General features: G+C 59.7%; 45 protein-coding genes and 1 pseudogene (1 of these 46 running past the window's edge). 23 read left to right on the top strand and 23 right to left on the bottom strand.

Translation table 11 applies throughout. The features are described from left to right. The 4 genes from H8A92_RS03405 to H8A92_RS03395 all read right to left on the bottom strand — a co-directional run. A protein-coding gene (locus tag H8A92_RS03405; RefSeq protein ID WP_229194449.1) for an alpha,alpha-trehalose-phosphate synthase (UDP-forming) crosses the window boundary here: on the bottom strand, positions 1–934 show its 5' portion. It extends 887 nt beyond the left edge of the window; only the first 934 of its 1,821 coding nucleotides appear in the window; its start codon is at positions 932–934; the stop codon falls past the left edge of the window. Positions 935–1,303: 369 nt separating this feature from the next. After that, positions 1,304–1,837 carry a DUF2285 domain-containing protein gene (locus tag H8A92_RS03400; RefSeq protein WP_338026495.1) on the bottom strand — a complete coding sequence of 178 codons (534 nt, stop codon included), beginning with the start codon at positions 1,835–1,837 and terminating at the stop codon, positions 1,304–1,306. Between the two features lie 58 nt (positions 1,838–1,895). Beyond that, positions 1,896–2,087 carry a transcriptional regulator domain-containing protein gene (locus H8A92_RS41160; RefSeq protein WP_420831282.1) on the bottom strand — a complete coding sequence of 64 codons (192 nt, stop codon included), beginning with the start codon at positions 2,085–2,087 and terminating at the stop codon, positions 1,896–1,898. Between the two features lie 424 nt (positions 2,088–2,511). Further along, positions 2,512–3,126: a type VI secretion system ImpA family N-terminal domain-containing protein gene (locus tag H8A92_RS03395; RefSeq protein WP_229194447.1), complete on the bottom strand. Its 615-nt coding sequence runs from the start codon at positions 3,124–3,126 to the stop codon at positions 2,512–2,514. Between the two features lie 124 nt (positions 3,127–3,250). Between H8A92_RS03395 and H8A92_RS03390 the strand changes: the two genes are divergently transcribed. The 6 genes from H8A92_RS03390 to H8A92_RS03365 all read left to right on the top strand — a co-directional run bounded on the left by H8A92_RS03390 (position 3,251) and on the right by H8A92_RS03365 (position 8,227). Beyond that, positions 3,251–3,616, top strand: coding sequence for a hypothetical protein (locus H8A92_RS03390; RefSeq protein WP_229194446.1), 366 nt, complete (start codon positions 3,251–3,253; stop codon positions 3,614–3,616). 145 nt (positions 3,617–3,761) lie between these two features. Beyond that, positions 3,762–4,631, top strand: a complete 870-nt coding sequence (aepX, locus tag H8A92_RS03385; protein ID WP_229194445.1) for a phosphoenolpyruvate mutase — start codon at positions 3,762–3,764, stop codon at positions 4,629–4,631. Between the two features lie 195 nt (positions 4,632–4,826). Further along, on the top strand, positions 4,827–5,621 hold the full coding sequence (locus H8A92_RS03380; RefSeq protein WP_229194444.1) for a phosphocholine cytidylyltransferase family protein: 795 nt from the start codon (positions 4,827–4,829) through the stop codon (positions 5,619–5,621). Positions 5,622–5,643: 22 nt separating this feature from the next. Next, positions 5,644–6,258 (top strand): CDP-alcohol phosphatidyltransferase family protein, encoded by a 615-nt coding sequence (locus tag H8A92_RS03375; RefSeq protein WP_229194443.1) that lies wholly within the window; start codon positions 5,644–5,646, stop codon positions 6,256–6,258. Positions 6,259–6,287: 29 nt separating this feature from the next. Then, the gene (locus H8A92_RS03370; protein WP_229194442.1) at positions 6,288–7,385 is read left to right on the top strand and encodes an aminotransferase-like domain-containing protein; all 1,098 of its coding nucleotides are present in this window, start codon (positions 6,288–6,290) and stop codon (positions 7,383–7,385) included. Positions 7,386–7,438: 53 nt separating this feature from the next. Further along, positions 7,439–8,227, top strand: a complete 789-nt coding sequence (locus H8A92_RS03365) for a class I SAM-dependent methyltransferase (protein WP_229194441.1) — start codon at positions 7,439–7,441, stop codon at positions 8,225–8,227. A gap of 80 nt (positions 8,228–8,307) precedes the next feature. Here the strand turns inward: H8A92_RS03365 and H8A92_RS03360 are convergent, their stop codons facing one another. Then, the gene (locus tag H8A92_RS03360) at positions 8,308–9,675 is read right to left on the bottom strand and encodes an LLM class flavin-dependent oxidoreductase (RefSeq protein WP_229194440.1); all 1,368 of its coding nucleotides are present in this window, start codon (positions 9,673–9,675) and stop codon (positions 8,308–8,310) included. A 598-nt stretch (positions 9,676–10,273) separates the two neighbouring features. On the opposite strand from H8A92_RS03360, the gene H8A92_RS03355 reads away from it, so the two are divergent. Beyond that, on the top strand, positions 10,274–11,080 hold the full coding sequence (locus tag H8A92_RS03355; protein WP_229194439.1) for a class I SAM-dependent methyltransferase: 807 nt from the start codon (positions 10,274–10,276) through the stop codon (positions 11,078–11,080). A 232-nt stretch (positions 11,081–11,312) separates the two neighbouring features. On the opposite strand, the gene nodU is transcribed toward H8A92_RS03355, so the two are convergent. Next, positions 11,313–12,998 carry a nodulation protein NodU gene (gene nodU / locus H8A92_RS03350; protein ID WP_229194524.1) on the bottom strand — a complete coding sequence of 562 codons (1,686 nt, stop codon included), beginning with the start codon at positions 12,996–12,998 and terminating at the stop codon, positions 11,313–11,315. Positions 12,999–14,135: 1,137 nt separating this feature from the next. Between nodU and H8A92_RS03345 the strand changes: the two genes are divergently transcribed. Together H8A92_RS03345 and H8A92_RS03340 are read left to right on the top strand one after the other, a co-directional pair. Then, entirely contained in the window at positions 14,136–15,689 is a 1,554-nt protein-coding gene (locus H8A92_RS03345; protein WP_229194438.1) for a carbohydrate porin, read from the top strand. A 758-nt stretch (positions 15,690–16,447) separates the two neighbouring features. Further along, positions 16,448–16,723 carry a hypothetical protein gene (locus tag H8A92_RS03340; RefSeq protein WP_229194437.1) on the top strand — a complete coding sequence of 92 codons (276 nt, stop codon included), beginning with the start codon at positions 16,448–16,450 and terminating at the stop codon, positions 16,721–16,723. 436 nt (positions 16,724–17,159) lie between these two features. Here the strand turns inward: H8A92_RS03340 and H8A92_RS03335 are convergent, their stop codons facing one another. Then, positions 17,160–17,978 (bottom strand): hypothetical protein, encoded by an 819-nt coding sequence (locus tag H8A92_RS03335; protein WP_229194436.1) that lies wholly within the window; start codon positions 17,976–17,978, stop codon positions 17,160–17,162. Between the two features lie 464 nt (positions 17,979–18,442). On the opposite strand from H8A92_RS03335, the gene H8A92_RS03330 reads away from it, so the two are divergent. Genes H8A92_RS03330 through H8A92_RS03320 form a run of 3 tightly spaced genes read left to right on the top strand, consistent with a single transcriptional unit; the run spans position 18,443 to position 22,523 of the window. After that, positions 18,443–19,021: a helix-turn-helix domain-containing protein gene (locus H8A92_RS03330; RefSeq protein WP_229194435.1), complete on the top strand. Its 579-nt coding sequence runs from the start codon at positions 18,443–18,445 to the stop codon at positions 19,019–19,021. Beyond that, positions 19,014–20,237 (top strand): type II toxin-antitoxin system HipA family toxin, encoded by a 1,224-nt coding sequence (locus tag H8A92_RS03325; RefSeq protein ID WP_229194434.1) that lies wholly within the window; start codon positions 19,014–19,016, stop codon positions 20,235–20,237. Before H8A92_RS03330 ends, H8A92_RS03325 begins: the two co-directional genes overlap by 8 nt. Positions 20,238–20,240: 3 nt before the next feature. Then, a complete protein-coding gene (locus H8A92_RS03320) occupies positions 20,241–22,523 on the top strand; it encodes an nSTAND3 domain-containing NTPase (protein ID WP_229194433.1) in 2,283 nt (760 codons plus the stop codon). Positions 22,524–22,811: 288 nt separating this feature from the next. On the opposite strand, the gene H8A92_RS03315 is transcribed toward H8A92_RS03320, so the two are convergent. The 13 genes from H8A92_RS03315 to H8A92_RS03255 all read right to left on the bottom strand — a co-directional run bounded on the left by H8A92_RS03315 (position 22,812) and on the right by H8A92_RS03255 (position 39,775). Then, positions 22,812–23,894 (bottom strand): aminotransferase class I/II-fold pyridoxal phosphate-dependent enzyme, encoded by a 1,083-nt coding sequence (locus H8A92_RS03315; protein ID WP_229194432.1) that lies wholly within the window; start codon positions 23,892–23,894, stop codon positions 22,812–22,814. Between the two features lie 169 nt (positions 23,895–24,063). Continuing rightward, positions 24,064–25,173 (bottom strand): hypothetical protein, encoded by a 1,110-nt coding sequence (locus tag H8A92_RS03310; protein WP_229194431.1) that lies wholly within the window; start codon positions 25,171–25,173, stop codon positions 24,064–24,066. An 85-nt stretch (positions 25,174–25,258) separates the two neighbouring features. After that, on the bottom strand, positions 25,259–27,976 hold the full coding sequence (locus H8A92_RS03305; protein ID WP_229194430.1) for a CehA/McbA family metallohydrolase: 2,718 nt from the start codon (positions 27,974–27,976) through the stop codon (positions 25,259–25,261). Positions 27,977–28,041: 65 nt separating this feature from the next. After that, the gene (locus H8A92_RS03300; protein WP_274613204.1) at positions 28,042–29,307 is read right to left on the bottom strand and encodes an ABC transporter substrate-binding protein; all 1,266 of its coding nucleotides are present in this window, start codon (positions 29,305–29,307) and stop codon (positions 28,042–28,044) included. A gap of 17 nt (positions 29,308–29,324) precedes the next feature. After that, positions 29,325–30,170: a carbohydrate ABC transporter permease gene (locus H8A92_RS03295; RefSeq protein ID WP_229194428.1), complete on the bottom strand. Its 846-nt coding sequence runs from the start codon at positions 30,168–30,170 to the stop codon at positions 29,325–29,327. Positions 30,171–30,686: 516 nt separating this feature from the next. Further along, positions 30,687–31,739 (bottom strand): hypothetical protein, encoded by a 1,053-nt coding sequence (locus H8A92_RS03290; protein ID WP_229194427.1) that lies wholly within the window; start codon positions 31,737–31,739, stop codon positions 30,687–30,689. A 26-nt stretch (positions 31,740–31,765) separates the two neighbouring features. Beyond that, a complete protein-coding gene (locus H8A92_RS03285) occupies positions 31,766–33,178 on the bottom strand; it encodes an amidase (protein ID WP_229194426.1) in 1,413 nt (470 codons plus the stop codon). Then, positions 33,175–33,381, bottom strand: coding sequence for a hypothetical protein (locus H8A92_RS03280; protein ID WP_229194425.1), 207 nt, complete (start codon positions 33,379–33,381; stop codon positions 33,175–33,177). Before H8A92_RS03280 ends, H8A92_RS03285 begins: the two co-directional genes overlap by 4 nt. Before the next feature lie 293 nt (positions 33,382–33,674). Continuing rightward, on the bottom strand, positions 33,675–34,373 hold the full coding sequence (locus tag H8A92_RS03275; RefSeq protein ID WP_229194424.1) for a cyclase family protein: 699 nt from the start codon (positions 34,371–34,373) through the stop codon (positions 33,675–33,677). A 543-nt stretch (positions 34,374–34,916) separates the two neighbouring features. Then, the gene (locus H8A92_RS03270) at positions 34,917–36,359 is read right to left on the bottom strand and encodes an ABC transporter substrate-binding protein (RefSeq protein WP_229194423.1); all 1,443 of its coding nucleotides are present in this window, start codon (positions 36,357–36,359) and stop codon (positions 34,917–34,919) included. A gap of 32 nt (positions 36,360–36,391) precedes the next feature. Beyond that, positions 36,392–37,354, bottom strand: a complete 963-nt coding sequence (locus tag H8A92_RS03265; protein WP_229194422.1) for a carbohydrate ABC transporter permease — start codon at positions 37,352–37,354, stop codon at positions 36,392–36,394. Then, positions 37,354–38,529 carry an ABC transporter ATP-binding protein gene (locus tag H8A92_RS03260; RefSeq protein WP_229194421.1) on the bottom strand — a complete coding sequence of 392 codons (1,176 nt, stop codon included), beginning with the start codon at positions 38,527–38,529 and terminating at the stop codon, positions 37,354–37,356. The genes H8A92_RS03265 and H8A92_RS03260 overlap by 1 nt, the downstream gene beginning before the upstream one ends. Positions 38,530–39,526: 997 nt before the next feature. Then, positions 39,527–39,775 (bottom strand): hypothetical protein, encoded by a 249-nt coding sequence (locus tag H8A92_RS03255; RefSeq protein WP_229194420.1) that lies wholly within the window; start codon positions 39,773–39,775, stop codon positions 39,527–39,529. Between the two features lie 103 nt (positions 39,776–39,878). On the opposite strand from H8A92_RS03255, the gene H8A92_RS03250 reads away from it, so the two are divergent. The 3 genes from H8A92_RS03250 to H8A92_RS03240 all read left to right on the top strand — a co-directional run bounded on the left by H8A92_RS03250 (position 39,879) and on the right by H8A92_RS03240 (position 42,796). Then, positions 39,879–40,835: an isocitrate lyase/phosphoenolpyruvate mutase family protein gene (locus H8A92_RS03250; protein ID WP_229194419.1), complete on the top strand. Its 957-nt coding sequence runs from the start codon at positions 39,879–39,881 to the stop codon at positions 40,833–40,835. Positions 40,836–41,201: 366 nt separating this feature from the next. Beyond that, the gene (locus tag H8A92_RS03245) at positions 41,202–42,113 is read left to right on the top strand and encodes a LysR family transcriptional regulator (RefSeq protein ID WP_229194418.1); all 912 of its coding nucleotides are present in this window, start codon (positions 41,202–41,204) and stop codon (positions 42,111–42,113) included. A 401-nt stretch (positions 42,114–42,514) separates the two neighbouring features. Continuing rightward, a complete protein-coding gene (locus tag H8A92_RS03240) occupies positions 42,515–42,796 on the top strand; it encodes a helix-turn-helix domain-containing protein (RefSeq protein WP_229194417.1) in 282 nt (93 codons plus the stop codon). Between the two features lie 408 nt (positions 42,797–43,204). Here H8A92_RS03240 and H8A92_RS03235 read toward each other — a convergent pair whose 3' ends face one another. Then, on the bottom strand, positions 43,205–43,456 hold the full coding sequence (locus H8A92_RS03235; protein WP_229194416.1) for a DNA -binding domain-containing protein: 252 nt from the start codon (positions 43,454–43,456) through the stop codon (positions 43,205–43,207). Positions 43,457–44,030: 574 nt separating this feature from the next. Between H8A92_RS03235 and H8A92_RS03230 the strand changes: the two genes are divergently transcribed. The 5 genes from H8A92_RS03230 (at position 44,031) to H8A92_RS03210 (ending at position 51,027) form a co-directional block, all read left to right on the top strand. Then, on the top strand, positions 44,031–44,312 hold the full coding sequence (locus tag H8A92_RS03230; protein WP_229194523.1) for a helix-turn-helix domain-containing protein: 282 nt from the start codon (positions 44,031–44,033) through the stop codon (positions 44,310–44,312). Positions 44,313–44,776: 464 nt separating this feature from the next. Next, on the top strand, positions 44,777–45,580 hold the full coding sequence (locus H8A92_RS03225; protein ID WP_229194415.1) for an amidohydrolase family protein: 804 nt from the start codon (positions 44,777–44,779) through the stop codon (positions 45,578–45,580). Positions 45,581–46,107: 527 nt separating this feature from the next. After that, complete coding sequence (locus tag H8A92_RS03220) at positions 46,108–46,866, top strand: hypothetical protein (RefSeq protein WP_229194414.1); 759 nt, start codon at positions 46,108–46,110, stop codon at positions 46,864–46,866. Positions 46,867–47,054: 188 nt separating this feature from the next. Then, complete coding sequence (locus H8A92_RS03215; protein WP_229194413.1) at positions 47,055–47,675, top strand: hypothetical protein; 621 nt, start codon at positions 47,055–47,057, stop codon at positions 47,673–47,675. A 1,912-nt stretch (positions 47,676–49,587) separates the two neighbouring features. Further along, a complete protein-coding gene (locus H8A92_RS03210; protein ID WP_229194412.1) occupies positions 49,588–51,027 on the top strand; it encodes an MmgE/PrpD family protein in 1,440 nt (479 codons plus the stop codon). Positions 51,028–51,118: 91 nt separating this feature from the next. Here H8A92_RS03210 and H8A92_RS03205 read toward each other — a convergent pair whose 3' ends face one another. After that, positions 51,119–51,592, bottom strand: a complete 474-nt coding sequence (locus tag H8A92_RS03205; RefSeq protein ID WP_229194411.1) for a response regulator — start codon at positions 51,590–51,592, stop codon at positions 51,119–51,121. Positions 51,593–52,206: 614 nt separating this feature from the next. Here H8A92_RS03205 and H8A92_RS03200 point away from each other — a divergent pair. Further along, positions 52,207–53,332: pseudogene (locus H8A92_RS03200) on the top strand (IS3 family transposase). A gap of 96 nt (positions 53,333–53,428) precedes the next feature. Here H8A92_RS03200 and proB read toward each other — a convergent pair. Further along, complete coding sequence (gene proB, locus H8A92_RS03195; RefSeq protein ID WP_338026494.1) at positions 53,429–54,607, bottom strand: glutamate 5-kinase; 1,179 nt, start codon at positions 54,605–54,607, stop codon at positions 53,429–53,431. A 570-nt stretch (positions 54,608–55,177) separates the two neighbouring features. Here proB and ccrA point away from each other — a divergent pair. After that, the gene (ccrA, locus tag H8A92_RS03190; RefSeq protein WP_229194410.1) at positions 55,178–56,434 is read left to right on the top strand and encodes a crotonyl-CoA carboxylase/reductase; all 1,257 of its coding nucleotides are present in this window, start codon (positions 55,178–55,180) and stop codon (positions 56,432–56,434) included. Positions 56,435–56,752: 318 nt separating this feature from the next. Then, positions 56,753–57,502: an enoyl-CoA hydratase/isomerase family protein gene (locus H8A92_RS03185; RefSeq protein WP_229194409.1), complete on the top strand. Its 750-nt coding sequence runs from the start codon at positions 56,753–56,755 to the stop codon at positions 57,500–57,502. The last annotated feature ends 169 nt before the right edge of the window (positions 57,503–57,671 follow it).

Below are 57,671 nucleotides of genomic sequence, written 5' to 3'. Positions count from 1 at the left end.
CTGGAGAGAGATCCGCAGCGAGATAGTCTGCGAACTGCTTAGGATCGATCCCGATTGGGAACTTTTTCAGTCGCGTCTCACCGCGCTCCGTGGTGACGACGCCATCGTTGGTTTCCAGCCCGAAATGGGCTCGGAGGTAGGCCGAGTAGTTGTTCAGATCTCGGTTCGTCTGGAATCCGAGTAGGTCATAGTTCAGCGTCGACTTCATCAGTTCGCGATGATTGGGCACGCGCTCGACCATAGCGGGCGCGGGCCACGGCGTGTGAAGGAAGAAGCCGGTCGGCCGGTCGATTCCGAGCTCATTCAGTTGGGCTCCAAGCGGAAACAAATGATAGTCATGCACCCAGAATACGTCCCGATCTCGTACGTCGAAGACGGCACGCGCAATAAAACCGTTGGTTCTCTGATAGCTGTCATAATCGTCTTGCGAGACCGACATCCGGTCCGGCAGGGAGTGCAATGCCGGCCACAGCGTCGAATTCGAAAAACCCCTATAGTAGCCGGGATGGTCAGCGGCCGGCAGATCGAGCCGGGAGACATAGCCTGTGCCGGTCGGCTCCAGTGGCAGGGGCTCGTCAGTCCCGTCGCCGCATTTCTCCGAGGAGCCCACCCAAACCGCACCGGAACGTTCTACCACCGGCTCGAGGGCCGCGGCGAGGCCACCGGTCTGGGGTTTATTGGGATCGAAGGGTGCAAGGCGGTTCGAAATGACGATAAGCTTCAGATCAGGTTGCTGGCTGACCACATCTGCCACCTCGTCCGAAGCAATAGAATGGGAGGGACTTGCACCGGCTTGTTCACCCAGCTCCGGCTGCATCTCGTCCAGCTGTTGGTCAAAGGCGTGCTGGTTTATGGTTTCATCTTGCTGGGTAGCGCCTGATGTATTGCTGTAAGCCGACCTTGCCGTATCGAGCGCATCATGAATTCGAACCATCTCAAAACTCCGTTTGACGATGTTTACGTTTGATTCTGTCGCAGATCAGCCCCGAGAGATATTCCCACGAGCCCAGGATGGCAGGGCTAGCTTTCCGCAAGCTGACCAATCGCGAGCCAGAGAGCCGCACCGATGCTCTCATCTAAGACTTCGGCGCGATGGTTGCGCATGAGGCACCGGCCTCGAAGTGAGATGAAGACGTTCAACTTCACTGCATTAAGAAGCGTACGCAGGATCAGCCCGCCAACTCGTCCTCACATGGTCGCCCTCAAAGCCACGGTGTGCTCAGGTGCTCTGCGTACGAACATATTCGCTCCTTCGTGCTGCTGATTTGGGGCATGGCACACACCTGACCCAACCAGCCAGAGCTCAGCTGGTATCGTCACTGCCTTTGCCCTTTTGACGAAGCAAGTCACGATAGCCGCCGCGAATGAGGCGCAGTCCCATCTGGACCAGTCGAATGGTTCGGCTGCGCAGATCATGTGTTTTCCAGCCTCGATCCGGCATGCGAGACTTGCCGAACAGGCCTTCAGCGACCATGCGGTAGCTGTTGCCTTCGAGCCATCCATCCACTGCACGCAGGCCAAGTATGTGCCGGTCCCGCGTGTCACCCGACTGGGCGAGAGGGGGACGTCCGACACGGCGTTGTTCCAGCGCCAGCCAAAATCGATGAGCAGCCCGCAAACGAACATCGAAGTTGCGGTCGAGCGGCAAGTCGATGGCGATCGGCGGTCTACCTGGCGAAAGCTCACTTAGCCACAGCCGATGTTTTGCTCCTCCGATCGACACGATGGCATGCCAGCCATCCGCCGCTTGCCGGAGCTCGCTGCCGGCCAGTTCGGCGAAATCCAGTCTGTATCGAACCGAGTCGGCCGAACCGCTCGCCGTGCGGATGGTCAGCACTGTCGGCAAGACCTCAGGGGCCCAGAAAACGGCCTGTTCGCCAAAGGGCTTTCTCGGATCAGCTGCGAAACGTCAGTCCCCACTTCAGTCGGAATTGATCTGCGGCACCAGATCGTCCCTTCCTGCTCAAGGCATTGTAGTCCTCTTGGTACTCGCGATCACGCCGCAGCCACTCCCAGGCTATGTCGGCGGCTTCTGCTTTCCTCAGATCCTGATATGCGCTTTCTGATCTCCAGTCGGCACCTGACATCACTTTTCCCCGCAAGCTCTTGAATGTGAAGCCAAGGAAACGGCCTGGTTGTGACGATTTGTAGTTGCACGCGTTCGGCCACTCGAGATTTCCCGCATTTAGGTGATGGAACAATCAACTTTTGCGATCACATGAACACTAGTCCGCCCCCGATACCGTCGCTCTCCGTTTTGGAGCGTTCGAGCGATCGTGCTCGCCACGACGTGTTTACCGGCCATGCCCATCAAAACTCTGCACGTGCGAATGCTGGTTGCCGATGATGGGAGCGCCATGAACAATCGGTCGACTGTACTCGCGCAATTCTCGGAAGGCCGGTCCGGTAGCATGAGCAGCTGTGCATCAGGCCGCCGGCATTGCTTCCGAAGCGCAGTTTCGATCTGCCCTTGTACCGAACGTTCGACCGCCTACGGCGGCTACCCCGATGCTAATCCGGTTCGATGGCTCGGGTCGCGTTTTCAGCCGCGGTCGCGATCACCACGGTCGCTCGCTCATTGTACGGTTGCAGCGAACGCGACAAAACGTTCAGCGCGACCCGTCCGTAGGCCAGCTTTTCCCTGAGTTCGCGAGCGAGCCCCTCCAGAGCATCGCAGGCTGCAACCACTGCTGAAGCATCGGCGTCGGTCGGCTCGATCTCGGCCAATGCGGGCGCAAGGTGAAGCAGCCATTCCACCGCTCCGGCGCGCGCTTTTTCCTGCTTGCTCGGCGGAAATAACGCGTCCCAGTGCGCCTCCACCATCATTCGCAACATGCCGAGACCGACGGCAAGACCCTCATATCCCTCCGCCCGAAACAAGCCATAGGAGAGCCAGGAGGCAACCAGGATATCCTTTGACCGCTTCGACAGAATATCGAGGGCCAGTATATTGGCCTTGCTCCAGTCGACGGCGGCCGGCCCCTCCAGGTCCATGCGCCGGATCTCGGCTTCGAGCCGTTTAAAGATGGCTGTCCCACGAATATTATGGCCTGCAGGTACAGGCGCTGCGCCGCTGCGTGAACGCGCAGCGATACTATCGCGGGCTGCGATCCAGTAATCGATCATGCCGACGAGGTCGCATTGATGGCACGATCGCTCGCCTCATCGAAACGGACGACGTCGTGACCGACACAGACAATCCGGAAATGGTCGACGATTGTGCGATTAACCACTGCCGCTCCTTTAGCCGATGCTGCTGCTGATTGTTTCAATCAAGGATCATGCCAACAGCGCTGGCCTGATCGTAAACGCGCTTAACGGCGATGTGAAAAATCTCACGTCGCACATTCGACATCGGAACGTCGCCGGCGGTTCGGGGTGCGCTTCGTCGTTTCGCTTCAGGCGCACCATGTCCACGCTCGTGCCAGAAGGCGCGACGTATGAAGACGGAAGCCGAATTCCTGCGGCATCAAGTGAAACAAGTTCGCAGGCAGACGCGCTCTGTGAATGCCTTACAAGGCTGCAGATTTCACTGGGCCGGATCGAACGCGCTGGCATCAGCCGGCACCTCCATTTTCCACATCAGGTCAACTACCAACACTCGTCATTGATCTAGATGACGTCCACATGTCACCGATAGCGAGCATCGGCTGGTCAGCCGCACCCGGCCGTTCAGATGCACAAGGGTTCGCATGCAGGTCCGAGCACGTACCGCCTCCGCAAATCGTCCTATTTCGCCCGCAAGAGAGTCGTTCGCGGACATGATGCGCGTCCAGATCTGCTGCAGCAGCGAAATCTCGTTTCTTATGGAAGCGCATGATGGGCTCTCCGCGGCGATCGCCGGACGCGCAGGCTTCAAGGGACTTTGGGCATCCGGCCTGTCGATCGCATCCTGCCTTGGCTATCGCGACGCAAATGAAGCGTCCTGGAGTCAGCTTGTCGGGGTCGTGGAGCGGATCGTTGACACGAGCCAGCTGCCGGTTCTGGTCGACGGCGACGGCGGCTTCGGCAACTTCAACAATGCCCGCATGCTGGCCCGGAAGCTCCGTCAATGCGGCGCTGCCGGCGTCACGCTGGAAGACAGCTGTTTTCCCAAAACCAACTCGCTCATCGGCGATCGACACCCGCTCGCCGACATTGACGAGTTTTCCGGGCGGCTGCGCGCTGTAAAGGATGCGGTCGCAGACGATCTGGTCCTCGTTGCCCGCATCGAATCGTTCATCGCGGGGCATGCAGTCGAGGAAGCAATTTCGCGCGCCCACGCCTATGCGGACGCTGGATCCGACGCGATTCTCATTCACTCCCGCAGAAGCGCCGCCGACGAGATTCTCGCGTTCACGCGAGCGTGGCAGAACAAATTGCCGGTCGTGATCGTACCAACGAAGTACTATCGAACACCGGTCTCGGTGTACCGCAGAGCGGGCATTTCCACCGTGATCTGGGCCAACCACTCCATGCGAGCCGCGATGGCCGCGATGCGCCAGATCTGCAACCGCATCGTCGCGGAGGAGAATACCGCCAGCATCGAGCCCAATATCGCGACCCTCGACGACGTGTTCGAACTGCTCGGGTATGACGAGCTCGCCCGCGCGGAAGCAAACTACCTTCATCCTCAGCACCATGAACAATGAGCCCATCCATGCGGGCTCAAGGTCGTTTCGAGCGGCGCCACGAGAGCAGCGTCGCACGATGTTGCAGGGCCTGGCGTACCCCATCAGAACGGATTGCCGGACCCTACGAGGGAAGAAGTTCCGCGCTTCACGGCGGCATCGGCCGGCCAAGCCTAAAAGCCCGCGAGCATCCGACATACTGAAGGGAGATTCCGGATGACTGACGTTGCTCCGAAAAATGCGGTCATACTTGCCGCGGGGGCCGGCTCCCGCCTGCGGCCACTCACGGATCTGCGACCGAAGCCACTTGTCGAAGTCAATGGAACACCGATCATCCTAAACGCCTTGCGACGTCTGGAGGCGGTTGGCGTGGAAAGCGCCACGATCGTCGTCGGCTACCGCAAAGATGCCATCCAATACGCTTGCGGGGCCCGGTTCGGCTCCGTCCGGATCGACTACATCGAGTCCTCTGTTTTCGACCAGACCGGCAGCGCGTATTCGCTCTGGCTGGCGCGCGATGTGCTGCTCGGCGGAGATCATTATCTCTTGGAGGGGGACGTCTTTTTCGAACAAGCCGTCCTCGATCGTTTCGATCAAAGCGAAGCGTCCGCCGTCGCGGCGGTCGCGCCCTTCGATGCGAGGATGCAGGGCTCCGCGGTTCTGCTCTCCGAAACTGGCTTCATTTCCGGCTTTCGCCTGAAACAGTCTGGCGCCGACCTTTCGCGCGCTCCAGCGCTTTTCAAGACGTTGAACCTGTTTCGCTTCTCCGCGTTCGCCCTGCGGACAACGATCGTTCCAGGCCTGGACGACATTATCAGATCAGGAGCCACCAGGTCCTATACAGAAGAACTTCTGGCATATCTGATCGAACGACGGGGCCTGCAACTCGCCGCGGCGCGATGTGACCATGAGCGCTGGTGGGAGATCGACACGGCTGACGATCTTCGAATAGCGAACGCGCTGTTCGCGGAACAGCATTCGCCGCCTCCGCACGCCGACCATCGGACTTGAATTGACCCAGCGAGCGAAAACGATGCTCCGCTATTTTCTTGACCCTGCCAACGCGATAACGGCGTCCGGAGTCATATTGTCGGGCATCGCCCTGTCTCTTGCGATCGACCGTCGCATAGAACTTGCGGTCGCGATAGCCCTCTGGGCGATGCTCGCAGATCACCTCGACGGGATTGTCGCACGCCGGCTTCGGAATCGCTCGGAAACGGCCGGGAAGATCGGCAAAAATCTGGACGGCTTCTCCGATCTCATTTACGGCGCAGTATTTCCCTCGATCACGTTGCTGCAGTTGCACGGCGTGAGCCCCCTATCTGCCGCGCTTGGCACGATGCTGCTTGTCGCAGGCGCGCTTCGTCTGAGCTATTTCGGGGTGTTTGGCCTGTCGGCAGATCGATACTTTTCGGGTCTGCCGCTGTCTTACGACGTCCCACTGCTTGCGCTGCTTGTACTGGCCGAGCCATTCGTGGTGCAGCCGGTCTTCTCATGGCTGCTGCTTGGGACGTTTGCCGCACTCTCCCTGTTGCACGTCTCGCCCATTCCTGTTCCGGCCCCGCGCCGACTGATGTACATCGCAATTCTTTTGTTCAGCGTCGCAGCGTCGGCGGCTTTGACTATCCGGGCCATGATTTCCGCCTAACGACTCCCCTCGCGCGCCAGGAGGTATCCATGGCTAAGGACGTTATCGATTTGTCACGGGCGGTCCCGCCGATCGTTGCGAAGCTGGAAGCGTCACTGGCAAGCAGCATAGACCAACGCATTCACCGCAAGGACGCCGGTGGGCTTCTTAGAACGAACCGGCCCCGGGGAACCGAAGACGATCGGCGAGCCGGTGCCGAATGGATTTCCCGGCGGCTGGCGTTCGTACCGGACATCGATCGGATGATCGTTACCAACGGCACGCTGAACGTGCTCTTCCTGCTGCTAAATCAACTCGTGAGCAAAAGCGGCACGTTGCTCACCGAAGAGATGACGTACCCCAACATGCAGGCTCTCTCCCGGATCCTCGGCTTCAATATCAGAGGGATACCGATGGATCCGGGAGGATTGAAGCCGGACGCGTTCGAGGCCGCCTGCCGCACGATCAACACCAACAAGGTTCTCTACACGATTCCAACCGTTCAGAATCCGACAGCGACCGTGATGTCAGCCGAAAGGCGTATCGCGATCGCCACGATCGCGCGACGGTATAACGTCCTGATCATCGAGGATGAAGCACAAGCGCTGATGGTCGAAAATCCGCCGCCGCCAATCGCAACTCTTGCTCCGGAGCTGACCTGGTATGTGATGGGGCTGGCCAAGACGGTCGTGATGGGAATGCGAGTGGCGTTTCTGATGGCTCCGCGAGCACAGGATGCCGACGCTTTGATGGAGAAGTACGGCAAGATGTCGATGTGGTTCGTCGCCGCACTACAGGCCGAACTTGCCCAGGCCTTTATCGCGAACGGAACCGCGCACGACGCGACCACGAGGATCCGGCAGATCGCGGCATCACGGCGGGCGATCGCGGCAGACATCCTGCAAAGGCCTGATCTCGCCAGCGGACCGCTGGGACTCCACGTCTGGGTCCCGACGCGATCGAACGCTAATGACCTCGCGTCGGAGGCTCTCGCCGCAGGCGTGCTCGTCCGACCAGGTATCCAGTTCGCGGCAGAGCCGGTAGTGACCGAAGCGATGCAGGGACTTCGGATATCATACTGCGAAACGCGTAATGAGGACGACCTGCGACGCGGCCTAGCGATTCTGGCCAGGATCATATCCGCCTGAAGAGCTCCGGTGATGCCACTTCATCGGTCGAAGACGAGGGAAAGAAACGCGGTATGACGAAAGCCAGTGAACTGTTTCGCGGCGCGGCGCCCTACTACGCACGACACAGGCTCGGTTATCCGGCGGATATGTTCCGCTCATTGCTTCGCGTCTGCCGCCTCGATGACAAGAGTCGCGCGATCGACCTCGGCTCGGGGACCGGACAGATCAGCATTCCACTGGCCCGTTCGATCGCGGGTGTCGTGTCCGTCGATCCGAACGATGAAATGATCGCGGAGGGACGTCGGAGAGCGGGGGAAGATGGACTCATGAATATCGAGTTTGTCGTGTCACGGTCCGAAGATCTGCCCGAGCCGGCGTCGACGTTCCGCATCGCGACGATCGCAAGTTCGTTTCATTGGATGGAGCGAGAGATCGTGCTGGCAAAGCTGTGCCGGATGCTCGAGCGGGACGGGTGTGTCGCCGTCATAGACCGGGAGCGGTCCGGTTCCAGACCTGATGGATGGACCATCGCGATGTGGAAAGAGATGCAGGAGTTCTGGGGAGGGAGTTTTCCGGCAGGTCCAGGCACGTTACGGCAGATGGCCGTGTCACACCGCCAGGTGCTCGATGCCTCCGCGTTCACAGAGATCACGGAACTACGTCACTACTACGAACACGAATGGCACATCGATGATCTTCTGGGGTATCTTTATTCGACGTCTGCAGGCGCTCCCGGCACCCTCGGACGTCGTCGCGACGAATTTACAAAGCGTATGCGCGGATCGTTGCTGTCTTATTCGCCGTCAGGCTCGTTCCTGGAACAGGGCTATATCACGACCTTGCTCGGATACAGACCCTGATCGCAGGCGGAATTCTGTTCCTGGGCTGCGCGCTCCAGGTGAAAACAACCGGAACGCTGACGGATCCGCGCTTGAAGACCTCAGTCGCGCTCAGGACGTGCGCCTCCACTTGCACGCAGGTAGCCATTGGGCGGCCGCTTCAAGCCGATATTCTCCCTGAGCGTCGGGCCGGAATAGCCGGACCTGAATCTTCCTCGTCTGCGCAATTCGGGAACGACAAGCTCGACGAAGTCCTTGAGTCCGCCAGGAACGGTTGCGGGCATCACGTTGAAGCCATCGGCCGCATCATGATCCAGGAACTCTATCATGACGTCTGCGATTTCGTCCGGCGTCCCCAACACCATCAGGTGGCCTTTGCCGTCGGATATGAAGCTGATCAGCTGTCGCCAGGTCATATTCCGCCTTGCTGCGACCTCGAGGAGCAACTCCTGTCGACTTTGGACCAGATTTGTCCGCGGCAAAACATCTGGCACTCTGGCATCGAGATCTATCGTACGCAGGTCCATGACCGAACCCAGGACGCGGTGGGCCAGCCCCATCCGGGCATCGATGTGCGTATATTCCTGCAATCGTCTGAGGATTTCTGCGGCATCCTGCGTTGTCTTTCCGACGATCGGGACAAGTCCCGGCATGATCAACACCTCATCATCGTCCCGGCCGAGCGCCCGAGCCTTGTTTCGGAGCGTCGCGTAGAATTCCTTTCCTCCTTCCAGCAATGGCTGCGCGGTAAATACGACCTCGGCGAACTCTGCCGCAAACGATATTCCGGCGTCTGACGCGCCGGCCTGGACCAGCACGGGATAACCTTGCGGCGGCCTCGCGACGTTCAATGGTCCCCTGACCGAGAGAAATGGGCCGCGGTGATTCAACTGGTGCAGCCTGGTCGTATCGACGTAAGTGCCGGTTTTCTTGTCGCGAACGAAAGCGTCGTCCTCCCACGTATCCCAAAGCCCCTTGACCACCTCGACGAACTCTCTTGCGCGCGCGTAGCGGGTTTCATGATCCGGAAGGTTCTCCTGGCCGAAATTGCCCGCCTCGAACTCGTGGCCCGAGGTAACGATGTTCCAGGCGGCGCGTCCCGCCGACAGGTGGTCGAGCGAGGCGAGCATGCGCGCAAGATGATAAGGCTGTTGGTACGTGGTTGTCGCAGTCGCGACGAGACCGATATTGCGGGTTCTTGACGAGAGTGACGACAGCAATGTGATCGGCTCGAAACTGTCGTTCCGGCCGGCACGGGCTATCGCCGCCTGATCCGGCTCCATTACGCTCGGCGTATCGGCGAGGAATATGAAGTGAAACGCGGCATCTTCCGCGATCCGGGCCAGATGTGCGTAGTGGTCGATATCGACCCCGCCATTTGCAGGCACGTCCGGGTCACGCCATGCGCCCTCGTGATATCCCGCCTGATTCAGAAACAGCCCCAGCTTCATTTCGCTGTTGCGCGGCATGCTCGTCTCCACTTTGACACCATCAGCACGGCGTCTGTCCGCTTTCATTCGAATCGCCGGCTGACGCTATCCGCCAGCCGAGGTCATCCGGATTCACTTTCGAGTTCGGACAGCGCCCCGGACTGATCGTGCAAATTGAAGGCAAACAGGGAAATCGCCACCCCCCAAAACTGGCAGGCGTGACCGTTCGCTCTGGCGAGGCCAACAGCACTCTCCTGGCCATTGCGCTCTGGCGGTACGGGCTTCTGAGCGGGCGATCTGAGACCGCGGCCGTCCGCCCGAACAGCGAAACCAGCGTTTGCGGGCCCGAAGACCGCAGGCGAACCGAACGGGCGCAGCGCGAAGCAAAAGTGGCATTCAGAGCGGTCGGCCGGAAGATTCAGCCGGCAGTCAACTGCCGGCATTGAGCGATTGATGCGGCTCGCAAAGCGTGGCTGGGATCATCAGCAGCGAGCCTCTCCCCACGGCCGCGCTTTCCGGAAACGCGTGATATCGACATGAAGAATTCGGTGCAGAACTTCTCCCCGATCGGCACACCGCCCCTGGCTGACCGTGGGGCAACTTGTGAACGGCCAGGGGCAAAGGTGCGGAGGCAGTCATGCTTGTAGCAAGTGAAATATTCAGCGGTGCCGCGCCGTACTACGCGCGGCACGCCGTACCTTATCCGGAGGATGTTTTCAGATCACTGGTCCGGCTTTGCCGGCTCACGACCAGCAGCCGCGTGCTCGATCTTGGTGCCGGCACTGGACAGATTGGCCTTCCTCTGGCCCAATCCGTAGCGCACGTATTTTCCGTCGATCCCAGCAGCGAGATGGTCGAGGAAGGCAAGCGAATGGCGACGACGCTCGGAGTCAGCAATCTGGACTTCGTCGTATCGACGTCCGAAAATCTGCAACTGCCGGCCTCGACGTTCGACCTGACAACCGTCGCGCTCGCGTTCCACTGGATGGACCGTGCTGCGGTACTGACCAAGCTGTCGCAAATCCTCAAACCCGATGGATGCGTCGCGATCATCGATCGCGTGCGAGAGCATTCCGAACCTTCAGAATGGTACGAAGCAATGGTGAAGGACATTACGGACTTCTGGGGCGGAAGCCTGCCCGCGGGCCCCGGCGGCGTGCGGCCATTGCTGAAGCAATCTCACCGGGAAGTCCTTGCCGCTTCCGATTTCAATGAAATCACCGAACTTCGGCACTATTACCGATATCACTGGACTATCGATGACCTTCTTGGCTGGCTCTCCTCCACGGCGATGGGTGCGCCAGGTACGCTGGGGCCGCGTCGCGAACGTTTTTTGACGCGCATTCGTCAGTTGCTGCTGTCGTACTCGCCGGCAGGTTCGTTCATGGACCGGGGTCACATCACGACGTTGATCGGGTACCGAGGCAAAGGGACAGGTCTTTGAACTGCGGCGGTCGCTTCAACCAGCGTGGCGTAAGGCTCGAGATGCGCTTCCGCGCGGGTAAGCGAGATTGTCTGGAGCTTCAATCGGCATCAGCGCCAGCATCGATATCACGCCGTTCCAACGCCCGTCCTGACCAGTTGCAAATCATCATGGCGACGCTGGCAGTCGGCATTGACGCGATCCTGCCGGCCCGGTCGCCTAGCCGGAAACAAAAGCGGATTCGCGATGAAATCTAGCTGCTCGCTGCCGGCGTTTTGGTCCAGAGCAGCCCTTCACTCCAGACGTGTTCGACCCGTCCCCACTCACAGGCAGCTGCGACGTCGGGAAAGAAGCCACATCCCCGATGATTGGCACTCGTATTGCAGAGCAGTGGAAGGCCGGTAAGCCGTTCATACTCGATGAGAAGCCAGGCGACGTCGTGCCTGGAGTCTCGCGGCACCGTCTGCAATCGAGCTGACCCGTCGAGATGCACGACGGCAGGGATTCTGTTCCGCTGTTCATCCCGCGTTTGGTGCTCGAAAAGCATGTAGCGGTCCGGCATTCCGGGGCTGAAGAATTCCGGCGCCCGATCTTCGAGGCAGATCGGTGCCACAGGCCGGAAGTGTTCCCGATGCTTGATGCCATTGAGATGATCCTTCATGCCCGCGGAGGTCGCGGCAGCAAGGATACTTCTTCCCCCCAGCGCCCTTGGTCCAAGCTCCGCACGGCCGCTGAGGAAGACCACCGGGTGATTATCTGCCAGGACCATCGCAAGTTCATGCATGCTGCACGGCGAAGCCTCCCATCCAGGCGGCGTATCGCCGTGCTGCAGATCCGGGCCGCTATAGACGGACCACTCAATCGGGACGAACCCCTTGTCCGCTGCCCATGCGGAACAGGCACTGCCGATTGCAGAGCCGCTGTCGTTGGGAAACGGCGGCACCCAGACAGTATCGAACAGCGCTGCCCCGCGGAGCGCCGTGTTCCATTTGATGTTGAGGCCGCAGCCGCCGGCGATACACAGATTCCGTGTTCCTGCCAGATACGAATGTCGCTGCAGGGCAGCGTCCATCTCCCGCACCAGCATACGCTCGAGGAAAACATGAAAGGATGCGAGCACGTCTTCAGGCGAGCGATCCTTCAGCCTTGCCATGGATGCTTCGAAAAAATCATGCAAACCTGCAAGCGCGTGGTCGATGCTCTTGACGTCGCCGGGGTAGTTGCGGCCGAGCTTCCCGTCCATCGCAAGACGCTCCTCGTAGAGCTCCTGGAATACCGCGACGACAGCTTCATCGACGGACCCGAGTGCGATGTAGGCCATGACCTTGCCGGCGATGCTCCGGTCCCCTCCTCCGGAGCGGTTCGGCCTCTTGTACGGACCAAACTTGTGGCCCGCCACCACATAGGCATGACCGATCACCGGAAACAGGGATTCAATAAAGCGGGCCTGTCCGCGCTCCACATGATAAAGCCGAGGAGGTATCCCGCCGTCCCACAGGAGGCAGAGCGCGGCTTGTTCCGCCTTCGCAAAGGGGCTCGTGCAATATGCTGAGGCCAGATGCCCCGTTACGTGTGGATAGCTCCTGTAAGGCAGGGCTTTGCCCCCGAGCATCAGGCCTGAGCCATCGTACCCAGCGAGCAAACCGCTGGCGTGCGGCTCGAGATAGGGCGCCCCTTTGAGAGTTACAGGCTTGCCACGACTGACGACGTCGAAGCGCGTCTCAATGTCTCCTGGCCAACCGTCGATCACGAATTCATCGACATCCTTCGGACCAAGACCCTGCCCGGCCAGAGCGACGACGATGTCATCCAGATCGACAATATGCTGATAGCGAGGATTGTTGTTCCGCTTCTCCTGTTCGATACAGAAGACAAGGCGCCCGTCCTCTATGAGGGCGATCGCTCCATCATGTGTCAATTTGATGCCGCAGATGCGCATCGTATCTCCATCCTGTTGCTGCACCCATCGTGGAAACTCGAAATCGACGATCAGGCAGGTCCCGTTTGTTGGCGCGGCCATGCACCGCATGCCGGCGCCTGTCCCTGGTTGAGCAAGGTTCGATCGCTGCGGATCATTTCACGTCCATTCCGGTGGCAATTCACGTCCGCTCTCATGAGCTGCTCGCGAAGCTGTGGAGGCATCGTTCTTCAAACGGGGTCGGCCCCTTGGAGCGGGGATGCAGTATGCAGGCCATCTGCGGGCCAGCAGAATTGCCACCAGTTACATGGCTCCCCGCTGCCGCGCCGAGATATCTTGGCGGACTTCAGACATGAGGAAGGTCGATTACGAACAGCAGTGGGCGAGGTCTGACGGCTATTCCGACGCTCCGCTGTCGAGTGCTGTTGGTCAAAGCCATCATCGCCGACGGTGCACGCCCAGTGCGTCACGAACAATGTTGAGCAAATCCGTTCCGCGAAGCGGCCCATCGAGCGATCGGAGACCTTTGCTGCTCGAGTTTGGGCGTGCGTCGAGGAATTGCGACCCGAATATGGAGGCAAGAGCCGCGGCTCGGCCAGAATCAGATCCTGCCACCTTCTTCTATGGTCCAAGAGCTCGCAAGGCGGCCCGTGTGCACCGGCTTGCCTGCGCCTCGCGGACTGCTCTCAAGCGGCGGCTTCCACTTCTTTCGTCTTTGCTCGCGGCGGGGCTCGACAGACAAGCGGCGAGCTTCGCCACGATTAATGACGGAGTGGCGCTAGAACCGGTGTGTCGGCTCCACGAGGGACCAAACGCACCCTCGCATACTCCCTAAATATCAACCGGTGAATACCAGACGACATGCAGGCTTTCAGCGAAAGCCTGTTTGCCGAACTCAAGATCGCACTCAGGTCCGGACGTCGAAAAGCTCGCATCAGGACGGGTGCCCGCGGTCAGTTATCATGAGCGCTCCGAGCCATCGCATCTTCCAGAGTTCGCATCTAATTAGTCGATTATAGTCATCCATTTGTATCGCTCCGGATGCGATGGATCCCGCGCCAGGGATCCATCCTGTTCGGGGGTATTATGCGAGTTGAGATCAAAAGCCGTGCCGGGGGCACATGTGTTGGGCACGGGTATCGCAGCGAGCCGCTGTACGTGGCCGCAGACGATGTCCTGCTTCGGGCAATCACAAGACAGGGCGGGCTTGTCGTAGCGCTGTCGACAGCGGCATGGATTGCCGGCACCGTGTTGCCGGCACACGCAGCCGGTGTTCAGGACACAAGAAGCACTCCTCGGGATGAGGCCGGGACAGGAAGTCTTCAGCAGAAACGGGCGTCAGTTCCAGCAGCAGACCAACGCCAGAAGAAGGTAAAGGCACGGCACGCAGACATCGCGGCGCGATCGCAGACCCCCGTCAAAAAGCGGGAGGCAAACGAAGCTGCCGCTTACATGATTCAAAAAAAGCCTAACCCGTTCGCAAAATTCGAAAAGCTTCGCGAAAAGGGATTGGTCGTCAGCATACCCGGTCCGGCCGATACGGTCGTCCAGGATGCGGGAGGCGTGAGATCTGCGCTGGCTGAAGTCGGTATTGGGTATCTCTTGTGGTCACAGGTCACCTACACAAACAATCTGCTGCCTAATGCAGCCAAGAGCACCATCGCCAACCAGCTCTACAATGGGCAAAACCCGACATTCAACACCGTCAACTACATGTGGGTGACCTATGATCTCAGCCGATACGGCATTCCGGATGGCCAGATCGTCGTTGGTGCCGAGGAGCAATCCTGGACGTGGCAACCCGGCGGGCCGGATCGACTGGGCATCAATACGATTTCCTACTATCAGACTTTCTGGGACAGAAAGCTCGAACTCAAGGTCGGCTACCTCAGGAATTCACACGAATTCGCCGGCACCGTGGTCGGCGGGAATGCCGGCTCGAATGTTTTCGGTCCATCGTCGAGCATACTCTTCCAGGGGGGTCTGAGCGCTGCTCCGGCGCCGACCCCGGCTCTCAACCTGAAGTACAATTTCGATGATCACCTGTACACGAAGGTGTCTTTCCAGCGTGCCGACAGTCCCGACGGCCTGTTCACCCAGATCACCGAAAACCCCACGGGCCTGAACTGGAGCACGACGCATGCCGGCGTTCTCTACCTCGATGAGACCGGCTATCTGAACAAGGCCGCTCCGGGGTCGCCGCAGACCTGGCTGAGGGCGGGTGCTGGTTACAACACCAGCAGCTACAAAAGTCTGGCGCTTCCAAATCAGCAGAGAACCAATCCGAACACCTTCTATTACATCGCCGCGGACAGGCAGTTTTGGCAGACCAATGTCCAGGACTCGCCATCACGTGGGATCTACGGCGGATTCTCGGTCATGGGAGCCCCGCCCGATCTGAATACGGTCAGCCAGTACTACGAGCTCCGCTTTTATGTAAACGGACCTTTCGATTGGCGGCCGACCGACCAGATTTCCATCGTCGCGACCGATACGGTGTGGAGCAACCTGGCCGTGGACGCGGCGCTGGCGAAAGGCAAGCTCGTTCATTGGGACAGCAAGGCGATCGCGGCCACCTACACCGCACATCTTGCGCCGGGAATTTATACAAGCGTAGGACTGACATACATAAACAATCCAACCAGCATTACCTACACCCCGCAGATCGGACATGCCCTGAATTTCTCCGTGTCTACGAACATCTTCTTCTAGGCAACTGCCGCTAAGACGGGGCGCGGCCAATCAAGAGGATCGCGCGGCAGCGCCCCGTTCAAGGATGCGCTGCCGACTCCATGTGGTGAGTGCGGGAATACGAAGGACAGCGGCGATGCCGGAACGGAATCGAGGAGCTCAGGTGACAATGAGCTGCAATGCAACGTCGCTTATCGCGGTTTCCGACGTGTCGGTCGGAGCGGGTCTGAAAACGCAGCGCCTCCCGCAACATGGTGATCGCTGCTGATGCGCGTGGCTTTCCCTCGTTACCCGAGCTATCGCGGTCTATCGAGTCAATTGCGCCCGATACGTTCGGAGCACAGGCAAGATGAAGCTGCAATCCGCTTGGGGCGTTTGCCGGCGAGGATTATGGAGACGCTTCGATCCAGGCGATGGCTCGCGTAATTGCAGCTATTCCGCGGATTGCAACCAAGCGTTCTACCTAACCCGATAAACCGCCGAGGATGCCTCCCGGAGCGATTCAGTATGCGAGGCAATTGCCGACCAATCGTGTGGTAAGCGCCCATAGTGTTTCACTACTCACTACCATCGGCGTATCTTGAATTGCGTAGCTCGCCTGCTCGTGCGAGCCTTCAGGAAGCCGTAGTTTGCCTCGTCGAAAGCCGGGACGATGCCGTTAGCTTTACACCACGCTTCGTAATCACGGCGCGGCGATCCAGTCCGCCTCGCCCAGCCGAAACCACCGCGACCGCACCGGTCGGAATCTTGTCTTGCACAATGGAGGATCCACCGGACCCATGACCGAGGTTGCCGACAACGCCCACTGCCTGCTCTCGCAGGTGGCGATCTGCCCGATCGGGTCACCAGGGCACGAACTCCAGCAAAGTTACGACTTGGCCTATGCAAGGCTGTCCGCACCGCATGATCCTGTCCGCGAAACCCGTGCACATTTGTTCGGTAAGTTGCCGGTGACGGAAATGATCGAGCGGGGCAAGAGCAGCCGACCAGTTTCCAGTCGGCATCAATCGCGGTCCACGTCCAGATGTCGCCAGCATCGGCCGGTGCTGGCTTGACGAATTTCGTCCTTGGCGGAAATGCCTGTGAATTAAAACTGGGAAGCTACCGGGCTTCAAACCCGGATCGCTGTGGCAAGGGCGCCACTTGGGCGGCTCATTTCGTTGACGTTTTTCCGGTAGTGTCTCAGTTTGAATTTGAGGCGGCAAAGCTAGCCTTAGCCTCGGCCAAACATGCGTCCAGTAGAGCTTTTATGTCGGCAACTTGATTTTCGAGGGCCTGATATGAAGTTTCTTCGGACGTTATTTTAATTCGCCCATCCATATCGCTGCCAAACGTCCGAGCGCGATGTAGGCGCTCGGCGGGATAGGAAGGCCGTCCTTCAGGACGCCCCGGCCAGAGCTAAAAACCAGCTCAATCTTTCTCGGCGCCTCATTAGCCTCTGACTGATGGTCGAACGGCATTTGACGTGTCTCTCCCTCGCGAGCTGAAACGCTAGGCAATCCAAGTGCGATGCCGCTTTTCTGCGTCCACGGAAAAGGAAAGCTTTGTTGGCTCGCATTCAGCGACTTTGCCGTGGACGAATTTCAGGCAGAAATCGAGTTTGTCCAGTAACTCTTCGGCGGCTGCAACTACATCGGACATGCCGGAAAGCGAGCGATGGTGATAGACCGCATTCCGTGCTTCACGGACCTTGTCAAATTTGGCGGTAAAATCAGCGACGCTAAGCGGGTGAAACTTGGGCGAGAATATAGTCCAGTGCTCCTCGATGAGCTGGCGGATCTGGCCAAGATTGCAATCGTGCATGAACTCATAGCCATTCATCATCGCGTCGACCGGCCCATTAGGAAATTGCTTTCCTTCCATGTCTTGGATGATCGTACCGATTCTAAAGGCGGCATGGCGGGCCAGCGGAACGCCCCCGATCTGAGAAATGTTTTTGGCCTTGCCGCCCTTTTTCAACTCCTCGTAAATGGCTCGCCACCAGCGCGCGTGCTTGTAGTGCTGCTCTAAAGTTACCGCCACAGTTGAGCGAAGAGCATTCTCGAAAGAATGGAAAACCGGGAAAAGCTGAGCATGCTCAGCCACCTTTCGATTGTAGACTGAGAAAATGGCGGGCCGCCAATCGTTGGGGCGGTATTTGAGGATTTGACCCTTGGTTCCCTCCTTGACTTCGATCAGGGAGGCCTCAAGTAGGAAAGGACTTACAAGGGTCAAATCGGACTGGAAAACCTCAACCTGGCTCGGGGTTGGGGAAAATGGCAGATAGTCGGTAAAGAATTTTGTTAAAAATTCGTAAGAGATATCTGGCATTTAGGGTACGACCGAGCATTTTTTAAGGAACTTGACAGGCGGCTGCTAGTTAGCGATAAACCTGACCACTCCGGGAGTGATGGCGCGTTGCGACATTTGCCTTTGGGCCGCTACCTGAGTCTAAACATCTTTGAAAGAGGCTCCCGAAAAGGGGGCCTCTTTCGCCTTTTAGGCCCGCATAAACTCCTCCCTCGAGCCCCATCCTGACTTCTCGCGCCGCTGTTGAAAATTCGCGAAGACGCCGTGCCCCTGATTGACAAGCGGACGGCACCGGGCCTGCGCGGTCCCTATCAGAAGCGGGAACTGGAAGAAATTTCAAACTGAGACAATACCGTTTTTCCCCACCACGACGATATATTTTCATTATCAAAAATGTTAAATTGATAAGAAATCATTATCGGACTTGAATCGGTCATGATACATTATTATTCTCAATCCGACTTCCTTGATTAGGATAGTAGATCATGTCGTATTCGAGCGAGGAGCTTGTCCGGACAGTTCAGGCGAAACGCACGCAAGAACACATGAGCCAGCGCGCCCTGGCTGTCCGATCGGGTTTGACCCAGGCGCACATCTCCCAGATTGAGACCGGTCGCCTCGAACCGGGCCTCTCGAGCTTCATCCAGATGGTTCGGGCACTCGACCTCGAAATCGTGCTCGTACCCAAGAAGCTGCTCCCCGCGGTTGAGGGCATACTGCGCTCGAACGCGAACGATTTCTCCCTTGAGGAGCGACTGTCGGACCTCTTCGCGAAGGCCGAACGCCTCGTTGCCAGGCAGAAGAAGCGCCACGGTAGCTCCGCGCCACTAGACCGCATCGCTGAATACTTTCGTTTCTTGAAGCAGGTCCATCTTTCAAAGAAGGACCTCGCCCTCATCAGCGACGTCGTCGACACTTTGCGAAGCTATCACTCCGAACCGATACCCAAGCCTGTTTTGGAAAACTCCGCAGGAGTATTGCAGGATCTACGCAACCGGATCGCACACAAGGTGGAGCCCCCCCGCCCTGCCTACGCTCTCGACGACGAGGATGATGATGCCTAACGTATCGGTCCTGGACGTACGCCTATACAACATCCCGGTCGCAACACTCACGCTCGTGCAGGGCGACCGGTCGTTGCTCGCGTTCAATCAGAATTACATCGACGACCCCGCCCGCCCAACTTTAAGTCTGTCCTTCAAGGATTCATTTGGAAACCTGCTCACCTCATTCAAACCTTATCAGCAAGTCCTTCCACCCTTTTTCTCCAATCTTTTGCCGGAAGGCTCGCTGCGTCGCTACCTCGCTGAACGTGCGGGGGTGAAGGAAAAGCGCGAGTTCTTTCTCCTATGGATGCTGGGCCGTGACCTTCCGGGTGCCCTGTCGGTCCATCCAACGGAGGGGGAGGCATTGCCCCCCCAGGTCGAGGAGGATCTCACGCCGGACGAACGGCAGAACATGCTGCGCTTCTCACTCGCGGGTGTGCAGCTGAAGTTCTCCGCGCTCAAGAATGATTCGAAGAAAGGCGGACTAACCATTCCAGTCGAGGGCGTCGGCGGTTCGTGGATCGTCAAACTGCCGTCCCATCAGTACCCGGGCGTGCCCGAGAACGAATACTCGATGATGAGCTTGGCGAAGGACATGGGCATGGAAGTGCCCGAGCTCCAACTTATCGATGTCGGGGCGATCAAGGGACTTCCGGACGGTATCGGTGAGCTGAAAGGACGGGCGCTCGCCATCAAGCGGTTCGACCGCACTGCCGACGGGCCGGTCCACATGGAGGACTTTGCGCAGGTATTCGGCGTGTTCCCGGACGAAAAGTACGACAAGGCTAACTATCGGAGCATCGCGCGTGTCCTGGGCATCGAGACCGGCGAGGCCGGCGTCGCCGAGTTTGTCCGACGCCTCGTGTTCAGCACGCTGATCGGCAACGCCGACATGCACTTGAAGAACTGGTCGCTGATCTATCCCGACCGCCGGATGCCGGTTCTGTCGCCCGCCTACGATCTGCTGTCGACCATACCGTACATCGCCGAGGACAAGATGGCGTTGAATTATTCGCGCACGAAGAAGATGGCGGAATTCTCCGTAGACGAGCTGAAACATCTGGCGGCGAAGGCAAAGATCTCGGAGAAGCTCGCCATCGATACGGCCGCGGAAACCGTCCAACGCTTCAAGAAGATGTGGGCCGAGCGCAAGGCAGATCTCCCCTTGGAGAAGAAAGTCGTCGAAGTCGTCGACGCGCACGCCGCTTCGATCCCGATTTACAACGAGCTTTGAGTCGTGGCCTACGATTTCGGAAACCTTTCGCCGGCGGACTTCGAGGATCTGGTTCGGGATCTCGTTGGACGGGAATTCGGCGTTAGATTCGAGGCCTTCGCGGCCGGTCCCGACGGAGGCGTGGATGGACGCCATGCGCGAGGCGGCGCTGCCACGATCCTACAGGCGAAGCACTACGGAAGATCCTCCTACGCCTCGCTCAAGTCGCAGATGAAGCGTGAGCGCAGCGCCATCGAAGGCTTGGCTCCCGGCCGCTACATTCTGGCGACATCATGCCCCCTCACGCCGAAGAACAAATCCGAACTCACGGAGGCGATAGGCCCGTCGCTGTCGGGCGAAGACGACATTCTGGGGCCGGGCGATCTGAACGCCCTGCTCCGCAAATATCCCGACATCGTCAAATCTCACATCAAGCTCTGGCTGTCCGACGCCGCCGTGCTCGACCGGGTCGTGCGGTCGGCGGCCCATGCCTACAACAGGATCACAAAGGAGGAGATCGAATCCAAGGTCCGGATCTATGCTTCGAATCCGAGTTTCGACGGAGCGCGCGACACGCTGGAAGCGAACCATGTGGTCATCATATCCGGGCCCCCTGGCGTCGGCAAAACCACCCTGGCGGAAATGCTATGCTATGCGTACCTGGCCGAGGGCTGGGAACTCATCGCCATCAGGAGCCTCGAAGACGGATTGGCCGCAATCGAAGACAAGGGAAAGCAGATATTTCTCTTCGACGACTTCCTGGGCAAGGTGGCGTTGGATCGTCATGCGCTGGCCCATAAGGACTCCGAACTCGCCAGATTCATCAAGCGGGTCCGCAAGTCGCCGAACGCCCGGTTCATCCTCACGACGAGGGCATACATACTCGCAGAGGCACGCCAGGTCTCAGAATATCTCGCGGACCGGCGCCTGGACGTAAGCCGGTACGTCCTCGACGTGGGGGCGTACACGCGGCGCATCAAAGCGCGCATCATCTACAACCATCTTCTGGCCGCGGAAACGCCCGCAGGCCACATTGCGGCACTCGTCGCAAGCGACATCGCGAAGATCGTCGACCACAAGAACTATAATCCTCGCATCGTAGAATGGATGACCGACACCAGCCGCATCGAAGAGATCGCAGCCGAGGACTATCCGGCCTCGTTCCTGCACGCCCTCGATCATCCAGGTCAATTGTGGGACATCGCCTTCCGCAGTCACATCTCGAAGACCCGGCAGCATCTGCTCATCGCACTCTTCTTCGGCTCGCAATACGGCGTCAGCATCGATGAGCTGCGGGAGTCCTACGACGGAATGCATCCGATACTCTGCGCCAAGTACGGCGAGAGCCACGGACCGAAGGATTTTGAAGAATCCCTGCGGGTGCTAGAGGGGGACTTCGTCACGATAAGAGGCACGCAGGTCGGTTTCGTGAATCCTTCCTTGCGGGACTATCTGACAGGATATCTCGAGGACGAGACCCTCCTGCTCGAGATTGCCCGCGGCGCGCGTCAGACCGACTGGGCGCAGGCCGTCTGGAGATTCGGCGCGCGTCTAAGTCGGTCGGAGACTTTCCAAAGGAAGCTCGGCGTTGCTTTGATTGACGCGGCGGAGCGATTCGCTACGGAGCCGACATGGACGGTCGTTCGTGGACATTACGGCCCCACACGCCATGCTCGGGGGCTGTCGAATACCGATCGCATCCGGTTACTGATAGATTTGTGGTTGGCAACCGAAAATACCCGCTTTTCGGACATCGCGCTCGTCCTGGCGCGTTCGCCAGTCGATGGCTTGGACTCATGGCGCGACGGCGCTGAGGCAATCGAACTGATCGCGAAGCTGAGAGACGGAGACTATTTCGGTGACCTTCCGGGTGCCATCGAAATGGCCGACTATCTCGAGACGGCAGCCATCTCGATGCTCGAATCGCCCATGACGCCTGACGAACTGGAGAAGATATCCGATGCAGTCGACGAATGGCGCCACCTTCTTACCGACCGCCTCTTCCGCGCGCATGATGATGCGATAAGAGATGAGATCGAGAACGTTGGATCTGTCGTCGAGGAGATGGATTCGGAATCGACCCTCAACGAACATATTGATACGATCCGCAAGCTCTCGAAGCGCGTCAACATGGCCTCCCAAGTGGTATCGACCGCCTTGAAGAAGGTCGAGGAGCGCATTGTCAAGCTCGGGGAAGAAACCGATGTCTCCAGTTCACCGTCGTTTGGTGGCAGCAAGCCACAGGAAGGCGACGTATTCGACAACAAGGCATTGAGAAGCCTGTTTCTTCCGCTCCTACACAGGTAGCGAACGCTTATCGCTGACTCGGTTCTCCTTTGATTCCGAATATCCTGCTTGGTGGCCGCTTCCATCATCGGCCGCCAGCACGCGGTAGACTTGAATCGAATGCCGGCTGACGCCGCTTGTGGCGTGCAGCTGACGAACCGCCATTAGGAGGGAAAACCAACGTGACGACCTCGCGCCAAAAGTGGTAATTTCTCGTAGCGCAGCGCCGCTCAATGCGGCTGCTGATCACGTCGTGGTCTAAACGAGCTGGAGACTTGCGAGCGGCCAGGAGCATACCGGAGAGCGACGTTACACCGGCACAGTGCCCATGATTCGTGCAAGGCGAGCAAGACCTTCCTCTAACGATTGACGCGAAACATCGGCAAGAGAGACTCGGATTCCGTCCAACTGGTTCGGCTTTTCGACCGAAAATTCAGAGCCACTTCGCACCAGTGTGCCCTCCATTCGGGCGCGCTCGACCAGTTCATCCCCTGAAAGGACATCGCTCTTCAACCAGACATGCAATGCGCCAACGCAGGACGGAGAGATGCCGGGTATCAACTTCGCCAGGAGATCTCGTCGCCATGTCGCTTCGAGGCGTATCGCTTGAAGCAGATCGTCGGCTGCGCCCTCCAGAATGGCGCGGGTCGCGATCGCGGCAGAAGGAACGGAGGCGTACCACATCGCCATCGCGCCGAATCGCGACATGACCTGCTCGATGGCGGCCTTGTCGGGTGCGACGACATACGCGATCCGCGTACCGACGAAGAAGCACTTCGACAATCCCATCACGGTCCATGAAATATCGGGCGCAATATCGGAAAAGCCCGGTGGGAAATCCTCGCGAACGAGGCCCTGCGGATCGTCCTCGAGGATCACGACGTCATGGCGGCGCGCGATCTCTGCTAGCTGTGCGCGCCTGCCCGCCGGAATCGTACAAGCGGTCGGATTCTGGGCGTTCGGCACACAATAGAGCAGCCTCGGCCGGTGAACATGGCAGGCCTTGTCAAACGCTTCGGGAATCAGCCCGTCGGCGTCCAGCAGGATCGGGACAAGGCCAATTCCGAGGATCTGGGCCGCGTCGCGTACCTGGGAGTAGGTAGAGGCCTCGACCGCAATCGAGTTGCCCCGACCGACCAGGGTCTCGAGAAGGATCAGCAACACGTTCCACGTGCCGTTCGCCAGAAATAGCCTGTCGATCGGTATGCGTCCCCTGTTGCCCCGTGCGAGGAATTTTTGCGCCGCAATCAGATCGTCTGTGCTGCCGAGACGTCGATGCTGACGCATTTCGTCCGCACCGTCCCATCGGCTTGCCAGCGACAGCAGCGTTCTTCTCAGGTAATCATCCGCTCCTGGCACTTTGGGAGACGTAATTCGCCGAAGATCAATCATAGTTCATGTTTCTCACACTTGAATTGCGACCGCGTCGATGACCCGCGGTATTGACGAATGAGGCGCAAACAGTGCCGGAGTTACCTGGCTGGCGGTCAGCCCTGACCACCGGACCACGCATCTCGAAGGAGCACTGAACAGGCTCGTCTTCCGGGCGTTTCAGCCGAGGTCAGCCATCCCGGTCCTCCGCTGCTGGCAACGTCTCAAGATCCATGAAGGCCCGCAGTTCGTCCGTCACGGCTGTCAGTTGCCGGTTGAGATCCGCCAGTGCTCTGGCTGTTGCGCGTGCGCCCGTTTCGCCGACAAAGAAAAAGTGCCCTCCCTCGACGGTACGGTTCATGACCCTCGGCCACTCGCCGGCCAGGGCACGCAGCCGCCGCCAACTCTCCGGCGGCAGCCGCGTGAGATCAGTTCCTGCGAGATGGTTGCGCAGCAGCCCCATCAGACCGATGGCGCTCCATATCGCGGCGTCGGCCAAAGCGTGCTCAGCGTCGGAGGATGCCGTGGGTGAAATCGTCGCGCACAGCGGCGCCTGTTCGAAGGTGAAGGCCTGCGAGTCTGCCAGGGCGGCTTCAAGGCTGGTGAACCGGCCATCCACATCGAGGCGATCGATCTCGCCGCGAAGCATGAGCGGGCCCTCTCCGTGATAGTGGATGCCGTGTGTTTCCAAACTGATGACCGTGCGGCCGGCCATCCGGTTCACCTCTTCCAGGCCGGCAATCGTGCTGCGGTGGTAGAGGCTGGAATCCCACAGGCCATCTGCCGTGACCGGCTCGCCTTCGGCGAGGCGTGGCGAGAGGCCCGGCCAGGGCGGACGCGCGCAAAGCGACACAAAGCCGGTCATGAGGACACCGCGCTCCTTCAGAGCACGATTGAGGCGCAACACGCCCTTGCCGGCCATGCTCCAGCCGGCCACCAGCACGGGCCGCCTGCCGACCATGTTCGCCGTGACGTCCGCCACGCCCGCCGCCCACCTCGACAGCGTCATGAAGGGATCGGGCTTGGAAAACACCGGATGACTGCTCGGATAGGAGATGGCGAGTAGCGCCAATCCAAAGGCCTCAAGATGGTAGTCCAGAAAATCTTTGCGCCGCGCTTCGGGATGACCATAGGCCACGCGGGCAAGGTGAGCTCCTCCTGGCAGGAACAGCACGACGGGTGCACCGGCCTCGAGACGAGCGTGCACCAGAAACTCGCCCGCGGCATTCGCGACGAGCTCCTCCCGGTCGAAGGGCGGCGACCGCCCCCGGGCGTTTCGTTCAGGGCCGGACCGGATCATGAATCCGTTCCCATGAGCGCAGCAGGGGCACGGGCCGACGAAACCCCGATCCCTGGGCTATATTGGTGCGATCGCGCTCGAGCCATCAGTCATCGGCCTTTTCACCGGCCGCGCTCATCCAGTTCGGGCGTGCCAGCGGGTGATCGCGCAGGATCGCCTGCCGCCCTTCGTCAACGCGCGCCAGATGACGTCGGCGCTGGTGATCGCTGCGCCAAACGGCAAGCTTCTCCAGGTAGGCTGCGCCTCCTTCCAACAGCGTGAGCAACTCGCTTGCATCCCTTGTCGAGCTTTGACGGCGGTTGCCGACGACGACGTAGACAGCTGACGTATGGGCGCCGATGTCGATGGGGTGTTGTGTGTGCAACCTGCCGCGGCCGAAACAACGCGCCGCGAGCCATGAGCTGTGGTCGATGGTGACTGTTGCATCCAGGCTAGCCGCCAGCCCGCCAGCACCTGCCTTTGCGCTGGCGATGACCTGACCATTCTGTACAATGTCGATGACTTCAAAGGGCTGGGACGAGCGGGCTTCCGCCCTGATGCGCAGTTGCCCGCCTTCCTCGGCCAGCTGAATCTCTTCCCCCGGCATCTTCCCGTCGACGCACAGTTCCAGCATCGGGCCGGTGGAGACAAACGTATGTCCGTGCGCGATGGCGGTACACCATCTGGCGTAATCGAATTGCGCGCCATCGCCGAGGAAGGCGTAGGTGCGCAGCGCACCAAGCGCGGTGCCGTTGGACATCTTGTCGGTGCCCCCGACAGCAGGCAGGCGATAGCCCGCATTGAGGTAGGTGTACCATTGCCCGACGCCAGGACAGTCAAACGGCGTCTTTCCCCAACGACCGTCGATGTGGAGATGGGCCGTGAAATCAAAGTTGAACCATCTGACTTCCACGGCGTCGATCAGGCCCAGCGCAATGGCTGCAGTCGCCTCTGCATGCGGCGTGGGAGTGAGCTGGTTGAACACAAGGCCGCCTTGCATCTTGCAGGCCGCGCACCAGTCAACCAGGCTGACGTCCTCCCACCCGCCGATCTCGTCCCGTTCCGCCCCGCCACTCGACAGCGGCAGGACCGGTTCCTTGAGGTTCAGCAAAAAGACGTCGCCCATCATGTGATGACGGTTTTCGCTGTCGACGCGCACTATTCGATCGTTTGAGCCATTGTCGTGTTCGCGGGCAATGCCATGGCCGACGCCTGTAAAGGCGCGCCCCCATTGAGCGGCCAGCAGGTTGGTGACGTTGACGTCTTCCGCCGCGCTTTCCAGCCCGGCTGTCACGGGATCAAGAAAATGGACATGGACATCGCCGCAATACCAGCCGCGCCGGCGGATATCGCTCCACCGGTCGAGTTCGAAGAGCAGTTCGGTTTGCCCTTTTTGAATCTCGAGAGCTGTGCGGACGACTTTGTATTCGAAGCCGTGAACGATTTCCGCGGCGATTTTTCCGACCGGCAGCATGATTTCGAAACGGCCAGGAACGTAGGCATAATTCATGCTGCCGAGCCGGAGGTCGCCCCCGACGTTCTGGCCCCAGGCATCGTCGACAAATGCCGCATGAGCGAGCGGTGGCAAATACTCGCCGTGCTCGCCGCGGAAATGAACACGTGAAGGCAGCTCCTTGCCGTCGGCGCCATCGACCACCCGCACCGAGATCCGGACCCAATCGTGAGCGGCCAGCTTGATCGGCGACCTGTTCTCGAGAATATCCTGCCAGCGAAACCTGAGAAGTGAATTCCCCTTGCGCAGGAGCAAGTGGGCCTGTTGCGCAGCCGTGATCTGCGCATAGATCGCGGTAGCCGGCCCTTGAGGCAGCGGCGTTCCCCACCCCTTGACCGAAGCAGCCAGCCACTCCTCGGTCGATTCCCGCGGCAAGACCGAACACTGGGTAATCGCCCCGAGGTCGATGGCGAGAGCGAGCTCTTCGGGCGCAACGCCGCTGACCGGGACAAATCCTGGATCCGGCCCGTAGTCATCCGGACAAGCCTCGCTGATCTTGCTGTCGGCCAGGGCGGCGAGGTCGATGATGACGCCTTCCCTAGGCCCGCAGCGCAGCGGATTGGCTGAATTGACCGAGAGGGTCATTCCGGCGATGAGCACTAGATCGGCTTGGTGAGCCGTCAACTCGATCGCGACGATCTCTTTCATCGGCGAGGGATTTTCGAGCGCCATCAGCCAGTAGGTCTGGCGGCTGCCTGCCGGGGCGGTCGTGATGCCGGTAAAGCGCGCCCGGCTGTCGACCGGCAGGTCCTGGCCCTCGAGGCTCGGGTGCAATGGCTGATAGCGCGTGTGAGGTAGTGCAGCATACCCTTGGGTGCCGATTGTCCCTTGCCGCCCTGCAATTTCGAATCGCCGCCGGACGGGAACGTGCACGCGTCCGCCATCAGTAAACACAATTGTGTAGGTCGCCAGCAGTTCGCCGCGCTGTGCGTTCCGCTGTTCGAGATCGGTAAAGTGAGCAACCAGAATGCCGGCAGCGCGCTGCGGCTTCTGCAATCGGACCGTCTCTCGCCGCACGAACAAGCCAGCCCGGTCGGTCAATGCAAGCCAGCAACGCCCATTGTTGCCTGCGGGATCAACAAGGTTGAATGGAATGCCATGAAAAAACTGGCGGCCTGCGAGGAAGCCCTCCAGAGCAGTCCCGCCGCCGGAGGGCCATTGCCGCACTGCCGGTCCCCGCTCGCTCCAGCGCCAGTCACCGTCGGCGGGCTGATGCGGTCCCGCATTGGCATACGGCGCGAGATCAATCGAAATAAAGCGAGGGCCGTCTTCCGTCGCAGAGGAGTCAAGATCAGGCTGGATGGGCTTCATTTCGCTCCCGGTCGAAGTCGGCGACAAGTGCCTTCGGTTTGCAGCAGGGATGAGCGGGGTCTTGCTCAGTGTGGCAGCAGTGCATCCACGTCCTTCCTGAGGCTTGAAAGGGCTGCGGCTGGATCCTGCTTCTGCGAGACCACGAGGTAGCAGTGATCCTCGATGGTCTTGATGATCCTGGAGTTGTTCTCGCCCGGGAACGAGAACCACCCGGTCATCATCGAAATGCGCTGACTGGCGATGCGATGTTCGGGGTGCTGGTCGAAGAACCTGCCGAGCCCGCCAGGATCGTTGATCGCCGCCTGGTTCACCGGCACGTAGCCGGTGGCCTCGACCATGATGGTCTGACCGGCCGGTCCTGCCGCGAACTTGATATAGTCCCAGCACGCTTTCTGCTTGTCCGGATCATCGGTCAGGATGGCCATCCCATTGCCGCCTGCCGGAAGCCTTGCGGTCTGTGAAGCGACCGGCAATGATCCGACCTTCAGCTTGAAATTGCCGGCCGCCGATTGCTGAAAACCTGTCAACAAGCTGCTTGCAGTGAACAGGATGCCGAGCGTTCCTGCCCGGAATGCTTGCCGGGCCTGCTCCGTGTTGAGCGCCGGCTGACCTTCCCTTGCAAGACGCTGCAACAATTGCAGTGCCTGAAGACCGGCGGGGCCGTCGAACGTGATCCTTGTTTCGTCCTCGCTCATCATGCGGCCGCCGAAGGCGCCCACCAACGTCTGAAACGACCAGCCGTTGTTGGTGTATTCGACATACAGGCCGCTGGTGCCCTCGCCCAAGCCAGCGATCTTCCTGCCAAGCGCGATCACGCCGTCCCAGTCCTGGGGCAGGTTGTCGGGGTCACCACCGGCCCTCCTGACGAGATCGATATTGTAGAAGAGCACGGGAACGGAAATCGCGAACGGGAGCGCACAGGTTTTTCCGCCGTAGCGCGCAAACGAGGTCATGGCATCCGGGACGCCGATCGTTTTCCAGGCCGGATCGCCCGCGATAAACCCATCGAGCGGCACCGCGATCCCGCGATCAGCCAAAGGGCGGATCTGGTTCAGCCCCTGATGCGTGATGTCAGGCAGCTGCTTCGTTATGTTCTGCCGCAATGTCTGCTGGACGAGACCGTCGTAGTCGACGGCCGGACTATCAAGAACGACGTTGATATCGGGGCGCGCATCCATGAAACCCTGCGCGAGCGACTGGTACAGCCCCCGCGCGGGGGCTGACGCATAGGAAAGGCGGATCGTGAGCCGCGAACCCGCACGGGCGTTCAGGATCGGCGTCGCGGCGGCAGCAGTCGCAGTCGACAGGAAAGCCCTGCGTGAAAGAAACATCGATCGGCTCCATTGATCTATTGTTTGACGGCCCCGCCAGTCAGGCCCTCGACGAACCAGCGCTGGGCAGCAAGAAAGGCGATGACAAGAGGCAGCACGACGAGCGTAGATGCCGCCATGAGAGGACCGTAGTCGTTGCCGGCCTCCCCGTTTTTGAAGGCCATGATGCCAAGCGGCGGCGGCATCAGCGACTGGTCGCGCACCGCAATCAGCGGCCAAAAAAGATCGTTCCAGTGACCGACGACTGAAAAGATCGAGAAGGCGACGATCGCCGGCAGAGCCATCGGCAGCATGATCCGCAAGACGATCGCGAGCTCGGAAAGGCCGTCGAGACGCGCGGCGTGGACCACGTCGTCAGGAACGGTCTTGAAAAACTGCCGGAACAGAAAGATGCCGAAGGGCGAGACGACGTAGGGGAAGACGAGCGCCGCGTAGGTGTTGAGGATCCCAAGCTGGTAGCCGAGGATGAAGAGCGGCAGGGAAAGTACCTGTTGCGGGAGCAGCAGACCGATCAGGACCATGCCGAACAGCAGGTCCCGGCCAGGAAAGCGAAGCTTGGCGAGCGCATATGCGCAAGGTGCGCAAACGATGATCTGGAGCGACAGGATAAGCGTACAGACGATGAGGCCGTTGCCCAAATAGCGCGGCAGCGGCGCCTCGGTGAGCGCCTTGGTGTAATTCTCGACGCCGTGGAACTGCGTGGGCCAGAAGGAAGCGCGGAAGATTTCGCCTGGCGGCTTGATCGACAGCAGCACCATCCACACGAAGGGAGCGAGCATCAAAGTGGCGGTGACAAGCAGTACGGCATGCCGAAACACCGCGCCAGCTGGCGACAGGCGGCCCGTCGAAGTGATGCTGTTCATTGGCAGCGCACCGCGCCGTCCATGGCGCGGGCCTGGGGCATGGCGAGCGTCGTGACCACGGCGGAAACCACAGCTGCGTCCCCGGCCAGTTCTGATGCTCTCAATAGACGCGCGTCCATAGCCACTACCCATCGAACCCTTGCGAAGCACGGCTGCAACGTTTGTGATCGAACGCGTCGCCGTTAAGGGAGAGCAAACACACCCGCATTGCTACGAGTGGATGACACACATCGAATAATTCGATCCATTGTTGCGCAAATGCGATGCCTCAGGGGCCGGCGTTTGCTCCTCAAAGGTCGAAATGAGTTTCAGGCGACAAATCCAGCGTTCGTCTGTCCGCGGACGGCGCTCGGCTTATGAGCACTTCCAATCCAGACGAAAAGGAACCCAGTGCCGGATCACGCACATGATGATCTCGCGCGCATTGCGGATCGCAGTCTTGAACGCGTCCGCTATCGCGGCGATTCAGGAAAGCTTGCCTCAGGTGCTCTATGGACCCCTGGTCGTACAGGACTTTCATTCCAGCAGCGCACTGATTTCGGCGCGAAGCTTGCGCACCTCGGAAGACAAATCCGTGATATGACGAGCTGTTTGCTCAGCCCCGCGTGCGCCTACGAAGAAGAAATGCCCGCCAACGACGTCTCTGGATAAACGCGAGGGAAGCGTCTGGGTCAAGGCACGTAGTTCCCTCCACCGTGCGGCATCGAAATCGAGCGCGTGGGCTTGCGCGCGTATCTTCTGTATATTGAAGAAATTCCAGTTGATCCGGTCACCCAGCGCGTGCCCGTCGTCGGACCGATCCGTGGGACTGATCGTCGCGGTCAACGGAAATTCGGAGAAGGAAGAGGCCTTCATATCGTCATGAGCGTGCTCGAAATTCCAAAACGGACTCCCACCCGAGAAACGTTGGGGAGTTCCGCGGAGCATGACGGGCGTGTTGCAGAGATAATTTTCGAGATACGATTGCTCGTCGAGAATCCTGTGACCATTGATCTGATTTTGATACGAGAGGCTTGGCAGAAACCCATCTATATACACGCCTCCTGTCCAGAGGCCGTCCGGCGTCAGCGGATCGCCACCCCGTTGTACGAAATTGAGCCCGGCGATCGGCGGCGAAGCGGCCAGCGACAGAAAGCAGGCGGCATCGATACCGCGGGCCTTTAGTGCTGTGTTGACGGCGGCGACCGAGCGACCGGCCATGCTCCACATCGCGACCACGACAGGACGGTCTGGCGTTTCGCGAAGGACCTCGGAAGTCACGGAAGCAATCCAGTTCGCCCAACCCGCGATGGTCAGGTCAGGGGCGATCGCGCCAACGCAAGGGTGATCGGTCGGATACGACAGGGCAAGGAGCCCTAGACCGTCTTGCTCGAGCCAGTGATCCAGGAAGTCGGTCCGATCGGAACATGGATCGCCGTAACTAATGCGAGCCAGATGCACCCCACCGGGCAAAAATACTACAAGCGGACGGTCGTGGCTTCCATCTCTGAAGTACTTCAGGCCAGCTATTCCAGCTAACTCGGCACGCTCTTCGCCTGCGTACAGCAGTCCGGTTTCCGGTCGTCTCATGATCGTTTTCTCTGTTTGAAGCGTGTTTAATGAATTGGTGGCAGTCGGAGGTGCCAGTCGGTGACGCCTTGATAGGCGTGGGCGACGGCCAGGAGCGTGACTTCGTCGAATGGCCGGCCGACGAGCTGGCAGGCGACCGGCATTCCGTCCGGGGTGAAACCGCAAGGCACCGTCAGTGCGGGCAGCCCCAGATAGTTGAAGGGTCTTGTGTAGATGTTGACGACGCGGCTGCGGTTGAAGTCTTCGGCGAAGCGCCGGTCGCGCATCTCGTCGATCGTCGGCGGCGAAACTGGCAAGGCCGGCGTTACAAGGACATCCGCATCCGCGAATACCTGTTCACAGAATTCACGCAGGTAGCGCCCCCGCAACGCCAGCGCCTCGAGATAACGCGTCGCCGGGATGAAGTTGCCGCGCTGCAGCTGATCGCGATTGGGCTGCGTGATTTCGGCGCCGTGCTGGCGCAGATGGTGGCCGAACACGGTCGCGGTTTCGCAATCGCTGAGCACCGAGGCGAGGTCCCAAAGCAGGTGCCCGTCAGGAAGATCTTTCGGCTCGATCGCGGCGCCTTCGCGCGCCAAAGCTTCCTGGAGGCTGGCCAATGCATCGGCCACATGGTCATCCACCGTGGACCAGAACCGCCGCTGGACGGCAACGCGGATCCCGACGAGCCTTATGGAAAGGCCAGCCTCATAATCCGGAACGGCTTCGTCGCTGGAGGTCGGATCACGCGCATCAAAGCCACTGATGCAGCCGAGCATTCTGGCCACGTCGCGGGCCGTGCGCGCCATCGGCCCGATCGTATCGAGAGACCAGGAGCGAGTGAGTGCGCCATGCCGGCTGACCCGGCCAGAGGTCGGCTTCAGCCCCACCACACCGCATGCGGCAGCGGGAATCCGGATTGATCCTCCCGTGCAGGATCCAAGAGAGCCGAAGGTCAGGCGGGCGGCCAGCGCGGAAGCCGGTCCGTACGATGAGCCTGGGTTGAATTTTTGCGTATTCCACGGGTTGTGGCATGCCCCCAACGGCTCCTCGCCCGGCGTATCGAAGCCCGCGAGCTCGGTCATGTTGAGGGTCCCGATCTCGATAGCGCCGGCCGTGTCCAGCCGCTGCAGCACGGTCGCGGTCTCGCTCGCGATCTCGCCTGAAAAAGTCCGCGTGCCGCAGCTCGAGGCCCGGCCGGCTCTCGAGAACATGTCCTTGTGCGCAAGCGGCACGCCATGCAGGGCACCGAGGATGCGACCTTCAGCAAGGCTGCGGTCGGCATGACGGGCCGAAGCCAGCGCTTCTTCCCGACTGATCGCGACAAAAGCGTTTATGCGCGGTTGCCACGCATCGATCCGGTCGAGACAGGCCGTGACCGCCTGGTAGGACGATATGCGGCGTTGTTTGATCGCGTCCGCCAGCTCGCACAGGCCCGACGACGTGATATCCCCCGTCACGACGAAGCCCTCGGGCGCTTCTGCAGTGCCAGCATCCGGGCGAACTGCGCCGGCTCATCACCTCTTGCCAGCTGCGATGCGCTCGCCCGGACAAGCGAATTCAACCGGACGACATGATCAGCAAGCGCCGCCGCACGCGGCTCCTCCAATGGCAAACCGTGCAACTCGTTCGCCAAATCGGATATGGTTTCCTTTTTCAGCATGTGAATGCGCTCAACGCCCTCCTTTTGTCACCGTCCATCAGGCAATGAATGCTCGGGCGATCCGCCCGCGGCATTCTTCCCTCCGGTCATGCGAGCAAAGGTCAGCAGCATCTTCGCTATCGGTCATGACGAACCGGGATGAGCGGTGCGCAATGCAGGACACTCGCGAAAGACCGAAGGCGCAGCGCCGGGTTCTGCCCGAAAGCGACGCTGTCCCCGCATGACGGACGCGAGCTCGCGACTGTAGATGGCCCGCCGCGGCCCGCGATCGCATCAAACGGAGCATCGACCCGCTAGCCCTGTTCATTCAGGACGGCAACCGCGCGGATCGGGCTCGCAGTACCGCCGCGGATCCTGAGCGGAAATCCGATGAAGCGAAATCGGCCTTTGCCGACGAGCTTGTCGAGATTCCACATGCACTCGATATGCGTGATGCCGCGGGCCGCGCAGGCGAGGTGCGCTTTGTAATTGGCCTCGCCTTCCGGTGCCGGGCTGATCGCCTCGACGCCGAACATCAGGATTTTGCGGTCGGCGAGCCAATGCACGGCATCGACATGAAGGCCAGGAAAGTCGTGCAGATAGCCGGGCGTCCCCCACAGGCGTCGGTTCACGCCCATCTCGATGAGCACGGTGTCGCGCGGCCTGATCTGCTGGCCTGATCGCACGAGAGCCTCTTCCATCTTGGCAACCGTGATCTCATGCCTCAACGGTGCATGCGATAGATCGAGGCAGATCGCCTCGGTATAGAAATCCTCCAGGGGAATCTGGTCGATCGAGGGCGCACGAGGGTCCGGGTTGAAATGGCAAGGCGCGTCCACATGGGTTCCCGAATGGTCGCTAAGCGACAGCGCCCAGGATTTCGAGGTGAATCGCGTCGCGCCGGCCTGCTTGATCTCGTCGTGATCGTTCCAGACTCCCATGATGATCGGCGGATGCATATGGGGCGCCGGGGCGCGATGGTGTAGTTCGCGGCTTAGATCAATCAGCTGCATGCCTGACGTCTCCTGGTAATTTCATCTTGGCGGGTCTCCTTGCGCGCTAATCACGCCACGGGCCTTTTGGAGCTGGATTCCGGCCGTTGGATCATGCTCGCTGCGATCGTCGACGCCTCGAGCTTCGCCACGAGGAGCTTCCTCCTCTCGCCCGCGCTTCGTTTTGAGCCGGCACATCAGGACCGTAGGCGCTCCGCGGACGAGATCCCTGCGCGTCCGCACGAGCGCGGTCCTCCCGCTCGATGCGAACCGTCGCCCGGCAGTCTGCGAGACCGCTTGTCGGTCCCATGCACGCCACGCTCGTTTCCAGGAAACGACGCCCTGGCAGCTCGCCCCGAGGCGAACGGAGCCGCCATCCTGCTCGGACCCGTCATGGATCGCGGGCGCGTCGATCGAGAGAGATAAAGCGAACATCCCCGGCTTTCCGGATGCGAGCGTATTCGAGCGGATTCATCGCGTTCTCGGTTCGTCATTTCCGCGAAGCAGGGAAGATTGGCAGCAGCGGCGGCCAACGGCTTGCGGGCGCTCGCAGACGAGCTTTGCTCAGTGTGGCAGCAGGGCATCGACGTCCTTCCTGAGGCTCGAAAGGGCTGTGGCCGGATCCTGCTTCTGCGAGACCACGAGGTAGGAGTGATCTTCGATCGTCTTGATGATCCTGGAGTTGTTCTCGCCCGGAAACGAGAACCAACCGGTCATCATCGTGATGCGCTCATTTGCGATGCGATGTTCGGGGTGCTGGTCGAAGAACCTGCCGAGCCCGCCAGGATCGCTGATCGCCGCCTGGTTCACCGGCACGTAGCCGGTCGCCTCGACCATGATGGTCTGACCGGCCGGTCCTGTGGCAAACTTGATATAGTCCCAGCACGCCTTCTGCTTGTCTGGGTCGTCAGTCAGGACGACGATGCCGTTGCCGGCGGCGGGCAGTTTGTCCGTCTCCGCGGAGACCGGGATCGGTCCGACCTTGAGCTCGAAATTGCCAGCGGCGGACTGCTGATAGCCATTCAGGGCGCTGCTTGCGCCAAAGAGTATACCGAGCGTTCCGGCCCGGAATGCCTGCCGCGCCTGATCCCTTTCAAGAGAAGGCTGACCTTCTATTCCGAGACGGTGCAACAATTGCAGCGCCTGAAGACCGGCGGGGCCGTCGAACGCGACCCCTGTTTCGTCCTCGTTCATCATGCGGCCGCCAAAGGCGCCCACCAACGTCTGGAACGACCAGCCGTTGTTGGTGTATTCGACATAGAGGCCGCTGGTGCCCTCGCCCAAGCCAGCGATCTTCCTGCCAAGCGCGATCACGCCATCCCAGTCCTGGGGCAGGTTGTCGGGATCGCCACCGGCCCTCCTGACGAGATCGATGTTGTAGAAGAGCACGGGAACGGAAATCGCGAACGGGAGCGCATAGGTTTTCCCGCCGTAGCGCGCGAACGACGTCATGGCATCCGGGACGCCGATCGTTTTCCAGGCCGGATCGCCCGCGATAAAGCCGTCGAGCGGCACCGCGATCCCGCGATCGGCCAGAGGGCGGATCTGGTTCAGCCCCTGATGCGTGATGTCAGGCAGCTGCTTCGTTATGTTCTGCCGCAACGTCTGCTGGACAAGACTGTCGTAGTCGACCGCGGGACCATCAAGAATGATCCCGATGTCAGCCCGCGCCTCCATGAAACGCCGCGCGAGCGTCTCATAGAGGCCTTTGAGCGAGGCCGGAGCATAGCAGAGCCTGATCGTTGTCTGGGGTCGCGCGTGGGCTTTGAGCACCGGCGTTGCGGCCGCAGCAGATGCCATCGACAGGAACGTCCTGCGCGAAGGAAACATCGATCGTCTCCCTTGATCCGTCGTGTGCTCGGCTTCGCCGCCCGTCCCGACGAACCGTCCTAGAGCCCCGAAACGTTTTCGCGCGGCGACCTTGGCGAAAGTGATACGATCAGCGGAGATCGACGGGACCAGGCGCTCCGCCGACGGGCAGCACGGCATGTCGGTGAAATGCGGCAAACGGCGACAGCTGTCGGCAGACGCTATGATGCTCATTGATAATGCACCGTTCGGTCCATGGCGCGGACCTGAATCAGCGTGAGCGTCACGACGATGGCGAGAAAGACGACGGCGACCGCTGCACCATATCCGGCGTGCAGATACTCGAAACTCTCCCGATACAGCGTGTAGAGCAGGACTTCCGACGCGTGACCGGGCCCTCCCTGCGTAAGCACTTTGACGGTGTCGAACGTCTCGAACGCCCTCAGCGCCACGACGATGACGACGAACATGGATACCGGACCAAGCATCGGAAGCGTGACGGTACGCAGCCGGTCGAACCCAAGATCCGCGCCGTCGATATCGGCCGCGTCGTAAAGGTCCTGCGGGATGCTTTTGAGACCGGCGAGGAACAGCACCATGGCGTAGCCGAGGTTCTGCCAGATACCGATGACGGCGAGCACCGGGAGCGCGGTATTTTCGTCACGCAGCCAGTTGGCGACCGGCAGGCCGAAGGCGGCAAGCGTCTGGTTGACGAGGCCGATCGTTGGATGCAGCAGCGCGTCCCAGGCGATCGCCGTGGCGGTGATCGTCGCCATGAACGGCAGAAAGTGGACGGCCCGGTAAAAGGACCGGCAGGATTTGCCGCTTTCGACAAGAAGCGCGACCAGAAGACCGACCACGACCGTGCCCGGCACGACGATCAGGACGTAGAGGATCGTATTGAGGAGCGAAGTCTTGAATCCCGGGTCGGCAAGCACCTGTCGGAAGTTGGCGAGGCCGACGAACGAAAGAGATCGGGACCCGAACTGCCAGTCCGTGAGAGCGATGACGAAGACCGCCGTCACTGGCAGAAAGAACAGCACCACCAGAAAGAAAGTGGCTGGCCCTGCCAGCGTCCAGGCCGCCAGCGCTTGCGCAAGACCTCCTCCGCGCTCCGTGCGGAACGACGCCCGATCGCCAGCGATCGGGCAAGGTTCGTCGGCAGCGCCGGGAAGCACGATGGTCCTGTTCATCAGGCGATCTCCCGGACCGCCGCGATCGATCCCCGGCCCTGTCCCACATCCTGGCGCAATCGCCGTCCGTCGCGAGCAAAGAGCAGCAGCCGATCCGCCCGCACGCCGAGATGCAGGGTCTGGCCAGATGCGATCTGGGGCGCGCGTTCGGCCCGCAATCTCGCGAGCACAGGCTGATCGACGCCAGGCAGGCAAAGATGCACGAAGAGATCAGATCCCATATGCTCGACGAGCCGCACGGAGCCAGTTAGCGTGTCCGGTCCGCCATGTTCGGCGAGCTCAAGGGCCTCGGGGCGGATACCGAGGGTGAGAGGTGCGCTGGCAGCCGCATCGGCCTTGATCCTGAGCGTCGACCCGGCAACATCGATCAAGCCGCGTTCACGCACCACGCCATCGAGCAAGTTGATCCTCGGCGAACCAATGAATTCGGCAACACGTCTGTCATCGGGGTCCGCATAAATGTCTTGCGGAGGCGAGACTTGCAGCAGCTCGCCGTCAAGCATTACTGCGACCCGGTCCGACAGGGTCATGGCCTCCGCCTGATCATGGGTGACATAGACGAAGGTGGCGCCGAGCCGCCGATGTAGTTCCTTGATCTCGGCGCGCATCTGCACTCGCAGAGCGGCGTCGAGGTTGGACAGCGGCTCGTCCATCAGGAAAACGGCGGGATGGCGCACCATCGCCCGGCCCACGGCCACGCGTTGCCGCTGGCCGCCGGAGAGCTGTCCCGGTTTGCGGCCCAGCAGATGGGCGATGCCGAGCGAGCGCGCCACTCTCGTCACCTCCGCTTCGATTTCCGCGGTGATCCGCGCGCGCCCAGGCACCAGATGACCGAGGAGAGATACCCTCTGAATCGCCGACAGACGGCGCATCCGGAGCGGCAACGCCATGTTGGAGGCGACCGTCATATGGGGATAGAGCGCGTAGGACTGAAACACCATCGCAACGTCCCGCGACTTTGGCCGCAGCCCATCCACGGCACGCCCGCCGATCGAAATTGAACCTGCGTCCTGCACCTCGAGCCCGGCCACGATGCGCAGCAGCGTCGACTTTCCACAGCCCGATGGCCCCAACAGCGTCAGGAACTCGCCGTCCGCGATCGACAGCGACACCCCCCGCAGGACGGATGTCGGGCCATAGTTCTTCCGAACGCCGTCAACCTGCAGGGATGCCATAGCTTCGCTTCCAGACCATCATGAAACCTGACGTGTTCGCGAGTTCGCGACCGGTTCAAGACGCGTTTCGCTACGATTGAATGACAATCATCGAATAACTCGATGTGAAATTGCAAACATACGATGCGAGCTCTGAGCAGCCCCGAAGACGCGAACAGCGACGCGCTAAGGACAAGCGAACGCCTAGGCTTTTCAAGCAGCGGACTTCCGTTGCGCTTTACATCTTCCGGCGCCTGCCAATCGGAATTGGCGGTCGCGGTGCGCGACGGCGAGCCGGGAGTACCAATGCACTCGGGCGCCTTTCCCGCCATGCTTCGTGTTTCACGCCCTTGTCGCATCGAGCAACCCCGTCATGAATATCGGCTGCTTGTCCCTCCGTCGTTTTGGCCGACCGCCGCTTCGACGCGCCGATTGCGATTGAGCTCGCACGATCAGAAGCGGATTTTTGCGCGCGTTGGAGCGAATGACCCCGCGCTGGACGAACGGTAGGACATCCGAAGTCACGGTCATCGACAAGAATCCGTAACGGGAACGCGCAGGACGGATGGGATGGTCACACCCGAGCATGATCGGTCGGATGTGCGTAGAATCCCGTAGCGTGTACCCCGACAACCTTCATGCTATCGGTCACCAGCGAAACACGCCGACAAGTTTGGCCAAACCGGAGCCTTGAGCGCATCCAGACGGACGGACCTCCATCGCATAGGCGAGCTCGCCGGCGAACGGTGACGGCCGTCTGTGGCACCAGCGGCGGGACAGCGGGGCGCAGACGCCGGAGCTGGAGGCAGGCCGCGCGACTTGCGATCGATAGATCAAAAAATCCGATTGCATGGTTGGTTGACCGATTCAAGAGCGGCTAGAAATCACCGAACGTTCGCTTTCACGTCTGGACCCTCTTTTGTCTTTCGTCTCAACATCGCTCGATCCCCTCCGCGCCTCAAAAACCATGCAAATCGGAGCTGTTCCGTCAACAGGACACGGCGCCGACTGCACATGGTCAGCGCGCCGTCGCTTTCGAACAGCGACCCGCATCCTGGAAGCGGAAACCTGGACCATTCGCCATCGGTTCATCAAGGCCCGGGGCCGCTGTGACGACAATCACCTCGCCGCGCAGAGTAATCCAGGAGACAGTGGCGGCATCGCGCAGCCGAGATCGTGCCGCGCAGCTCGTCAATGCATAGCCGCGACGAGGCGGTTTCGCCGCCTGCGTGTCGAGCACAGCGAAGCGGCTATCGTCCAGCGTCATTGCTTCTTATTGAAATTCGTTCCGTCCGCCCGCGCGTTAGCCGAACGCCGCGGCCTCGCTAACAGCTATCCACGCCGGCGAATCGGCGCCATGGACGAGCTTCATGGCCGCCCTGTACCGCGTCGCGACGGCGTGCTCGTCGCGATCGCGGCACCGCTCGCATGCGCACTCTCCTGAAGGATTCATCATGCCACCAGCCAAAAGCCTTCGTGTTCGCATGGCCGAGAACGGACTTCTCCAGATCATGGCTGCCCACAGCCCGCTCTCGGCGATCCTCGCTGAAGAGGCGGGCTTCGACGGTCTATGGGCCTCCGGGTTCGAGCTGGCGGCACTTTACGGGCTCGCGGACATGAGTCTGCTCTCGATGACGCAACATCTCGACATGCTGCGGGCGATCGCCGGACGCACGAGGCTGCCGATCGTCGCCGACATCGATACCGGATATGGCAACGCGATCAACGTGATCCACGCCATCGGCGAATACGAGCGGGCCGGCGCGAGCGCGGTCGTCATCGAGGACAAGACCTTTCCCAAGGTGACGAGCCTTGTTGCCGGTGGTCGTCAGGAACTGCTGCGCGTCGAGGAATTCCAAGGCAAGATCGAGGCCGCCATTGCGACAAGAGCGACGCCCGATTTTCTCGTCATTGCCCGCACCGAAGCCTTGATCGCAGGTCGCGGCGAACAGGAAGCTCTCGATCGAGCGCGAGCCTATGTCGAAGCGGGCGCAGACATGATTCTGGTCCATTCGAAGAAGAACGATCCTTCCGAGATCGAAAGCTTTTCGCGCGCTTGGACCGGATCGGCGCCGCTGGTCATCGTGCCGAATGCCTATCCCGACCTTGACGCCAGTCGAGCCAAGGCGCTGGGCAACGTCCGGATGATGATTTACGGCAACTGCGGGATCCGCGCCGCGGCAATCGGCATGCAGGAGGCCTTCCGCCGGGTGATGGCCGACGGCGGCGCCCAAAACGTCCATAAGGACATTTTACCGGTTGAGGAGATTTTCAGATTACAGCGCATGGAAGAGATCAAGGCGGCCGAAACACGCTTCCTTCGGTGAACATCGGATTGATCCACGCGGCAACTGCAAGCATCTTGAAATAATTGCCGACAGCGCGCGGGCTTCGTTCGGGCTGCATGTCGCAATGTCTGGCGAGCAGCTTGGGCGCTCTGAACGAGTTGCGTGCTCGAAGGCGAACAGCGTCATGGCGGAAGCGCTCCTTGGGAACGCTCGAGAGATGCCGTCCGCTGAGGCACGTCCGCGATCGTACGAGCGAGACGAACCGCACGAATCGTACGAAGAAGCCGCTTTTGTGCGCGGAATGGCGTTGATAAGCAGAACTTCGGCCGCACTCATCGAATAATGTGATGGGGTCTTGTAAATGGCCATCCGTGGCAATCTTACATTCAGCTATCGGAGCAGAAGGTGGCCATCGATCAGGATGAAGTACCCCTGAACGCGATTCGAGTGTTCGTGACCATCGCGAGAGAAGGAAGCGTAACGCGCGCGGCCAGCGCGTTGGGAACGACGCAGAGTTCCGTCAGCCGCTATCTGGCCGTGTTACAGGATTATCTTGGTACGGATCTCGTGGAACGACGAGGTCGAGGCAGCAAGCTGACGGAGTTCGGACGACTTTTCGTGAACACCGTGGCCGAGCCGCTTGATACGGTCTGTTTCACCACGAAGAGAATGCGGCGCCGAACTCGATCGGAGGCGAACCGGATCGTGGTCCGCACGTCGCTTTCGACTTTCGCGTACTCTTTTCTGATTCCGAACCTGCAGGCGTTTTCCGCCGAGATGGATGGCGTCATCGTGGACGTGGTCAGTTCGCTGTCGCTGCCGACGTCGTCGGACAATTTCGATATTCTGATCACGCGCGATCTATCGGTGATCGAGCCCGCCGACGATTGGGAGATCTACAACGAGACGCTCGTGTGCGTCGGCTCGCCGCACCACGTCGCGGAAAAAACCCTCTCGATCGTTCGTTCGCTGCCGATTCTAAACATTACTTCCCGGCCCGACATACTGCCGACATGGCTTCGAGCGATGAACCTGACCGCGAACGACGTGAAATCGGGAGCGCGGTACGACCATAACTACCTTGCTCTGCCTGCCGTCATGACGGGAAAATGCCTTCTGGTCGTACCTGAAATCATCGTCAGCGATCTCGTGCGCGGGGGCGCGTTGCACGTGATCCCGGGATCGCGCACCCCAAGCGGCATGCAATACCGCGCCTACGCGGTCGACCGCAGCGACAATCCCGAAATCGCTCGGGCGTTTTGCCGATGGGTCGCCCGGCTCTGCAAAAAGGCCGCGATCGCAGATGCCAGCTCATGATGCCGTTTGGAGGACGCTCCGTCGTTCTGGCGCTGTCCGTCAAGGCACCACCATTATTCGGACTGCGGCAGAAGCGAACGTTGGGCCGGCAGTCGGCTCATTTCACGCCCGCCTATCGGCTGTCGAATGCGCCGCGTGCAAGACCTCGAGATCGGTCGGTAACACGGTACGATCCGAGAAGCGGTTGTCAAATCGGTCGCCGTGGACCCGCGCGTCGAGAAGCCGCCACGACATGGCCCGCCGCTGCTCGCAGATCGCCAACGGGCGGGCTTGGCCCGATCTCTCAGATGGGTCCGAACCGTGACGGTTCGTCACGCAACTCCGTCGTCGATCGCATTCCGCACCCAATAGTTCGGTCATAGCCCGTGGTTTGATGGGCGTCCGAATGGCTGCTTTGGCGCATGAAAGCTCGTGCGCTCGTGGCCTGGAATGTCCGCCGGATCCGCGTCGATCGTGGTATTCCGCAAGAGCAATTGGCTTACGACGCGGGGATCGACCGCTCCTACATGAGCGGTCTCGAGCGACAATCGGCGAACCCGACGATCGACCTCCTCGACCGTCTCGCCGAAACATTGGATGTTCATTTGTCCGAATTTTTCGTTCAGCCCGCCAGAGGCGCCACAGCGCCGAGGACCTTGCGCAAGGGTCGAAAGCCGGCCCGCCCTGCCCGCAGGAGGAAGTAGCAAGCCTAGCAACGGCGGATTCTTCGCCAACTTCGGCCTTGGGCGTCAAGCCGGCACGGTAGCGACAGTCTCGGAAGTTTCGGCTCGTGCCCGAGCACGGGCCGATCCTGCCGCGACCTGACGCATTCTCCTGCGCTAACGCTCGCGAGTTGCGCGGTGTCGCGGGAGCGGCAGCCCCGGCTCGGGTGCGCTGTTCGGGCGCCGACCCGATCGATGCTGGCTTGGCTGGCTCCAAATCGCGTTCGAGCAAGCTGGCCGACGTCCCGATGGCCGATCGACGAAATAGCATCTTGCCCCCCCGATTAGTCCGATGGTCCATCCAGGGCTGGCGTATCTCGGCGATACGCCGACTGACCATGGAACGCCCTGGCCTGCCTTTGCCCGAGAGGCCCGCCCATTACCATGCGATCATTGTTCGCTCTTCGGCGCACCGCGACGCAGAAGATGACGGTAACCGTGGCGTGTCAGCCATTTGGCGCGAGCCAGATGGCTGTCGAAAGCTCGGCGCGCGCGATCGTGCTCCAAGGCTGGATCGATAGAAAGCACGATGCGCGCGACTTCGCGCCAATCGGCATTGTCGGCCTCGGCGTCGAGAAGACGTATATAGGTGACGGCGTGTTGCTCGTCATAATGAGTGAGTTCGGGCGCGCTGGGCGCCAAATCTGCGATCTTTGGTTCGGACGACACTGGTTATGAAATCCTACGAAATGCGAAAGCCTTCATCCACGCGATCATAGCTTTCCTCATGGCCAGTTCGCAGGGAACCGATTGTCGCGTCTACAAGAATATTCGCGATAGCCTGCAGCCGGAAACCCGGACACGCGCCGCCTCATCCGCCTCTTTCGCCCGGTCCGACGTGGTTCGGGCCCATATGGCACCTCCCACATGCCGGTTGCCGTCCATCGTTGGTCCGTCGCTACTTGCTCGCGGACGTCGCGTGCGAATACCTGCCTCCTTGCCCTCGACGGCCGCTCCACCCAGGTGGCAAGAGCGTCGGTTCCGTGCGCGAACTTCAGCGATCGCCAAGTGCGCTCGCCAACGCTTCGCGAGCGCCCCCTGACCGCTGACCTGCGCCGAGGTGCAAGATGAGGCGAGGACTTTGTTTGACCATCGCCGGCAGCTTTCACGTCAAGACGTCGCACGCAGCGACAACTTATCCGCATTGCGCGAACTTACTGTAATACGTGGTTTATAGCCAGTGTTTTGATACGCCGTGAAATGGCTGCTTGAGCGCATGAAAGCTCGTGCGCTTGTGGCCTGGAACGTGCTCCGGATCCGCGGAGAGCGCGGTATTCCGCAAGAGCAATTGGCCTACGACGCCGGCATCGATCGTTCTTATATGAACGGTATCGAGAACCAAAAGAAGAACCCGACAATCGACCTTCTTGAACGAATTGCCCTGACGCTCGGAGTCCACGTGTCCGAGTTGCTGGCGGAGCCTTCCGAAGGCGCACCGCCTCCCAAGCGCTTGCCTAAAGGTCGGAGACCGACCCGATCAAGTCGCGGGAAAAGTTAGCGCATTCGCGTGGAAGACGCTTTCGTGACGGGCGAAGGTGGCGGCGCGAAATCGCCTCAATCAGCTCGAACCGTGGCTTGCCAAGCGTGTCGCTCCAACGTCGGTCGGTCGGACTTTCGCCAACCGGGCAAGAATCCGGGCGGCGTCGCGCTTCTCGAATCCCTCCGAAAATGCGCGGCTGGCATAAGACTCGCGCGCCATATTCGTCCGAAACGGACAAAGAATTTCGCTTCGCTTTCTCCGCGGCATTGTCGCTGTTTCTGGTTCGCGCTAACAAGCGCGGGGTAGAGATCATCGGCGCCTAGCCACGGCGTGTCGGCGAAGTGCCATGGGCTCGACGTGCGGCTTAGCCCGCGGGCTCCTGAAGAGGGCGCTCGTTCGTGGTGGGCGGTGACCTGCGTTATAATTTCGAACGACCGACCGGCGGACATTCTGTCGGTCGCGATTTGCAGCGAGAGCTCGCCATGAGGATCGATTGCGAAGTCCACGCCTTCCGCCAGCAAGCGCGGCAGGCGGCGCCGTCGATCGACGGCTCCTTGGAGCGGCTGGAAAGCTCCGCGCGCGAGTGCGCGATCACCGGCTTGGTCCTGTGCCAAGCCGCCCTACTCCACGTCGACCCGGCAGAGCTCTTCGCAGAGGCAAGTCAGGCTCGAATGCCTGTGCGGCTCATTCCATCTCTCCTGCAACCATTGGCCAGTGAGGTGCTGGAGGAGTGGGGCCGGTCAGGCGCCGCCGGTTTGGCGTTGACCCTCGACTGTCCCGATCCGCTGACCGAAACGCTCGAAGCCGCTCTTCAACTGGGCTTTCACCTGGAAGTGTCCCGCGGAGTGGAAGGACGGGAGAAGCTGGTCGAACGCCTATTGGCCGATGGCCATCGAGTGGTATTCCGGGATTTTGGGCTCGCGGACAGCGACCGCGATCCCATCTGGGACCCGCGCATGGATCGGCTTCTGACACTCGCCGACGGCGCCGATGTATGGGTGAAGCTTTCGGGAGTCGGACGCGTCCCGGATGCTTGGGCAATGACCGCGGCGCGACGGCTAATTGATGGGCTTGGACCTAAACAGCTGCTTTGGGGGTCGGAATGGCCACACGTGACAGCTGCGCATGCCTATGCGCCATCCTACGCGCAGACCTTGGAGTGGCTCGAGGAGCTCATCCCGGACGTGGACGCGAGGCGACGGATCCTTTGCGAGACCCCTGCCGCCCTTTACGGTTTCCGTGACCAACACTTGGACAGAGACGCATCGTCGGATGCTACGGACTGACGCGCTCCGGAGCATTCCACATGATATGCGCGCGAAGCGCGACGCCTCCCCCGCGATGTTCGTCTCGGACCGTGCGGCCGGTTTTCCGCCGGGGCTTATGCGCGTATGAGCTGACCACAAAAAGCTAAAAAGCGGTCCACAGAAACGGCTCGGTCCTGCAGGACCTTCGAGCGCGCGATCGACAAGTTCACAGGCGGTAGCGAGGTAAGATGTCTCGCAATAGCGATCCGAACGCCCGGCGTCGGAAGAGGCAACGCGCGTCAAGGCTCCCGCCCTGGACGCAGCAGCACGCTCGAGCAAGCCGACGCGCGGCAGCACTGCCGGCTCGCTTTGGCCCGTCACCTTCCCTCCGCTGCTCGCCAGCCTGACGGCCATGGTGGAGCGGGGACTTCGTCCGCCACGTACCGAATCGGCGAACGTTTTTGCCTTCGCCGTCCAAAAGGTGATCAACTCCGGGTAGATTCAGCCATTGGTGTTGATTATGCGGATCAGTGTGCCATGTTCCGCGGATTTATGTTGGGGGCACGATGTTACGCGGTAATCAGCGATTTATCCTGTTTTTCGATCTTGCGATGGCACCTCATCCGTCCGATGCGCCGTCACTACCTTTGGCTGAGTTCATTCCGTACCTGAAGAAGAGGCAGGCCAACGATCTTTGCTTTCAGGTGATCGACAACGAGCGACGCGTCATCAGACTTTCCGCACTGAGGGAGATCAAGCTCACGAATGGCTCGCCGGCCATCGCGCTGTTGTTTTGCCTGGGCGATCGGGACAAGGCCGATCCAGGCTTCACGAATTTCAGGACGGGAAAGGTCAGGATCCCGAAGCGCGCCGACGATGAGGCCGGCGGCCTTTCGGTTCATGCCGTGATCTCGTTGAAGCCCACACAAAAGGGCGGGCATTTGTATCGTATGGTTTACGAGGACGTCTCCGGGTTCGGACGTTCCTTAATTCAAGGATTTTTGCGAGCGGAGTTCAAGATCATCTCCGACGATCAAGGGATCACCTTCAACCGCGAAGGCTCCAAAGAACCCTTGAAGACGCGCCCCATGGTGGAGCTGAGCGGACACGCCTCCGACCGCTTGAAGGACTCGATCAAAACAAGGCCGCCTGCTGCACGTCGAGCTGATCAATTACCAGGAAAAGAACCTGGGATTCGACGAATCCAAATTCATCAGGTCCGTGCGGCGCGACCTCAGCCTATCGATCGGAAAGGGGCTGCCACAAGGAGAAGCACTGAAGTTCGTGGAGAAAGCGAAGGAGTACGCGCGCAAGAACGACTATGAAGCGATGCGCGTTCGATGGAAGGAGCCACAAGCTAGCCCATACGGCCAGATACCGCCAGGGCGGACGCCGGAGAGGCTCTGTTCGTTAAGTCCGCCGAGGTAACATTGCGCCAGGCTTTGCCGGACATCTCCGACACCATGAGCGACTAGCTCATCTTGAAGATCAAAGACTTCGTTGGATAGAAATCATGTGGCGGATCTTGGTCCCATTGCAGTATCTGAGGATAGCTCACCCCGAGAAATGGAAGTTCGACTTCGGCTTGCCGATTGTTCTGGCGACGATCTTCGCGCTGCCTGTCATCTCGTCCGAATTCGTGAAGGACGCTCTGGGCACGCTCGACATCATCGGCAAGCTGAGCAACTTCTTGGGGGTCCTGACGGGCTTTTTCATCGCAGCGCTCGCCGCGGTGGCTACCTTCGGCAAGCAGGAGATGGACGATCCCATGCCTGGCGAACCGCCCGTTCGACTCGAGCACACCGTCAACACGGAAACCTACTTCGAGAACCTCAGTCGTCGCCGCTTTCTGTCGTTCTTGTTCGGCTACATGGCGTTCCTGACGCTGGTGCTCTACGTGGCCGGCTACATCTATCTCGTCACCGACAAATATTGGCTGTCCGAAGTCGCTCCGAAGGGCCGGCCGACCATCTTCCGGATTTTCTGGTGCGTGTACGTGTTCGCCCTGGCGAACCTGCTGTCGAACACGCTCCTTGGCCTGTTCTATCTGACGGACCGCATCCATCGGCCGAACCGGGTCGCTCGATGGAGCGGGACCGATAATCACGGTAGTCCTCCCGAAGCCGGATCTTGACAGGATCGCGCTGGCGGAAGCTGAATCCCCGAGACTCTTCGCAGGTCGCGTGGCAGATCCGATAGGTCACGCGGCCGAACGCTTGAATGGCAAGCGAAGGCAGTTTCCCCCAACGGTTCTTCGACCGACGGGCGCGGAACGTGTAGACTAAAAGGTCGAATTTCTGTTCAAAATAATCACTTCGCCAGTCGTCATCCTTACAATAGACTATCTTCGTCTTGTCCGGATGAAGGTCCAGTCCGCATTCGGCAAAGCGCTTCGCAAGCGCCTCCTTCAGTTCTTGTGCCTGCCGCTCACTGTCGCAAAGGCAGAGAATATCATCGGCATAACGCTCGAACGGAATGATCGGATGATTTCTTCACTTCCACATGTCGAACGCATTGTGGAGAAAGAGATTCGCCATCAGCGGCGACACCACCGAGCCTGCGGCGTGGCCTTCTCTTGGGGTTCAGGGTGCCGTGTTCCAGTTGAACGGGAGCTTTAAGCCAACGTTCAATGTACTACAACACCCAAGCGCAGTCCGTATGTTTCCGAAAAATGCTCACGCGATATCGAGTCAAAGACTACTCGACAGACTACCCACCACCGCGCTCATCATCTCGACGACTATCCCGATCGGGTAACCATTGGTCGGTCGCGCCATCCCTTTGAAGGGTCTGCGCTTAATGTGCTTGGCTGGTGTCATCGACGCGGCGAACTTCATCTGACGCTTGTACTGCCCGATGGTAACCGTGCCCTTGTACCGACCGCGTGGAACAGATCTGCCTATCGCACAACGTTTACCACGTGCAAGCCCGCAATGCGCTCGAGCGGCATTCCTGGCTTCCCATGCCGCGCTGCTTCACGCCCGGACGATCGTCGACGCTTTGCTGCGTCAATTGGATGCCGCGCATACTGTCCTGCCACCGGAATCGGAGAACAGCCATACAGCAGCTAAGCTTTCTCGACCCATCACCTCGGCACGGTGCCGTACCCGTATGGGAGGCCCTCGATAACCAGCAGCGCGCACATCTCGTGCTGCGACTCGCCCGACTAATCGCCCGCAATCGCCACCACAGGAGATCACAACGATGAACGAACTGAGCAAGGTCACCGCTGAGCACCTACGCCGATGCGCAATCATCTACGTGCGACAGTCCAGTACGACGCAGGTCGAGCATAATCGCGAGTCGCGGTCGCGCTTTGTGGAGAGCGCACCCAAAGGTTACGCGAAGATGTTCAAGGCCATGAATCCTACTCGGCGTCTCGCGGCAAACCATCTTGCAACGTGCAAAGCGCGGCGAGCTTAAGGCTGCTGTTCACGTCTATCGCGGACGGGCAAGAGGCATACGAATTCAAGTACCTGAAGTTGCTCCGGACCTCTTCGCCCCTCTCAAAAACACTGAAGGTGCGGTACGCAACATCCAAGAACTTCTCCGGGTCGATACCCACCACAAAGCTTCGGCTTTCCTGCACATAGGTTTGTGCACGACAGACCAGATCATGCGCATTCCGTCGGGGCCGGAAGCCGCAGCTCGCATCAGAGAGATCGGTCGAATAGCGGTTGCAGGACTTGCAAACGGGGCCTACTGGATGAACCGATCGAGCACCGTCTGTATGCGAAGTCCACGCTCGCGCCGCCGGGCTTCGGAATTGCCGCCCGTCTTCCCGGCTGCGTGTGGTAATGCGTGGGGGCCGATTCGCTTAAGCGAGGACTACAAGTTTATAGAGTTCCAGGCTACCCGAGACATGAGATACAGTTGCACGACGTGGCCAAACGGCTCAGCAACCGCAAGCCTCTCAGAACTGGTAGCAGCTGATAGTGGACAAACGGAGCAACACCACTCTAGATGCGAGCTGGCGAACTTACGAGCTCAACAACTATCGCGGTTCGGCTGAAAGCCACGTGTTTAGTTTCAATCGAGATCCTCCGATGACGAACAGCTTTACCGACGTGACGGGTACCCTCGCTCGATTTGCCTCAACTCTCGACCTACGAAATGTGCCCGCCGCTATAAAAGCCGAGGCGCGTCGACTTCTGCTCGACTCGATCGGTTGCATGACCGCAGCAACCCGCACGCGCATGGCGCCCATCGCTCATCGCTTGGCTGACTTTATGGGCGTCGGCAACGTTGCCTCAGTGGTCGGTCGTAAACAGCATGCGAGCCTCGCGGGCGCGTTGTATGCCAACGCTCGCCTCGGGAATTGCATGGACCTCGACGAGACCTTCCCGGTCGGCCATCACTTCGGCATGGCGGCTGTCGTCACCGCTCTCGCACTAGCAGAGGAGCGCAACGCCAACGGTTCGCAGTTCCTGCAGGCTGTGATTACGGGATACGAACTGGGCGGCCGCGTGGCAAGTGCACTAGGGTTACCCATGCTCTTCACAGAGGGACAACTATCCGGCTTTCCAGATGTTTACAGTTGCTCAGCTTCAGTCGTATTCGCAGCTACAGGCGCGGCGATCCAATTGGAGGCGCAGGACGAGGCGTTGGCCCGGCAGAGCCTTGGCATAGCTGGATCGAATACTCCACTACCAACGACAGGTATGTGGGCATCCTCAACAATCGACTTGCCAGACTGCAAATACGCGGACGCCGGTTGGGCGACACTTGCCGGCGTGTTCGCAGCACGGTCAGCCGGATTTGGTGCAACCGGCTTTTCTGCGATTTTTGATGGAGATCGCGGCCTGATCAAAATGTCCGGTACGGATCGTTTCGATCCGGATAACCTCATTGGCGGCCTTGGCTCGCGCTGGATGCTCGCAGATATTACCTACAAGCCGTGGCCGACGTGCCGCTGGACGCACCACCCACTCACCGCACTCCTCAAGGCGCTCGACAATAGGAACCTCAGCACAGATGAAATTAAAGAGGTGGTGATCGGGGCGAATGTGTTCCTGTGTACCCCGCGATTTCGCAATCCCTCACCGCGCACATTCTGTTCACGGCAATGGAGCATCCCGCACGCTGTAGCAATGATTCTGCTTGGAATTCCTGTTGGCCCCGCTTGGTTAGACCCGGCGCAGGATGACGATAAGAACGTCAGAACGTTGAGAGAAAAAGTTAGGATTGAGCACTGGTATCGCGCGAACCTTATCCAAACGAACACCATTCGCGAACAGTGGCGCAATATGCCTGCGCACGTGACGATCGTCTTGCGCGATGGCACGCGCTTAGAGGCCCAAACAGAGTACGCGTTGGGCGATCCGTGGACGAGTGACACAGCGTATGGAGATCAACAGGTAATTGAAAAGTTTCGCTCCGTAAGCGGCCTGTCAGAGGTCCGCGCGAATGACGTAATCGAAGCCGTATCGGATATCGAAACGCAGCGGGATGTTAAAGCGATCGCCTCAGCGCTACGTGGTGAATGAGACGCACACGAGAGAGCCGTCTTATATACTAGTGTTGGACGACGTGTATGCACGCGGTGTCAAAAATCAATTTGGAAACTTGCACGTAAATTCAGCCGTCAAACTGGCTTGGCTCAGGGCTCCGCATTCTCTGAGCGACATCAGCGATCGCGGCTTCCAAAAGCGCTACCGATGTTTCGATGCCCATCTCCGCTATCTCCGCTTCGGCGTAGTGAAGTAGGTCCAGAATGCTCAACAGCTGCTGTTGCCGTCGCGTCCGAAGCCGATCTTGCCCCTCATCTTGCCCCATCGTTGCTCCGCGACCCCGAGGCCGTAGCGCCTCGGGGTACTCACCGCCCCCAACTTGAGAGCCTGGTGCCCGAAAAAGTGAAGGACGGCCTTCGATTGTATCAAAGTCCACGGATACCAGGAAGATCGGGATGTCCTTCGTCGAGCTATTCTCAAGAAGGCGTTTACAAACATTCAATACCTGTGGAATCGGCGGCGGTGCAATAAGGATAAGATCTGGCTGACGTCTGGCGGCCGCCGAGACAGCAGACTCGAATTCGGCCGTGATCACCTGCATCTTTGGCTGATCGACAGCGTCCCGCAACGCATTTAGATGAGGTCCGGAGGCTATTACTAACGAGGTGGGCATGCGAGGATCCGGTGATAAATATGAGGTTGCTGGAACCGCGGACTGCATTGCGGTACTCTTAGTTGTGCGAATGTTTATCGGTCGCTGCATCGGCCTAGGTTTCGGAGTGTAAGAATTGTTCTAACGCACGCCCTCCCCCGAGAGCCGTACTGTATCTCGAATTATCCAGTGGGACGGCGGCCTCGCAGGTCCCGCGGGCTTGGCCGCGCGACCCCGTCGACGCAGATCAGCAATACTTGAAAATGCGCCGCCAGCCGCCTACCAATTCTGGAGGTACTCGCAGGATGACGCTGTCTTTGTTTGCGCAGGTTCATCTAAAGCGATCTAGTCAAGGGGCGGTGACGGCGTTTCCTGCACCCAACGATTTTATCTTCGTCAGCTTTTCTGCGATCCTGTCCAAAGTGATCTGCCGCAGTCATAGCGGGCCACCAATCCCGCTCGCCTGTGGCAGTGAGATGCTCGTCATCACGGCGGATGCTGACCTCGCCCCACGGGCTTAATCCAGTTTGAAGTTCGTTCTGGCCCCCAACAAGGACCAGAGCATAAAGCACAGTCGCTTTGCGGAAGAGCAGATCATCGGGATTTTGAAGGAGCATGAAGCCGGCGTGTCGGTTGCCGATCTGTGCCGCAAGCATGGCGTCAGTGACGCCAGTATCTACAAATGGAAAGCGAAGTTCGGTGGAACGGAAGTGTCGGAGGCCACGCGGTTGAAGACCCTGGAGGACGAGAACACCCGGCTGAGGCGACTTTTAGCCGACGCCATGCTGGACAACGCGGCCTTGAAGGACCTCGTGGGAAAGAAATGGTGACGCCCGCGACAAAGCGGAAAGCTGTCACCCATCTCCGAGGCGCCTTCGGGATGAGCGAATGGCGGACGTGTGAAGCCATCGGCTGCTGCCGCATGACCATGAGACATCAAAGAACTCGGGCGGACGAAGCCGGCCTTCGCCAGCACATGCGGGCAATCGCCCAGGAGCGCCGTCGCTTCGGCTATCGGCGCTTGCATGTGCTCCTCAAGCAGGAGGGCTATCTGGTCAATCACAAGAAGCTGTTCCGGCTCTACCGGAAAGAGGCTGGCGGTGCGGCGCCGTGGCCGCCGCAAGCCGGCGATCGAGACCCGGGCGCCAATGACGGTGCCGATGCTGCCGAGCGACCGCTGGTCGCTAGACTTCGTGTCGGATCAGTTCACCGACGGCCGCCGCTTCCGTATCCTCACCGTCGTGGATGATTGCACCCGCGAGTGCCTGGCGCTGGTGGCCGATACCTCGCTCTCCGGCACCCGCGTGGCGCGGGCGCTGGACCGGCTAGTGATCGAGCGCGGCAAGCCCAAGACGGTGGTCAGCGATAACGGCACCGAACTGACCAGCAACGCCATCCTGACCTGGACCGATCAGAGCCGCATCGCATGGCACTACGTCGCGCAGGCAAGCCCATGCAGAATGCCTTTATCGAGAGCAACGGCCGGCTGCGGGATGAATTGTTGAACGAGGCGCTGTTTACCTCGCTGGCTGCCCGGTCGCACTCGGATGCTGGCGCGCCGATTACAACGATGTCCGCCCACCCTCGCGGCTCGGAGGGGAGACGCCATCCGACGGAGCGAACTCAGGATTGGATAAAACCTGGGAGCAAGGTCCAGCGCCTCTTCTGGGAGACGAAACTGCGGACTAATCGCGGCTGAGCTCGGCATACGGTTTTACGCACAGACATGCACGGTCCCGTTGCAAGTGATATTGCCGATCGAAATTTAGCTTACAGCTCGGCCACTCACCAATCTGCGAGCATGAGATCATCCCTGTGAACGATTGGCCTGAGCTCACGGCCGAGTCCAGAACGCACCGAAATAGACTCGGGCTGCCGTTTGACGCATCGAAGCTCAGCACTTGAACAGATTGACGCACCGCGAGCAACTTCGTTGCCGTCAAGATCTCGTATGACAACGGCATCACCGCGGGAAAACTCGCCGTCGAACGATGTGACCTGCGCGGCCCAGAGATTTTCGCCCAATCGCAACCGCGTCACTGTACAACTCCCAACAATAAGGGCCCCGGTCGGCCGTAATGCACGCGCAATCCACCTCTTTCGCGCGTCGTGTGCTTCGGCGGAGGGATAAAACCAGGTGCATGGCTTACCCGCATCAATAGCTGAAAGGGGATAAGCACCGCGACCGTCGGCAATGATCATCTTGCATCCAGAGGCAAGTACCATTCGGGCGGCGACGAGCTTGCTTTTCATTCCGCCGCAGCTGTAACCAGGTTGGGCTCCCCCAGCCATGAGTTCGATTTCCGGGGTCACCTCATAGACCTCTCTGATCAAAGCGGCGTTTGCCGTTTCATGGGGATCTGCAGAGTAAAGGCCCGCCACATTGGACAGAAGTACCATCGTGTCGCCTCCAACTAGCTGTGCCGTGCGGGCAGCCAGCCGATCGTTGTCACCGAATCTTGACGTACTTGCCGCAATGGCGTCGTTCTCGTTTATCACAGGAATCGTTTTTAAGTTCAGTAGCTTAACCAATGTCGACCGAAGGTTGACCAGGCGGCGCCTCAACGTCGTATCATCCGGAGTGAGTAGAATCTGAGCTACCGTCAGCCCATGTCGCGCAAATCTTTCCCTGTAAGCTTTAGCAAGTTCAGCTTGGCCGACTGCAGCGGCAGCACGCTTATCTGCCGCTGAAAGGACCTTCTCATGCATATTTAGGACATATCGGCCAATCGCGACAGCGCCAGACGAAACCATAGCCACATCCTGACCGCGTCGACGGATTCGCGCGATATCGTCGGCCAATGTATCAAGCCAGACCTCTCTAACTTTACCGCTGCCTTGCTCCACAATGAGAGCCGTTCCGATCTTCAGAATGATGCGTCGGGCCGACGCAAGCGTCTGACGCGAACGCGCTGGACGCGAAGCTATCTTACAATCGTCTTGCGGTGCCCCGAATTCTGTCACGAAGAACCTCGCCTAAGCTCCGTGCCGCCCATAGAACGCACGTCACGGCCAATCACCAGAAATTACCCGCCCATGAATTCTCGCGGAGTTCGTCGCCAGACCTCTTACCCGGGAACGGGGCTTTGATAGACGCTTTCATCCGCGAGTGAGAGTTTCGTTTAGGCGTGCAGCGAACGCGGGTTTGCCGCGCTGTGACATCCTCAGCATCCATCCGGCATTTGGTTCTTGTTTCCTTCAAGGCCTGTGCCACATTCCGCCCTGCGCAGAAGACGTAGTGCCTACGCCGAATCCATCCCGCATCACAACTGTCGAGGACGGCTCGTTTCTTTGCTTGATTGCGCCGGCCTGCGGCGGCTCACAAGGACCCGATCGCAAAGCCCGAGCCTCTTCAGCGTGCTATGCTTATCTCCCGCGCCCTGAGCGACTCGCGATTTGTCCGCAGGAAACGGCTGGAGCATCGATGAACTAAGAAGATCGCTCCTACTAGCTACCAGATCTCGCTCTTACATCAGATGTCTCTATTTGTAATATCCTTGTATCTTTCTTTCAAATTGTACTTGTGAGGCGCACATGAGCGGATCGGATCAGCACCTTCAGTGCGATCAATCTTCAGCGACGAACGACCTGTACGCGATTGGCGAAATTCCGCCGCTGGGTCACGTACCGAAGCAGATGCACGCCTGGGTGATACGTCGGGAGCGGCACGGCACTCCAGAAAACGCAATGAAGCTGGAGGTGGTTGATACGCCCGCAATTGGTCCAGAGGACGCTCTGGTAATGGTCATGGCGGCTGGAGTGAACTACAATGGGGTTTGGGCAGCTCTCGGACAACCGGTGTCGCCCTTCGACATACACCGGCACTCTCATCACATCGCGGGATCAGATGGCGCGGGGATTGTCTGGGCTGTCGGACATCGTGTCAGAGGCTGGAAAGTCGGTGATGAGGTCGTTCTTCATTGCCATCAGGATGACGGCGATGATGTTGAGTGCAATGGCGGCGACCCGATGTTGTCGCCGTCTCATAGAATATGGGGTTATGAAACTCCTGACGGCTCCTTTGCGCAGTTCGCACGCGTACAGTCCCGCCAGCTACTGCCCCGACCCAGGCATTTAAACTGGGAGGAGAGCGCCTGCTACATGCTTACGCTGGCTACGACATATAGGATGTTGTTTGGTCATCGCCCGCACGTCGTCAGACCAGGCCAAAACGTTCTGGTCTGGGGTGCGGCTGGCGGTCTTGGATCGATGGCAGTCCAACTCGTGACTGTCGCCGGCGCCAACGCGATTGGTGTCGTGTCCGATGAGACGAAGCGCGAGTATGTGATGTCCCTGGGCGCTAAGGGAGTCATAAACCGCACGGACTTCAACTGCTGGGGTCAACTTCCCGACATCGATGAAACCGCTACATACAACGATTACTTGAAGGAGGTACGCTGCTTCGGGAAAGCTATTTGGGATATTACAGGAAAGGGAAACGACGTCGATATCGTCTTTGAGCACCCCGGCGAGATGACATTTCCCGCGAGTTGTTTTGTCGTGAAACGAGGCGGGATGGTAGTCTTCTGCGCTGGAACCTCAGGCTATAACCTTACCATGGATGCCCGCTTTATCTGGATGAGGCAGAAGAGAATCCAGGGAAGCCACTTCGCAAATCCTTACCAAGTCTGGGAGGCAAACCGGCTTGTTATGGAAGAGAGAATAGATCCGTGCCTCTCCGAGGTTTTCACCTGGCCCGAGATTGCCCGCGCGCACGGGAGAATGTTGAAGAATCAGCATCAGCCCGGAAATATGGCAGTCCTCATCCAAGGGAGTCCGGCCAGCCATTGAGTTTGCATACCTAAGAAGCATCGGCTAGGCATGAGGTCCAGAGAAGTCTTCGTTTGATGCCGCGTCTCGGCAGATAGCTTTCGTCGGACTCCAGCTCAAGGGGCGCTTCTGTTCGAACTGGTTAGCGAGCTAGCTGGATGCGCTTCGGCTGAGTTTCAAGTTGAGGCATGTACTGCGGCGCGCACTTGGCGCATCTACGCGTCTTGGCGCATCGTCTCACTATAGATGTTCATAGGTGAGTATTTCTCCCTTTAGATGTACTGTTTCTATCCCAGCCGGTGACGCAATCCGGCTGATCGGACAAATGGGAACGGTATCGTGATTCTGAAGACTGAAGTGCTGGGCGCGGTTTTGATTGCGCAATTCAACCATGCGAATGCCAAAAATCCAATGAGCCTCGAGCTCGAAAACGCCATCCGCGCGGTTTGCAACGAGACGGAGCACAACCCTGCGATAAAGGCCTTGGTGTTGACAGGCGGAAATGATCGTTCCTTTTGTGCCGGGGGCGACTTCAATGAGGTAGCGCAACTTTCCGAGCGCGTCGCAGTGGAGGCTTTTATCGACAGACTAATTGACTTCTATTGTACGATACTAAACGTCACCAAGCCAATTGTTGCCGCCATAGGAGGACACACGGTTGGTATAGGTTTTCAGGTCGCGTTGTGCTGCGATTGGCGCATCGGGTCACCGGAAACCAAACTGCTCATGTGGGAATTAAAACATGGACTCGCTTGCACACTCGGCGGCCATATGCTCGAGAGGATCGTAGGCCGAGCCGCAATGTCTGACATCATCTATGGCTGCGAGGCTATTCCAGTCTCATGGGCGACCGACCACAAGTTGCTCCACGAAGTGTTTGATTCCCGGATTCTTGTTAAGCGAGCTATGACGCGAGCGCAGATGCTGGGCGAATTTCCGGAGATCACATTTCGACGAACGAAGGAGTCGCTAAATCGAAGCTTGGTCGCCGGTTTACGCGAAATCGCGATCGAGGCGAAGGAAGCACATGTTGCTGGATTTGAAAGCAGGGCTGCCGAAAAGCACTTTAAGAACGTGCTGGGCGATTAGGTTGAGGCGGTCATGCGCGGTAACCTTGTTCGCACCAGCCCAGCGTTCCCAGCTGCTCGGGGCCCTATCGCCTCGATTTCGAAGCCGAGACTCTAACGACCAAGGAAACAATGTCTGACCTTGCCCCGCGGGCTTAATCCGGTTTGAAGTTCGTTCTGGCCCACGACAA

This window comes from Bradyrhizobium acaciae, from assembly GCF_020889785.1.
Taxonomy (GTDB): domain Bacteria; phylum Pseudomonadota; class Alphaproteobacteria; order Rhizobiales; family Xanthobacteraceae; genus Bradyrhizobium; species Bradyrhizobium acaciae.
This window is presented reverse-complemented; position numbering and strand designations above follow the sequence as displayed.

What these genes read in the sequence shown, in the direction of transcription:
- H8A92_RS03300 (WP_274613204.1), bottom strand. Translation starts at nt 29,307, where the DNA reads ATGTTTCTTTCACGCAGGGCTTTCCTGTCGACTGCGACTGCTGCCGCC.
- aepX (WP_229194445.1), top strand. Translation starts at nt 3,762, where the DNA reads ATGATGCGCGTCCAGATCTGCTGCAGCAGCGAAATCTCGTTTCTTATG.
- H8A92_RS03335 (WP_229194436.1), bottom strand. Translation starts at nt 17,978, where the DNA reads ATGCCAGATATCTCTTACGAATTTTTAACAAAATTCTTTACCGACTAT.
- H8A92_RS03330 (WP_229194435.1), top strand. Translation starts at nt 18,443, where the DNA reads ATGTCGTATTCGAGCGAGGAGCTTGTCCGGACAGTTCAGGCGAAACGC.
- H8A92_RS03295 (WP_229194428.1), bottom strand. Translation starts at nt 30,170, where the DNA reads ATGAACAGCATCACTTCGACGGGCCGCCTGTCGCCAGCTGGCGCGGTG.
- H8A92_RS03205 (WP_229194411.1), bottom strand. Translation starts at nt 51,592, where the DNA reads ATGCAGGTGATCACGGCCGAATTCGAGTCTGCTGTCTCGGCGGCCGCC.
- H8A92_RS03220 (WP_229194414.1), top strand. Translation starts at nt 46,108, where the DNA reads ATGTTACGCGGTAATCAGCGATTTATCCTGTTTTTCGATCTTGCGATG.
- H8A92_RS03395 (WP_229194447.1), bottom strand. Translation starts at nt 3,126, where the DNA reads ATGATCGATTACTGGATCGCAGCCCGCGATAGTATCGCTGCGCGTTCA.
- nodU (WP_229194524.1), bottom strand. Translation starts at nt 12,998, where the DNA reads ATGCGCATCTGCGGCATCAAATTGACACATGATGGAGCGATCGCCCTC.
- H8A92_RS03380 (WP_229194444.1), top strand. Translation starts at nt 4,827, where the DNA reads ATGACTGACGTTGCTCCGAAAAATGCGGTCATACTTGCCGCGGGGGCC.
- H8A92_RS03310 (WP_229194431.1), bottom strand. Translation starts at nt 25,173, where the DNA reads ATGATCCGGTCCGGCCCTGAACGAAACGCCCGGGGGCGGTCGCCGCCC.
- H8A92_RS03390 (WP_229194446.1), top strand. Translation starts at nt 3,251, where the DNA reads ATGCTGCTGCTGATTGTTTCAATCAAGGATCATGCCAACAGCGCTGGC.
- H8A92_RS03210 (WP_229194412.1), top strand. Translation starts at nt 49,588, where the DNA reads ATGACGAACAGCTTTACCGACGTGACGGGTACCCTCGCTCGATTTGCC.
- H8A92_RS03340 (WP_229194437.1), top strand. Translation starts at nt 16,448, where the DNA reads ATGACCGAGGTTGCCGACAACGCCCACTGCCTGCTCTCGCAGGTGGCG.
- H8A92_RS03255 (WP_229194420.1), bottom strand. Translation starts at nt 39,775, where the DNA reads ATGACGCTGGACGATAGCCGCTTCGCTGTGCTCGACACGCAGGCGGCG.
- H8A92_RS03265 (WP_229194422.1), bottom strand. Translation starts at nt 37,354, where the DNA reads ATGAACAGGACCATCGTGCTTCCCGGCGCTGCCGACGAACCTTGCCCG.
- H8A92_RS03215 (WP_229194413.1), top strand. Translation starts at nt 47,055, where the DNA reads ATGTGGCGGATCTTGGTCCCATTGCAGTATCTGAGGATAGCTCACCCC.
- H8A92_RS03305 (WP_229194430.1), bottom strand. Translation starts at nt 27,976, where the DNA reads ATGAAGCCCATCCAGCCTGATCTTGACTCCTCTGCGACGGAAGACGGC.
- H8A92_RS03290 (WP_229194427.1), bottom strand. Translation starts at nt 31,739, where the DNA reads ATGAGACGACCGGAAACCGGACTGCTGTACGCAGGCGAAGAGCGTGCC.
- H8A92_RS03355 (WP_229194439.1), top strand. Translation starts at nt 10,274, where the DNA reads ATGCTTGTAGCAAGTGAAATATTCAGCGGTGCCGCGCCGTACTACGCG.
- H8A92_RS03250 (WP_229194419.1), top strand. Translation starts at nt 39,879, where the DNA reads ATGGCCGCCCTGTACCGCGTCGCGACGGCGTGCTCGTCGCGATCGCGG.
- H8A92_RS03375 (WP_229194443.1), top strand. Translation starts at nt 5,644, where the DNA reads ATGCTCCGCTATTTTCTTGACCCTGCCAACGCGATAACGGCGTCCGGA.
- H8A92_RS03280 (WP_229194425.1), bottom strand. Translation starts at nt 33,381, where the DNA reads ATGCTGAAAAAGGAAACCATATCCGATTTGGCGAACGAGTTGCACGGT.
- H8A92_RS03230 (WP_229194523.1), top strand. Translation starts at nt 44,031, where the DNA reads ATGAAAGCTCGTGCGCTTGTGGCCTGGAACGTGCTCCGGATCCGCGGA.
- ccrA (WP_229194410.1), top strand. Translation starts at nt 55,178, where the DNA reads ATGAGCGGATCGGATCAGCACCTTCAGTGCGATCAATCTTCAGCGACG.
- H8A92_RS03275 (WP_229194424.1), bottom strand. Translation starts at nt 34,373, where the DNA reads ATGCAGCTGATTGATCTAAGCCGCGAACTACACCATCGCGCCCCGGCG.
- H8A92_RS03240 (WP_229194417.1), top strand. Translation starts at nt 42,515, where the DNA reads ATGAAAGCTCGTGCGCTCGTGGCCTGGAATGTCCGCCGGATCCGCGTC.
- H8A92_RS03370 (WP_229194442.1), top strand. Translation starts at nt 6,288, where the DNA reads ATGGCTAAGGACGTTATCGATTTGTCACGGGCGGTCCCGCCGATCGTT.
- H8A92_RS03315 (WP_229194432.1), bottom strand. Translation starts at nt 23,894, where the DNA reads ATGATTGATCTTCGGCGAATTACGTCTCCCAAAGTGCCAGGAGCGGAT.
- H8A92_RS03365 (WP_229194441.1), top strand. Translation starts at nt 7,439, where the DNA reads ATGACGAAAGCCAGTGAACTGTTTCGCGGCGCGGCGCCCTACTACGCA.
- H8A92_RS41160 (WP_420831282.1), bottom strand. Translation starts at nt 2,087, where the DNA reads ATGTCAGGTGCCGACTGGAGATCAGAAAGCGCATATCAGGATCTGAGG.
- H8A92_RS03325 (WP_229194434.1), top strand. Translation starts at nt 19,014, where the DNA reads ATGCCTAACGTATCGGTCCTGGACGTACGCCTATACAACATCCCGGTC.
- H8A92_RS03225 (WP_229194415.1), top strand. Translation starts at nt 44,777, where the DNA reads ATGAGGATCGATTGCGAAGTCCACGCCTTCCGCCAGCAAGCGCGGCAG.
- H8A92_RS03360 (WP_229194440.1), bottom strand. Translation starts at nt 9,675, where the DNA reads ATGCCGCGCAACAGCGAAATGAAGCTGGGGCTGTTTCTGAATCAGGCG.
- H8A92_RS03260 (WP_229194421.1), bottom strand. Translation starts at nt 38,529, where the DNA reads ATGGCATCCCTGCAGGTTGACGGCGTTCGGAAGAACTATGGCCCGACA.